This window comes from Candidatus Stoquefichus sp. SB1 (assembly GCF_001244545.1).
GTDB lineage: Bacteria > Bacillota_I > Bacilli_A > Erysipelotrichales > Coprobacillaceae > Stoquefichus.
Map to the genome: position 1 here is coordinate 346,028 of NZ_LN852695.1, position 57,671 is coordinate 403,698.

Genomic DNA, 57,671 nt, shown 5'->3' on the forward strand with positions numbered 1-57,671 from the left:
ATTGGCACATGAAAAAAATAAAATGGTGCTTATAGCTTCACACGATGAAGTACTTGTAAACATATCAGATCAGATATATGAATTTCAGAATCATCATATCATATGTACGAAAAGTTCAGATTATGAAGAAATCAAAACTGAATTCATACAAGAGCCAATGAATATAAAGTCACTTTATTCTTATGTCTATCATAAATATATAATCTCATCAGTATTTATAAGTATTATCTTAGGTATCGTGTTATCTGGCTTTACAATCTCTTTCATATATGGATATTTTTATGAAAATCATGATGAGAAAGTTCTATTGAATAATATTCATCATGAAGTATATATTGTAAAATCAGATGAAACAAAAATAAGTGCTATAGAACAAGTTAAACTACAGAATGTATTTGAAGAATACCAATTGTATTCATATATTGATTTTAATGGAAATGTTCAATTCAATAATAAGGTTTTAGAAAATATCCAGATACGACCATCTACTCCTCATTCCATTGATGATACACATATAATGAAATCCTACAGTGAAAAAAATTTTGAAAGTATTTATGCTTCATATGAAATCTATCATTATTTTAAAACAGATATTCAAAATCACATGAAACTCAATAATCAAGCAATAGAAATAAGTGGAATATTAAAACCAACTTATAATTCACAACCAATATTGTATTTATCATATGACAAATACAAACAATTATTAGAAGAAAGTCATATTGAGTTAGGGAATATTCCAGTTGATAAGTTAATAATAGAGGTTAATTCATTAAATGATTATTCCTTTATAAAACGAAATATACCAGATGATTATAGATTTGTGACAGATGTTGATATTGAACCTCAAGTTAATATGTTATCATTTTTTAATTCTCGATATCTGACAATTATTTGGATTGTAGCTATTATTATTTTCATTATCTATAAAACATATCGTGTTATTGATGATAAGAAGAATATTGCATTGTTAAAAACACTAGGAGTTAATTCAAAGCAACTTATGGAAATGAAAGTTATTGAAGAATTAATGACATTCATACCAATGGGAATAATTGCTTTCATCATTTCCAATGTGAGTATGTACATGTTGTTTATTGAAGCCTTGAATATGAAAATGATTGGAATTGTTATTTTGATTAATGTTTTTGGTATGGGAATAGTTAACATTATTATTTATTATATTATTATAAAAAAATATTCGGCTGCTAGTCTAATGAAAAGTTAATAATAAATATAGAGTTTTCTAAGAAAAGTGATATATGAATATATTGCTTTTTTTAGTAAATAAATTTTTTCCTGGATTAATATTAAGATATTTTATTTCAAAGAAACAAAATATGAATACAAATAATTTAATAAAAATGAGTATTATAATATGGATAACAACATTTCTAACTATGTATATTAATGGTATAGATGGTTTTATGGCATATGAGCTGTTTAATGCATATCATAATATATTTGATGAATCCTTTTATTTTCCTGCTTTTGTTTTAACTCTCTTATTTGAAATAACTTGTTTAATACAAATAAAGTGTCATAAGTGTAAGGTATTAAATGAAAATAAAAATATATGATATATTCTATGCGAATAAAATGTAATTTATGTTCAAAATATAGAAAAAGCAATGCTTCTTGTTATAATATAAATAGAAGATAAGTTAAATTTTTATCAAAAGATTAAGAATAAATTTATTATCTCAATTCAATGTTTTATCTGAGTTTTCTGTTTGTAAGCACTGTTTAATAATGACTATCAAAGAAAACTAAAAAATGACTTATATTTTTATTGCTAAAATAAGAAATTCTTTTTTTGTTGTGAGGGAGGAGCCAATTTATGATTGAAATTAATAAAATTACACTTGTTACAAGACATACAATATTAGATAACGTAAGCTATACTTTTCATGATAATAGTATATATGGTATTGTTGCTGAAAATGGATCTGGTAAGACAACACTATTTCGGGCAATGGTGAATTTAATTGGAATAGAAAATGGGAATATATCATTTGATCATCATTCTGTTGAGGATAATCTTCATCAAATATTTTATTTTGAAAACGAAGAATGGTTAGATAAAAATTTGAGTGGAATGGATTATTTAAAGTTTGTACAAAGAATGTGGAATTCAAAGATAGACATAGATGATATTATTCAAGTATGGAATATGAAGGAATATATTCATGTTTCTATAAAAAAGTATTCTCTAGGGATGAAACAACGATTAATTATTGCTATGTATATATTAAGTGATGCAAAGTATATGATTATGGATGAAATAACTAATGGTTTAGATGAAGAAAATAGAAAATTGTTTTTTGATATGATTATTGAGTTAAAAAACAAAGGTAAAACAATACTTATCTCTTCGCATTATAAAGATGAAATCATAGCATACTGTGATATTGTTTTACAAATTAAAGATCATAAACTGTGTGAGGTGATTTCATGAGTTATGCAAGTCTTTTGTTGAGCAAAATTTATAAAAATAAACTGAATATCATTCCTTTTGCTTTAATTGTTATATTCATAGTTGTTTTATATGTAGGTAATCATATGTCGGCTTATGCAGAGTTGAATGATCCTCTTTATTCTGGTGAACAAGAAATAAAAGAAATTGAAACAGACATTACAAAATTTCAAAAAGAAATAACTAATTATGAAACATCAACACAAGAATATCAAATAACAAATGATAACTTAATGATAGCTAAACAAAGAAAGAAATTACTTGAACAAAAGTTAGAAGCCGTCCATAAAAAAGATTGGAAAGAATATTATAAAAATGATATGGCATTAAATCAAATAGCATTAAAAGCAGTTGAATCAGATGCAGAAAGTTATGGTGAAGAAGTTATTAGTTCACTAAAACAAAAACAACTATTTAATCAACACATGTTGAATTATGGTTTAGGCTATGATGATCGTTTTGCATCAACTCAGGGTATTTCATATATGCTTCAAGTCACAAAAGATTTTATGCCTATATTAATGGAAATACTAATTATCTTTATAGTATCATCAATATACTGTTCTTGCTTTAAAAACAATCTAAATATACATCAATTGATTCCAAATTCATGTTTAAATAAGCAGACTGTAAGATTTATAACAGGGACTTTAATAGGAGTATTGATTGTTTTATTAATAGAATTGATTGCATATGTATGTGGTCTTATAGGAAATAGTTCAGGTAATTTGAATACGCCAGTATACATATACTCTTTAGAAGGTATTGGAACATATAAAGCACTTATAGGATTTATACCACAACTAGGCTTCCTTATTGTTTTATCAGTAGCATTTATTGTTAATGTTATTTCTATAATCTCTACATTTGTTAAAAGAAATATGACATGCTTAATTATATCATTTATTATAATTGTTGGAACAACATTGGCTATAACAGAAATTGTACCACTTCATTCATTTGCACATATTTTCCCAATGACATATTTAAATTTTTATAAAGTTATTACAGGTGAGCTTACTTCCATAACAAGCAACACAAACATTTCCTTTTTAACAGGAGTCATAGTTCTTATGATATCTAATATAGTTTTATTTGTATTGAGTTATACTCTTTCTCAATATCAGACTAAAAAAGGAGCGAAACTTGTATGAAAACATATGCATTGTTTTTGCTAAAAAGAATTGTACATCGAAAATCAAACTTATTTTTATTGCTTGGAATTGTCCTTTTCATATTTACTTATCTTATGATGAATATGAATTCACAGGATATTTTAAGAGATACATTAGTAGATCAAATTAAGACAGAAAATGAAACAATAGAAACAAGTCAAGAAAAAATGTCTCATCTAGAAGATAATCAAACAGAATATAAATCTTATAAAGAATCTATTCAAATAAGTAAGGCACATATTTTACAATATGAAGAATCGTTATCTTTTTATGATCAAAAAAATTGGTCTGAATTTTATTCATCATATATTCAAATATTAAACCAGCAAAAACAAATAAATGAAGATACATTAAAATTAAGTAATGAAAATGATTTAACCATGAAAGACATGTCATCATATATTGATAAACAATTAACGTATATACAATATTTAGAAGCAAATCAATTAGACTATGAAAATATAGACTATCCAGTTTTCGGATTAAGTTTTATGACATCAATTTCTCAAGTTATTTTACCATTGATAACTACAATTTGTTGTATCTATATTTTGACACAATGTTTTACAATGAACTATAGAACGAATATAAATATTGATCATATTATTCCAATGAGCAAAAGAAAAATATTAATAACAAAAAGTATAGTGGGTATAAGTATATCGTTATTTATTTATATGTTTTTCTTATTATCTGCATTTATACTTGCATCAGTATTTAATCAAAATATGGGTATTCATTATCCTATAATGATGCAAAATAGTACGAATTGCTGGGTGGCAAATAGTTTACTTTTTGTGCTTAAACAGTGGTCAATACTAGGAGTGCTTTTCTACATTGGGTTAAGTTTGTTAATATATATTTTTTCATTTTTTATAAAAGAAGAAAGCCCGCTTTTGATTACGGGGATATGTATTATTTTGGGTTTCGTCTATCTTCCTCATTTTGTGAGTTTCATTGGGCAAATAAGCCATTTATCTCCAATCACATATTTTAATTATGTAAATGTGGTCATAGGAAATCTTGCTGTGCAATTAAACAATTTAAATATAACATATGATATAGGTATGATTGTGTTATTCGTATTTATTGTTATTGAATGTATTTGTATTTACACAATGAATTTTATAAAAGAATATTAACATAAAACCACTTATCAGCTTAAGTAAGCTTTGATAAGTGGTTTTTTAAATAATATTTTTTAAAAAATTGATATAATTTTCTAATTGTGATTTACCATCTGAGCAGTTGCATAAATCTTTTAATGAAGAATATGCTAAATCTGATACATATAGCGATGATAATATTTGAATGCGTGTTTTTGACTCAAATACCTTAGGTATATCATTGAAATTTTTGAACATGTTTATAATCCAAATACATATTAGATTATGGAAAGATTTCCATAATCTAATATGTATTTGGATGCGTCAGGAAATATAGGATAGATAAAGAAAAAATCCAACTTCAATGTTGGATTTTATTCATAAGTAGCTGAAAAAGTGTAATGTTTATTTGAGTCTTCTCATTGCACCATTACATCGCGGACATTCTATTTCAACTTCTCCATCTTTTCCTAATGCTTTGTTTTCTCCGGCAAATTCTCCAAGTATCCAGTCTGGAACTTTGGCGATATGACCACATTTGATACATTTCATTTCTATAAGCACATCTTCGGCTATGAATGCATCAATTTCTTCGTCTGTCCAGCCACATTCTTCTGGATTCGTTAAGACACCTTTCTCGGTATTGTCTGTCATTAGGTGTACCTCCTTCAAAAGGATCATATGTATATTCATATTTCATGAATGCACCACAGGTGCATAGTAAAGGATCCCTTGCATATGATTCTATCATATGTGTACGAAATTTGAGATGATTAAGTTTTATTTTGAGTTCTTTTTTTCTTTCATTTATATTTCTGATGTGTTTTTTCTTTTTGATTCCATAAAGCTGATAAACCTTTTCTAGTAAATTCCTTATTTTTATTTGAATAAAAGCCATAATATCTCACCATTTTAAAATTTTCCTCAGGACAGTGGAGGATAAGGTCATTAAGAAAGTCTTCAACTTTCTGATAGACTTCTACATACTGATCGTCTTCATGACGATTATACCACCATCTTATCATTTTCTTATCATCTTCATATTTGATGATACGGCTCTCAGCCATGGCAGGTCTGGAAGTGTAGCGAGTGATATATTTGACACATTCTTCAATATTATCATCATCCTGATTTTCTCTTTTTTTGGCATAGACATAGAAGCCTTCATATAACTCCTTATAGCACTTTGTTTTGAGATAATGGAATCCCTTTAAGTTTTCTTTTGAGAGGAGATCAAGAAGCTGAAACATCCAAGTTTTTCTCAATTTTTCATAGGACATAAAGGAGAAGTTTTTCCATTTTATCCTTAAGAGTATCATAAGCTTCTTCACAGACAAGACAGTGAATATGAGGGTTCCATTTTAAATCTCTTCCAAAAGTGTGAAGAGTCATAACAGAACCAAAAATGATTTTGTCTCTATCATTCTTATAGGCATATTTATTCATAACATGTTTTTTGGAAAAATATTTCTTTTTTGTTTTCCTAAACTTAGCATCATTAAAAAGGCAGGCGAGAGTATTACGAGCGGCTATAAAAAGAAGATTAAGAAGATTTCTGTCAGCAATAAAGTATCTTCTCAGTTCTTTGGGTATGGTAAAGACAATATGACGATGGTGAGCATCAAGAGCCATAGAGGAAATACGAGCAGCACGCTGTTTGGTTTTTTTAGAACCGCAGGTAGTACAGAACTTAGAATGACATCTATGAGGAATGATTGATTCTTTACCACATACAGGGCATACATAGAGATCATAGCCTAAATAAACAGAGCCACAAAGAATTGTTTTTTGGATATTGTCATAAGTGACATTTCTGAGCTTACCAGAATTATATAGAGATCTTAAATAATTAAGGTTATCAAAAAAGATATAAGAAATGGATTCCTTGGTTCTGGGTTTTAAATTCTGAATAAAGTTATAGGAAGAGGAAGTGTTAGAATAATTATAAATATCTATCATAGAATCACCGATATATATTATATAACGAAAAAGGGTGATAATCACTTTATATGATTAATCACCCAGTGGACAAAATTTATTTTGTCCCTTTTTTACAAATAAAAAGTATATTCACATAATTGGTAAATTATTCTAGCGATGCTAATTATCTAAAATGACTATATACTAAATCTAATCTTTAGCTAAGGACGTATTAGAAATATCTAATATCTATTGTCAAAATATATTTTAACAGCTTCAGAACTAAAATATGATATCGCTCCTATTATTTTTGCGTTTCTTTTTTATTGTTCTACATCGTATTATTAGTACAAATCTATATTTTATTATATCTGCTTGCTATGCTAGTTGTATTAACAATAACAAACTAATTGAGTCTATAATGATACCATATAAATAAAACTGATATCATTGGACGTAATTAAAATGATTAATTTATGCATCATCACAATGTTGTGATGATGCCACCCGTCTATTAACACGGGGTGTTTATTAAACTGAAATATTCATATTGATTTAATAAAAAACAAAATAACGTATTCTATGCTTCAAAAATGTATTTTATGTATAAAATATGGAAAAAAAGATATTTCTTGTTATGTTATGAACATAAACATATGAAATTCATATAATTAATAATATAGGAATGGGTTTGTAATAATTTATGAAATGATCAATTATAATGAGAAAAGAGGTGTGTCTATTATTTAATTAAGATTGTTTTGAAATAAATAATCTCATATATATTGTGTAAACACATATATTATAACTGGTCACAAAATTTTATATAAGGGGAAAATTATTATGAAAAAATTATTTATATTTTTATTATCTATAATATTATGTATGCAATCACAAATAAGTTTGTCATATGCAACTGATACATGTCCTTATCACCAAATTTCATCAGAAATAAGTTTGGTTCCTGGACCTAAAGTTACTCTTAATGGTGAAATTAATGATACATATTGGGTTTTTGAAAGGAATTTAGATGCATTTAATAAAATAAATATAATTGAAAGTGAAATAATTAGTAATTTAGCTTTAATTTATGGGTTGTCCTCTCTTAGTATGGAAACATGGTATGATTATCAAACAGCACTTGATTCTTACTATCAAGATGACAACATAAGTTTCGATCAATATCAAGATTCAAAATTAAGAATTTTTTTAGAGGTTTGTGATAATATAGAGAGAAATAATAGAATTATTCAATTATATAATAAAGAAAATTTTGATGAAGAAGATAAAGAAGAAATGGCAATGTTATTACCTTATTTCTCTCCTTACTATAAAGATTATGCTGAGAAAAATGCAAATAACAAAAGTTCTAGAGCAAGTTTAAATTTAACAAATATGATTAATTATGCTGAAACATGGAGCATTAATTATAATCCAGGATTTAGAAAACAGTCTTCTGACTGTACAAATTATGTTTCGCAGATTGCTAGGGCAGGAAACGCAAAGGATACACCAACAACTTCTGATACTATTAATTCTTGGTGGTGGAAGAGTTATGATGAGTATTCAATATCTTGGGTTCGTGCGGATTGGTTTGTTAAGCATTTTGGTGTTGCATATTCGTATACAAGCTTTTATGATTTTAGTATGAAAGCTTATAAAGGTGCATTTATAGCACTAGATAGTGAATTAGATGGAAAATGGAATCATTGTGCTTTTGTTACTGCAGTAGGTACAGTAGCAAACTATGGTGGCAAGACATATAGAGATTTAAAAATTTCTCAGCATACAAAAAACTATCATGCATGGGTTAGTTCTGCTACTAATGATTGGGAAAATGCTGGAGGTATCAAAGCTGTTTTAAATGCACCAGCTGTTAAGTGATTGCTAGAAAGAGAGGATTATTTATGGTAAGTAAAAAAGTGAAAATCAAACGAACTATTATTGCAGTTGTTATAATTGCAAGTATCCTTTCTTTTCTTTGGGTTTATGATTATTATGATAATGTGACAGTTGAGCTTCCTAAGAATTTAGAAAATCTCATAAATGAAAAATTACAAGGATGGGAGTATTCTAATATGGTTATAGATGTTTCTGATAGAGTCTTTACTAGTGTATCACATAGAGTAATAAAGATTGATAAACAAAAAGATCAAACTATTGTTTATGGGCTTTTTGAGATAATGAGTTATACTCATAGCATCGTTGAAGAAATTAAAGAAACGAAAGAATATGGTATTTATGCAGATGGCAGTAGAGAATGGCTTAAGATATATATTAAGAATGATAAGCAGGATAAAGAATATATATCAGATATATGGTATTCAACAGGACCGGATTATGAGTTTAAACTTATGATGGAATTTCCAATAACGACATGGAGTCAATTATTTATCAGCAAAGATAAATATTATGAACAATTATACATTGAAAGTATTCAACAATTTAAAGATTATATTGGAAACAACTAAATTTATATAGGTTATTAGTACAAGATAAAAGAGAGGTGTCAGTATGAATAAAAAGAAAGGGTTAATTGTTATAATTATATTTTCATTTTTAATTGGTTTATTCATTTATTTTGATAATTCTCTTGTCAAAAGTACACAAGAATTTGAAAATGAATTGAGAGAGCTTATTGTAGAGTGGAATAGTAATCCAAATCATTATGCTGATTTCACATCTGAATCTCATCGTATCTTTAAAATAAAAGAAAATGAAAATGAAAAGATTATATATGGAAGATTTTGTATAATAGAATACACGTTCTTTGAAGATGATAAAACATTACATGAGAGCGGAAGTTATAATGATTTGTTAGTTGTATATTTAGATAAAAAGAATGGAAAAATTACAAATGTATGGACACCTCAAGATGGGGATAATTATGTAAGTTCAGTTTTATCTAAGTTTCCTTTTGTTACATGGAGTAGAGCATTAATAAGATCAGAGAGATATACAGAAGCTATGCTAGAGGAATGTAACAAACAAATACTTGAATATCAATCAAAAAATAAATAAAAGTGAGGTGGTTTCATGTTAATCATTGAGGATAAAGGAATAAAAGAATATTAACATCAAAACCACTTATCAGCTTAGATAAACTTTGATAAGAGGTTATTTTGATTAATATATTTTTGATAGTAAAAATGACTAATAACGATAGATATATAAATCAAATTATCTATTAGCAGTGATAATAAAAAAGTAATTGATAAAGAACTTTACAAAACAAAATAGAGTACATATACTAAAGATAGAGATAGGTTTGTAATTAAGATAATTTACAATAATAAATTTTATATGATCAGGAGGGGAACTATGAAAAAAATAATTATATTATTGTGTGTAATGTTTGTTTTAGTTGGATGTAATAAGGAAAAAGAAAAAGATAATGATGTGGTAGATACACAAACAAGTCCGACAGATGTTCAACCAAATCCAACAGATAAAGACTCTGACACAAATGAAGTTATTGAAATACCGAGTGTAGCATCTATAGCAAAGAAATTAAATATGTCTAAAAAAGATATGAATATTATTGAACAAAAGAAAAATCATTTGTTATTTTGTTTTTTTAGTGATGATTTTTCATCTTCATCTATTATTGATAATCATGCAAAAGAGTTAGAAAAAGATGGATATCAAATGACATTATATGATGGGACAATATCGTCTACTTTTGTTTTAAAAAAGGGAAATCAAACAATTTCAATCACATACATCAGTGCATTAGATGAATGGAAAGAAGTACATAAAGATGAAATGAATGTAAATGCAATTAAAGATAATGAAAATTGTGTTTATGAAATTGTCAATCAATAGAGATCTGATTAAAAAAATAAAGTCATAAATTGAATTTTATTTGAAATGGCAAATTGTCAAAAATGTTTGTAGTTTTTTTAATGGTTTGGCTTATACAGCAAGTTCCTCATATTCTTTTGTAATCCTATATGAGTTACATATACGAACATAACTTCAAGAAAAAGTTAATTCAAAAATAAATCTATGATATAATGAATGTGAAATGAAAATTTGATTCTGTTTTATGAATCAAAAAATCATTTCACATTTGTTATATAAAGATATATACAAAGATAAACTTTTGCACAATAATAACTGAAATAAATTCATACTCATAAATGGCAGGTGAAGAATTGTGAATATACTTATTATAGATGATGATTTGTGTTTTTCTAAGATAATAAAAAAAGATATTTTAAGCTTTTTTTCTGATTTTTATGATGATATTTCGATAGAAGTAATTAATACGGATTTTAAGAAAGTCGTTGAATATTCGACTATTGATTTGATATTTTTAGATATAGATTTAAAAACAAAATATAATGGTATCAATATTGGACAATATATTCAATCTAATTTTCCAAAAGCTATAATTGTTTTTGTTTCATCTCATGAAGAACTTGTTTTCTCTGCTCTTTCTGTTAGATTTTTTCAATTTGTTCGGAAATCTAAATATCAAACAGATATTATAAAAGTTTTAAAACAGATAAAAAAACATATAGATGAAAATATTAAAAAAACTGTAATAAGAGTTAATGGAAGAAGTCATGTTATAAAAATCAGTGAAATCATATATTTAATGTCTATAGGACACGATCTCATTATTAAAACTATAAATAATGAATTTACTATTTATAGTTCATTAGTCAAATTTATGAATGAAGTTGATTATAAAGAATTAGTTCAGATTCAAAGAAATATGGTAATAAATTTAAATTTTACGAAAGATGTTACAAGAATAAAAGTGATAATGTTTGATGATGTAGAGCATAATGTTGGTAGAAAATATCAGAATAATCTGATAGAAAAATATGAGGAGTATTTATTAAAATGATTTTATTTGATACTATAATGACAATAATAGAAAGTGTTATTTTATCTTATTTTAGTTTTAAAATTCTAGAAATTGAGAATAAAAAATTATTATTATTTTTTGATATCATTATTTGCTTTAGCGAAATAATGATATTTAATTACTTTACATTGAATAATTTTATTGTATTATTTTTATTAATTTCAACCAATTTTATAATTATTTATTTAATAACAAAAGAATTTAATTTATATTATTTTATCATTCCTTCAATATTAATAGCAATCCTGCTTCTATCTGATACTCTGTCATTAGTTTTTGTTTCTTATTTATTTCAAATAAATCCAAAAGATATAGGTCTAGAAAATAATGCCATAATAGCTGTGTCCTTGGTTTCACGAGTTATTTATCTATTATTAAGTTTACTTTTTTATTTTATAGAAGAGAAACTTAATAGAAGTAAAAAAGTCATTTTAAATAAAGGTTATTGGATTATCTTTTGTGTTTTTACATTTGTCTTTTTGGGTATCTATACGATCTTATATGAATCCATTTTTTATAATACAATTGACAATATGGTTATTTATAAAGTTTTATTTTTATTTATTATATTAATTATTTCATTTTTTATATTATATTTCCGTATACAAAAAGATTATTATGATCATATTTTGATTAACAATGAATTGATGAAAAGTCATTATACTGAAGAAATTTATAAGGAAACAAATAAGTTATCATATAAAATACATCAAGACAAGCATCAAATGTTTTATATATTAATTAAAATTAATAATCTTTTAAAAAATAATAATCTAGATGAAGCGAGTGTGTTTATTGAAGAAGTTATTCAAAATTATCAAACACATGAACTCTCGCAAACATTGAATAATCCAGTTTTTGATTATCATATACTCAATTATATGAATTTATTAAAGAAAAAAGGATATATTATAACTACAATAATAACTATAAGTAATAACGAGATTTTAGAAAATATGCAAATTATTGAAATTATAAAAGATTGTATTGAAGTCATTGCTCAATATTGCATTAATGATAAAGAATTTCATTTACAATTATATGATAACAATTCTTATTTAATTTTAAAGATGAGAACTCAAAAACAAAATCATCAAGTTCCATTATTGCAATTAAATAAGATAAATATTATAAGAAAAGCTGAAATTATAACCAATGGAGACAATGAAATTGAACTAAGAGTATTATTGTTTACTGAATAAAAGTTCTAAAGATATGAAAAACAGTCAAATAGTTATTGAGTATATAAAAGAAAATTCCCTTGCTAAATAAATCAGCGAGGGAATTTATGTTATAAAATATAAAAGTTTAACTACATATAAAATTATTAGTAATAAGATTAAAAGATATTTAAATGTTAGTCAACAATATACAATTTATCCGTATAAAGTAATTGATTTCCATTTTCATATTGACCAACAACAGCATGTTTTCCATTAACAAATTCACCAGTAAATGTAAAAGACATTTGCTGATCATTATCATAACCAACAACCTTAGCTGCAATCATTGTAAGTGGAGTCCCACCTTTAGGATTTGTGATTTTTTTAAGAGCATTTAAAACACTTAAAAAACTTATATTGCTTTCAAAATCAATCCATTTTGATAAATCTATTGGTAAACAAAGTTTATCATCAATGATTTGTAAATCTTCTTCTTTAATGATTTGTAATGATCTACAATTATATTGAAAGACATCCAATACTTTACGTTTAGATAGTGTTTCAAATTCGAAACGAGAATGACTTATATTTTGAATCATATGTTCTTTCATAGCTATCTCCTTTGTTATTATCTATGATAATTATATCATGAATAATAATGAAATGACTTAAAAATATTGGAAATATATATTTCTAAAGATAAGTCAAATGATTTCATTGTTGAGATTATATTTCTATGATAAAATTTATTGAGAAAGAAGGGCTAAAATGATCATTGATTATAAAAGAAATGAAGATTATTACAAAGATTATGTTCCTTGTGATTGTGAACTCTGTCAAAATTATTATCGTCATATTGTAAATTGTTATCCTAAAGTCGCAGAATATTTAGACTCAATGGGAGTAGATGTTTTGAAACCATTTGAATTAGTGCCTATTGAATATGAAGAAAAGAAAATGATAGAGTATATTGGTTGTCAATATGTTGTTTTTGGTGAATGTGATAATCATGTTAAAAAGAATATAGATAATATACGATTTTATTATAATATTGATACTCATCCTTCAGATGAACATATTAAAGATAAACATTTTATTATAGAGTTTGGTCCTATTGTATTAGAGTGGAGGTAGAAAAATGAAAGCATGGTGGAAAGAAAGTGTTATTTATCAGATTTATCCAAAGAGTTTTTGTGATAGTAATGGGGATGGAATAGGGGATATTCCAGGAATTATATCTAAGTTAGATTATTTAAAGGATTTAGGAATTGATATTATATGGTTATCACCTGTTTATCAGTCACCTCAAGTAGATAATGGATATGATATTAGTAATTATGAGGCTATTTCTAAAGATTTTGGAACAATGGAAGATTTTAAATGTTTACTTAAGGAAGCCCATGATCGTAAGATAAAAATAGTCATGGATTTGGTTGTTAATCATACATCTGATGAGCATCAATGGTTTATTGAAAGTCGAAAAAGCAAGAATAATCAATATCGAGATTATTATATTTGGAAAGAAGGCAAGAACCATCAAGAACCTAATAATTGGGCTTCTGTTTTTTCTGGTTCAGCATGGCAGTATGATAAGACAACAGATATGTACTACTTACATTTGTATTCATCTAAACAACCTGATTTGAATTGGGAAAACGAAACATTGCGTAAAGAGATATATCATATGATGCGATGGTGGTTAGATAAAGGAATTGATGGCTTTAGAATGGATGTCATTAATAAAATCAGTAAAGTGCAAACTTATGAAGATGTTTTACCACAAACACAACAATATATGAGACCATCAAAATATGTTAGTAATGGACCACGCATTCATGAATTCCTTAAAGAAATGAATAAAGAGGTTTTATCTTTATATGATGTTATGACTGTTGGTGAAATTACTGCTTGTTCAATTGAAGAAGCCAAACAATATACAGGTGATCAAGAACATGAACTAAGCATGTTGTTTCAATTTGAACATATGGATGTTGATTTAGGAGAGTATGGGAAATGGAGCCCTCTGCCATTAAATTTAGTTAAACTTAAACAAGTGCTTACAAAGTGGCAATGTGGATTAGCTGATTATGGATGGAATAGTTTATTTTGGGATAATCATGATCAGCCACGTGTTGTGTCAAGATTTGGTAATACTGAAAAATATTGGAAGCAATCTGCTAAAATGCTTGCGACTGCATTACATTTTCTCAAAGGAACACCTTATATTTATCAAGGTGAGGAATTAGGAATGACCAATTATCCATTTTGCTCTTTGGAAGAATGTCAAGATGTTGAAGTCTTCAATGCTTATCAAGAATTAGTTGTAGAAAAAAAGGTTTTAAGTCATGAGGAAATGATGCAAGGCATTTGTGCAAATAGCCGTGATAATGCCAGAACACCAATGCAATGGAATAATCAGGGAAATGCTGGATTTACAAGTGGTATACCATGGATGAAAGTTAATCCTAATTATCAAAAGATTAATGCTAAGGCACAGATAGATGATCCTGATTCCATCTATCACTATTATCAAAAACTTATCCAATTGCGCCATACTATGCCTATTATGGTTTATGGGAAATATACATTATTAGAAGAAAGTCATCCTGATCTCTATATTTATACACGTGAGTATGAAAATGAGAAAATCATAGTTATAACGAATTTCTCAGAAAATGAATATGAGTATGAATTAGGTGAATATTGTTTTGGAACATTATTAATTGCAAATGAAGATATTGAAGTTCAAGAAAAACTCCATATACATCCTTATGGTGCTTATGTCATTAAACGTCTATAAATGTTGATTGATAATAGGAATATTGGGCATGCTTCAAAGGAGTATGCCCAATATTTAAAAATCTTTGATATTGTTTGTCTTAAACTCTCTATTATATATAGGAAAAGAGAGGAAGAACTGAATGAATTATGATAGAGTATATAAAGGAGTTTGATAGAATGGATGATTTGAATCGGGCAATGGAATATATTGAAGAACATTTAACACAAACAATAGATTATCAGCAACTGGCAATAATTGCTAATTGCCCCATCTATTATTTTCAAAGAATATTCTTTTTTATGACTCAAATGACATTAAATGAATACATACGTAAACGTCGTATGTCACTTGCGATTGCTGACTTACAATACACTCATAACAAAATTATAGATATTGCTATGAAATATGGATATGAGTCACCAACAGCATTTAATCGTGCTTTTCAATCTGTACATGGTTGTGCACCTTCTTTGGTTAGAAAATGTGATGTAGCATTAAAATCATATCCTATGATAAAATTCAATCTTTCACTTCAAGGCGACAAACCATTAGAGTATAAGATAGTTCATAAAGAATGTTTTCATATTATTGGAAAAAGTTATCCATTAAGTCGAAATCTATTAGAGAACTTTAAGCATATCCCAACGAAATGGGATCGAGCTCAAGCATGTGGAATGTTAAATCAACTGAAAGTTCTTAACAATCAAGAACCTTATGCAATGTTAGGGATAAGCATTCATCATAATGACGATTGGCGTTATATGATTGGAACTTCATCAACACATAAACATTGTCAGTTTGAAAATTATCTCATTCCTCAGGCAACTTGGGCTGTGTTTTCAGGACATGGAACAAACAAGGATTTACAAGAACTTGAACGTCGTATTATTGTTGAATGGTTACCAACATCAGGTTATCAATATGCCCAGATTCCTGATATCGAAGTTTATATTCAAGCAGATCCTAATGATACTATTTATGAGTATTGGCTACCTATTATAAAAAAACAAGGAGAATCGTTATGACACAATCAAATATCAAAGCAACCTTTTCATGTGATATTAAAAAAATATGGGATATTGTAACGTCATTAGATCACTATCAATGGCGTACAGATATCAACAGAATTGAAATCATTGAACCTCATAAAGTATTTATAGAATATACCCATGATAACTTTCCAACACGTTTCACTATTACTGTTTTTGAACCCTATCAAAGATATGAATTTGATATAGAAAATGATAATATAAAAGGGCATTGGATAGGATTATTTAAAGAATCACAAGGGATTGTCACTATTGATTTTACTGAAATTATAACAAGTCAAAAAATATGGATGAAACCTTTTATAAAATCTTATTTAAAAAAACAACAAAACCAATATATCCATGATTTAAAGAAGATATTAGAAAATGAAAAGACTGTCTAAGTCTTTTTTTTGCTGGGAGTTTGTAGTATATTAGAAAGAAAGCAAGAAGAGGGGATTGGATGGATAGTTTAATATTTAGTTTGAATGCAACTGTTCCAGTATTTTTAATGATGATATTGGGCATTGTATTAAAGAAAATAGGGTGGATAGAAGAAACATTTGCTTCACAAATGAATAAGTTTGTTTTTTTAGTACCCTTACCGGTTTTACTATTTCAAGATCTTGCGACTGTCAATTTTTCAGAAGCCTGGAATTTTAAATTTGTCATGTTTTGTTTTATGGTGACAGTTGTAAGTATTTTGATTGTTATTATCATATCATCCTTTTTAAAGGAAAGAAGTTTAAGAGGAGAATTTATACAGGCATCTTATCGAAGTAGTGCTGCACTATTAGGCGTTGCCTTAATACAGAATATTTATGGGCATTCGGTTATGGGACCACTCATGATTATTGGGAGTGTACCGCTTTATAATGTGATTGCTGTGACAGTATTATCGTATTATCAGCCTCAAAGTGAAGGGGTACATAGAGCTATTTTAAAAAACACACTCAAAGGGATTTTAACAAATCCTATTATTATTGGGATTGTGACAGGATTACTATGGTCAATACTCAAATTACCAATGCCTGCGATTTTATCAAAAACAGTTTCACATGTAAGTGCAATGGCAACACCGATGGGATTGATTGCGATGGGAGCAAGCTTTGATATGAAAAAAGCACTGGGTAAAATGAAACCTGCTTTTGTAGCAACTTTCATTAAATTATTTGGTTTCTGTATTCTATTTTTACCAGTTGCTTTGATGTTAGGGTTTAGAAACGAAGAATTAGTTGCTATCCTCATTATGTTAGGCTCTGCAACAACAGTTACATGTTTTGTTATGGCAAAAAATATGGGGCATGCTGGTATTTTAAGTTCTAATGTTGTCATGCTAACAACATTGTTAAGTGGTTTTTCAATTACATTCTGGCTATATCTTTTAAAAATATTTGAATATATATAAAATAGGAGTTATCAATGAGAACAGAACAATATATAAAAGAAATTAAAATTGAAGATGTACCATGGCATAGATTAACAACTGTATATGGACGTGCCACGCTTATTCCTCAATATTTAAATGATTTATGGGAAATGCAGGATATGGAAAAAGTGAAGAGAGCTAACTATGAGATTCTGATGAATATTGAACATCAAAATACACTATGGCACGCAACACCTTTCACAATGATTTTTTTAGTACGTATCCTTGAAAAAGCAACTGAAAAATCGGCTAACAATATATGTGCAAAATTTATTGTTGGACAACTCGTGAATTTCTTTGATTATATTGAAGAATGTTATCAATATGCTAATAGTATGGAACATGCTGAAGCATTATTGGAATTTTCTGATTTGCTTCATGAGGACTATCTATGGTCAGAGGTTTATAATGAATTAGAAGATGAAATACGTTATGAAGATAATCCATTTCCTGATGATTTGTTCTATAGCTTTTATTATTATTCGCATATAGTTCTTTTGAGTGAAAAAGAAATGATTGCGCAAGCAAGAAAAATGTATCAATAAAAATAATAAAGTCTTCAAGATATATAAAAAGATTTATTATAAGTTATTTAAGGAATAGTGGTTTATATCACCTATTCCTTTTTATTTTTTACATGAAATTAATATTTCTTTTTATAATATGTATGATATAATAAACATATATATGAGCAAGCTTCTTTTTTTACATAGAATAATATCTCAATAAAAACAATATCTTTGATTGAATGATATAAAAAAATCTATCGTTTTATAATTATGATTTTATAGAAAATAAGGTGAACTTGATGGAAGAGATAATAGGCAATAATGATTATTTAATAGAAATAGAATGTGGTCATATACATCTTTTATTTCCACTAGATAATATAAAAACAATTATATCAGGAAAAGATGTCCAGAAATCTCAAATCAATGAAACAACAGCAATCTATCAAGGAAGAGAAGTTGTGGTTTATTCATTATCTATGTTATTAGAAAAGAATTCAACTGCTTATGAAAAATATGCTTTTGTTGTAGAAAATGAAGATATTGAAGCCATTGTCTATGTAGATGAAGTCAAAGGTATTCATCCATTGAAAAGTAAGCCTTATCCATTTCCAAATTGTTTAAAGCAATTAGGAGTAGATTACATTATCAATTGTTATATGCTTGAAGAAGGCTATCTCGCATTTGAAATTGACTTTATAAAGTTACTTACAAGATTTTATAAAAAAAATATAAGAAGGAAATAAATATGAAAGAGAATAAAATTCAAAAAATAGATAGTCTTACAAAATTATTTACATATGATGCTGCTCAAACTGAAATTAATCATTATATTCAAGATGGTAGCGGTCATGGAAAAGATACAGTTTTACTGATTCAATTGAATTGGTGGGAAGATGTCTGTCGGACAAAAGGAATATATGTAGGAAATCTTTTACTAGCTAAATTTTCATTTGTACTCACAAAAGTATTTCATAAAACAGATCTTTTTGTTCGGGTTGGTCCGGCGACTTTTTTTGTATACAGTTATGGACATATGAATCGGATAGATATTCAAAGAATTCTTTATCAGTTAAAAACATCATTAGAGAAAACCGATACATTCTTTAATGAAATAGATAATTATCAAATGAGTATAGGTGTTTGGCATGTCAAAAATGAAACATCATTTGATGAACTTTTATATCATGTTGAACAATCACTTATACATGCCAAAGAGACAAATCAACACGTTGTCTTTAATTATTTTAAAGAAAATAAAGATGATATAAGATCCTATCCAAAAGCTATTCCTGAATATAATATTGAATCACAAAATATAGATACACCTTATATTACAAGCATCATGAATTTCTTATTTGGATGTATGGATTTAAATTTGGGTATAGAGATGACATTATCACGCATTTGTGATTATTTTGATACACAGCAGATTTATATTATGGAAAAAAGTTATAGCCAGGATGGGTATATGATTACACATAACTGGACGAGTCATGATACTTTGGTAGAAAATGCAAACTTTAATCGTTTACCATTATTAGTTGGTAATCAACTTCAAACAATTTACAATGAAAACAATCTATTTGTCTGTAATCAAATATCTGATTTAACAAAGTATAATGTTTTTCTTGCTTTAAGGGCAGAAATTCAAGGAGCAAAGTCTTTAATGCAATGTGCCATTTTTGATGGAGGCAAATATATTGGTTATATCTGTATGACAGATTATCAAAAAGAACGCGTATGGACACTTCATGAAATGTCTATGTTTTCTATGTTGTGTCGGATTATTAATATGAGCATTTTACAGTTAAGAGTGACTTACATGAATCAGCATGTCATGAATTGTGATTCCCTAACACATGCATGGAATATGCATAAGTTTACTCAGGTTGCGACTGAAAAAATCATCAATAATCATAAAAATAAAGCATTGGTTACTTTTGATATTAAAAACTTTAAATTTATTAATTCTGAGTATGGATATCAAAGTGGAAATACAATTTTAATAGCAATTGCTCAGTTCTTGAATGGTTATATAGACCAAGATGAATGTTATGCGAGAGTTGATAATGATACATTTGTATTGTTGTTATATTATGATGATATTGATTTCTTGCAAATGAGATTATCATCTTTATTACAAAAAGTCGAACGAATACATGTAATGAGTGATAATGAAATACAGTTAATTACAATCATGGGTGTTTATCTGATTGAAAATATTCATGAAAGTTTTTCTGAAATGATGGATTATGCCAATATGGCGAGAAAGTCTATTAAAGATTCTCATCATAGCTGTTTAGCATTTTTTAATGATCAAATCAAATCGCAAAATATTAAAGAACATCATCTTGCACAAATTATGAAACAATCTTTAAAAGATGAAGAATTTATAATTTATTATCAGCCTAAGGTCAATATATACAATCATTGCTGTATTGGTTTAGAAGCCCTTGTTCGTTGGCAAAGACCAGATGGTGAATTGATTTTTCCAAATGACTTTATTCCATTATTTGGAAAAAATCACTTTATTTTACAATTAGATATTTATGTATTAGAAAAAGTCTGTGAACAAATAAGAGAATGGATAGACCATGATAAAAATCCAATACCTATATCAGTCAATATTTCCAGAGTTCATTTAGAATCACAGGATATTGTTTATCAATTAACCCATCTTTGTGATAAATATTGTGTTCCTCGTCACCTTATAGAACTTGAAATTACAGAAACAGCCTTTTTAGAAAATGAAAAAATTGCAGTACAACGAGCAATTGAACTGAAACAGGCAGGTTTTATGTTATCAATGGATGATTTTGGAACTGGTTTTTCATCATTAAGTCTATTAAAAGACTTATTTGTAGATACCTTAAAATTAGATCGAACTTTCTTTATTAAAGAATGTGGTGAAAGAGAAAAGATTATTTTAATGAATATTATTCAAATGGCTAAACAGCTTCATGTGAGTATTATTTCTGAAGGTATTGAAACAATGAGACAAGTTGATTTCTTAAAGGAAATAGATTGTGATATTGCACAAGGTTTCTATTATTCAAGACCTTATCCAATGGATATTTTAGAAGAAAAACTATGGGCTCCTTTTTTAGGAGGAGAGATTTAATGATGGATGAAACATATTTATATTTTCGCTGTGGACAGGTATATTATGCCGTTGATTATTATCGGGTTTTAAAAATTTTACCAGCGCAAGATCTTTATCAGTTACCAATTGCAGAACCATATATAAAAGGTGTATTAAAGATAGAAGAAAAAATACTTGCTGTATTTGATTTACAACAACAAGATCATGAAAACTATTATATGATTTTACAGTTTGATGATGAGTGTTTAGGAATCTGTGCAGATGAAATTATGGGTCGTAAAGTTATTAAAGATGATATCTGGATAGTTCAAGATCAGCAAGAGGAAATATATTCTTATCAGGAAGATAATCAAAATATTTATTTACTTAATCTTAATTTGATAAAGAGGAGACTTCAAAAATGATTAGATTAACAGATCAAGAGTTTCAACACATATGTCAATTTATGAGTAGTGAATATGGAATTAATCTTACAAAAAAAAGAGTTTTAATTGAGTATCGTTTAATGAATACATTGAATAAATATGGCGTTACAAATTTTAAAGATTATTTTCAAATTCTTTTTAAAGATAAAAGTGGGAAGATGATTGAAGAATTTGTGAATAAAATAACAACGAATTATACATATTTCATGCGAGAAGAGGCTCACTTTGAATTTATTGTCAAAAATATTTTACCACAGTTAGATCCTCAGCGAAGATTTCAAATATGGATTGCTGGGTGCTCAAGTGGACAGGAGTGTTATACATTAGCGATGTATTTAGAAGATTATCGCAGGAAAGGTTATCTTCTACCACCTATTGATATCATCGGAAGTGATATTAGTATGAAGGTATTAGAGATGGCGAAAAAAGCGGAATATCCGATTGAGGCAATAGAACGAATACCAGCCAAATGGCGATTACATTATTGTGTTATAGCACCTGATGGAAAAACTTTTCAAATAAGAAATATTATAAAAAATCAAATCAAGTTTAGAGCACATAACTTAATGGAACCTTTTGCAAAACGAACATTTGATTTGATTATGTGTCGTAACGTCCTTATTTATTTTGATGAACCATCACGTAAACAAATTTATCATCATTTTGCTCAAAGTTTAAAACCAAAGGGTTATCTCATTTTAGGACATGCAGAGATGGTAACACAAGGGAATGAAGATTTTGACTATTTAAGATCTTCAATATATCGTTTGAAAGGAACGTGATTTGATGAATAAACAACATATCATTCTCTATCAGAAGAATGTCATGCATCCCAAGTATATATCAACTATCCTTTTCAATGATCAGGACATTATTCTGTATATTGTCAAAAACAATGAAGCGTTGAAAGAACGCTTAAAACTTTATCAGATAGATTGTATTTTATATGAGTGTGATTTTCTAACAAAAGAAAATATGATTGATATAAATATGCTTGAAAAACTTTCTATTCCTTATTTATTGGTTGTTGAAAAAATTGCTGAAAATATAAACATTGATAAACAAAAAGTCATTTTTAAACCACAAGAATTTTCTGTACATAATGTTTATACAAATCAACTTATTGTCAGAATAAAATCACTCTATCCCCAAAAAAGAGTACAACCTAAACTAGTAGGAACAATAAGTCAAAATGTCATTGGAATTGGAGCATCAACCGGTGGACCACATGCTATTTTAGAAATACTCAAACAATTACCAAATACAATGCCTGGTATTGTGATTGTTCAGCACATGACTGATTCCAATACAATTTCCTTTGTTCAATATTTAGAAAGTCATTGTGATTTAAAAGTAAAAGTTGCAATAGAAGATGAAGTGATTAAAGATGGTGTTGTTTATGTAGCAAAACAAAAACAGCATCTTATTATTCAAAAAGAAATACAGGGATATTCTCTACATTATCAAAATGGTGAAAAAGTGAATTGTGTTTGTCCTTCTATTGATGTTTTCTTTGATTCTATGGCTCAACAGGTTGGTGAAAAGGCTATTGGAATTTTATTAACAGGGATGGGGAGTGATGGAGCAAGTGGTTTAAAGAAATTAAAAGAAAAAGGGGCTTTAACAATTATTCAAGATAAAGAAAGTAGTGAAATGGAGAGTATGCCTCAAGAAGCAAAACGATTAAAAGCACATTGTAGAGAACTTTCTTTATCTACAATAAGTGGTTATTTAATACAGTATTTTCATAAAGAGAGGAGCAGTGAAAATAATGGAAACAAATAAAAAGATAATGATTGTAGATGATGCTTTATTTATGCGACAACAAATCTTAAAAACTTTAAATAAGCATGGCTATACCAATGTTATACAGGCAAAAAATGGGACAGAGGGAATTGCCTTTTATACACAACATAAGCCTGATATGGTGTTATTGGATATTACAATGCCAGATAAATCAGGACTAGAAGTCTTAAAAGAAATACTTCATATCAATCAAGAAGCTATTGTTATTATGTGTTCAGCAGTTGGTCAAGAAAAAATCATAAGTGATGCATTACGATTAGGGGCAAAAGATTTTATTGTGAAACCTTATAATGAAAATATACTAATCTCAATGATTAGTTCCTTAGAATAATATGAAAAAGCTTGATTTAACACCACAAGTACAAGATATCATTCATGAACTTGGAAATATTGGAATAGGTGCTGCTGCCACATCTTTATTTTCACTTGTACACAAACCAGTTGAGACAACAACCTCTCAACTAGAACATATCAATAATCTTGATATGTTTAGTCATATTCAAATGCAAGAACAAGTTATTGGTATTCTCTTTCCTTTTGATAAAGAACTTTATGGTTTTGGATTGTTTATTTTAGAAGATGAATTTATTTTAGATGTATTTAAAAGTTTTTATCATGAAAATATTGATTTTAACCATATGAATCCAGAAAATGTTGCTATCTTAGAAGAAGTGTGTAGTCTTATGATTTCTGCTTATTTAGGTAGTTTAACAAAAACCACAAAACTTATGACGAGAATAAAATTACCAGCAGTATCAATGGATATGAAAGGATCAATTGTCAATAATGGTCTTTCATTTATTCTTCAGCAGGATGTGAATTCATATTGGTTAAAGCATGAATTTAAGTTAGAAAATTCGGCACGTACGAACCATCTGCTATTTATGTTATCAGATGATTGTATTAGACAGGTTATGAAAGCTTTGGGGGTGTCAATATGAACGAAGTTGTCGCACGGCCTGGAGAAATTGTGATTGAAAATGAAACGAATGTGATTATTTGTTATGCATTAGGTTCAAGTTTGGGGATATGTCTATATGATGCCCATAAACAAATTGGTGGTTTTGTCAATAGTCTTTTACCAGTAAATCCAAATCAAAAGCATGATTTAAAATATGTTGATAATGCGATTGAAGCATTATATAGACAAATGCAAGAACATGGCTGTGAGCATAAAGATATTTGTGCAAAAATTATAGGTGGAGCTCATTTGTTTATCCTTCAAGATCATGGTAAAGATCATGATATAGGAAAAGCCAATATTAAAGTGGCTTATAACACATTGATGGCATTGCATATTCCTATTGCAAGTGAGGATGTTGGAGATACATATGGAAGAACACTTTATTTTCATATGGAAGATGGTAGTGTTTATATTGAAACGAGTCAAAAGAAAGTTTATCCGATATAGGGATGAGGAGGAATAAAAAAATGATTAAAAAACTGAGGGATCTGAAAATATCCAAGAAATTGTTATTGAGTTTTATTGTTGTGGTTGTATTATATATTGCAACCGTAGCAACGGCTCTTATTGGAACATCGAATATTATGAATAGTTTTAATGAGTTTCATAATGTATCTTATAATATTGTAAAAGAATCTACAAACTTCCGTTTGAATCAATATGTTGTTGCACGCAATATGTATCAGATTGCATATGAAAGAAATGTAACAGAAGCCATTGCTGATATGGAAGAAACAAAACAATGTATCGAGATAGTTGATCAGTCTGCTAAGAATTTAGAAAGTCTCTATAAAGATAAAGAAATGGTTAGTAAAATGACTGAACTTCATGAAAAATTAATTATTCCAAGAGAAAAAGTCATGAATCTATTGGAAAATGAAAAATATGATGAAGCAATGAAGGTTTATCGAAGTGATTATGAACCAGTGGCTAAAGAAGCAAGAGCTTTTTTAAGAGATATGGAAGCCAAAACAAAAGAAGAAGCAGAAAATTATTATAATAGTAGTGAGAATAGTGGAAATTTGATGCAAACAATTTTTATTATTTTAGCAATTGTCACAATTGCTTTTGTGAGTGTTATCTGGTATTTGATTTCTATCAGCATAACAAAACCATTAAAGGAAATTGAAATTGCAGCAAAAGAAATTTCACAAGGAAATTTACATGTTGAATTAGATTATCATTCAGAAAATGAATTAGGAATGCTTGCAAATAGTATGAGAGAAACCATTCAAACATTAAACAAATATCTTAATGAAATTGGAAAGAGTTTAATTATGTTAGGAAATGGGAAACTGAATTATAAAACGGATATGAAGTTTAAAGGTGATTTTGTAGCCATTAAAGATTCTCTTGATTGTATATCACAAATGTTAAGTGAATCTATGTTAAAGATTAATAACAGTGCTGAACAAGTTTCAGGTGGAGCCCAACAGATTTCTAATGGTGCGCAAATGTTATCACAAGGGGCAAGTGAACAATCAGGCTCTATTGAAGAACTGGCAGCCAATATTAATGAAATATCAGATAATGTAAAAAATAATGCTGATGATGCTGTTGTTGCGAGTGACTTAGCTGATCGAGTAGAAAAGGAAATTCTTGATAATAGTCAACAGATGGATAATGTAACAAAGGCCATTGATGCGATTAAAGAGAACTCATTAAATATTACAGGTATTGTTAAAGAAATTGAAGATATTGCATTCCAAACCAATTTGTTATCTCTTAATGCAGCTGTTGAAGCAGCAAGAGCAGGTGATGCTGGACGTGGATTCTCAGTTGTTGCTGCAGAGATTAGAAAACTAGCAACCAAAGCAACAGAGGCCAGTAAGTTAACTGCTGAACTAATTCAAAAATCAACAAAATCAGTTGAAGAAGGAAGTGCTTTGATTGATATAACAGAAGAATCATTAAGACATATTGTTGATGGTGCAAGAGAAGTGGCCAATAAAATTGAAAGTATTTCACAAGCCAATATACAACAAGCTAACTTTATTATTCAAATTCGTCAAAGTATTGAGCAAATATCAGATATTGTTCAAGGAAATTCAGCAACGTCTGAGGAAAGTGCAGCAGCAAGTGAAGAATTGGCAGCTCAAGCTCAGATTTTAAAGGAACTGGTTAATAGTTTTGAAATTCAAGAAAAGGAAGAAATATAGAGATGAAATACAAAATTCTTGTTGTAGATGATGCCATATTTATGCGTGAAAGAATCAAGAAAATATTAAATGGAATAGATTGTGAAACAATTGAAGCAAAGAATGGAAAAGAAGGTTGTGAGCTTTTTCAAAGTACTGAACCTGATTTGGTTCTCCTGGATATATCTATGCCTGTTATGAATGGGATAGAAGCATTATCTCAAATGATTTGTATAAATCCAAATATTCCTATTGTCATGTGTTCAGCAATAGGACAGGAATCACAAATTATGAATGCTATTGATTTAGGGGCAAAGGATTTTATTGTCAAACCCTTTAGTGAAGATTATATTATCAGGACAATTCAGAAGTTTCTCGATAAATGAAAGGGAAAATAATATGTTAAATAAATATTCAGATTTAGATGATATTGCAAAAGATGCATTACGGGAAATAGGAAATATTGGAACTGGTCATGCTGTGACAGCATTGTCTCAAATGACGGGAAAGACGATTGATATGAATATCCCAGTGATTAAAATCGTTTCATATAAGGATGCTCCTACTTTACTAGGAGGTCCTGAAGATATTCAGGTAGGAATTTTATTAGAAGTCACACAAGGATTATCAGGGGTATTTATGTTTTTGTTAAATGAAGATTTTACAAAACTGATGCTTAAAGAATTACTTGGATGTCAGATTGAGTCTGTCAGAATACTAGATGAATTGTGTGAATCAGCTATTGCAGAAATGGGGAATATAATGTGTTGTTCATATATCAATGCATTAACCATGATATTAAAAGAAGATATTCATGTTTCTGTTCCGGCAGTATGTTGTGATATGGTAGGAGCACTTTTGAGTGTGCCAATGATTGAATATGGATGTCAATGTGATGAATTGATGTTTATTGAAAATCAATTTGAATTTAATCAAACAAGTTTCATTAGTCATATTCTTTTTCTCCCAGAATTGGGCTCTTTAAAAAATATGTTAAATACCTTGGAAATTTCTTATGAATAAGCTTGTAACAGTAGGCATTGCTGAAGGAAAAATTGCTTTTTCAGATAGTGCGCTAGTCACCTATGCTTTGGGTTCATGTGTTGGTGTTTGCTTATATGAGAGAGAAAGAAAAATAGCTGGTATGGTGCATATTTTGTTGCCGAGTCACTATGGGGTTCAACAACCAGAAAACAAATACAAGTTTGCAGATAGTGGGATTGATTTATTAATGAAAAGAATGGAAAATTATGGTGCCAAAAGGAACCGTATGGTGGCGAAAATTGCTGGTGGAGCAGAAATGTTTCAAGTTGAAGCATGTAAAACAGGAATTGGGGAACGCAATGTGATGGCTGTTAAAAAAAGACTCCAGCAACTTGATATACCTATTATTGCTGAGGATACGGGAAAAAATTTTGGACGAACAATATGGTTTTTTAGTAGGGATGGAAGTTTGAAAGTGAAGAGTATTAATAATGGTATAGAGATTATTTGATTTTTTGAGAGGATGATAAAAGATGGATAGGATACCAAAGTTATTAATTGTAGATGATAGTGATTATATTTGTACGCAAATAGAAAAGATATTTATAAATGAGAATATTGAAATCAAAAAGGCTCATGATGGAAAGAATGCATTAATAGCAGTGGAAGAGTTTGCTCCTGATTTAATTCTATTAGATGTGATTTTACCAGATACTGAAGGATATGAACTTTATCATAAGGTAAAAGCAATTGATAGAAATAATGCTTTGATTATTTTTCTGACTTCAAAAGATCAAGATAATGATGTTGTCAAAGGACTTTCTCTAGGTGCATGTGATTATATTAAAAAGCCTTTTCATAATGAAATTCTAAAATCTAGAATTCTTATTCATTTAGAAGAGAAGAAATCTAAGGATGAATTAAAGAAAAAGAATTATGAAATGGAAGCCAATATGAAAAGACTGAATAATTATGCTTTTAAAGATCCTTTAACTGGGCTTTATAATCGAAGATATGTAGAGGAACAAATTAAGGAAAGAATTATTTATGGTTTAGAACAAACTGTATTGGCATTATGTGATATTGATAATTTTAAACATATTAATGATGATTATAGTCATGAAACAGGGGATATTGTTTTAATTGGGATTGCTAATATTATGGAAAGTGTTTCATCTAAAGTGACAGCTGTACGTTGGGGTGGAGAAGAATTCTTGATTATTTTATTTAATGTTAATCATGATGAGGCTTTTCATATTATTGAAAGAATTCGTAATGATATATTTAATTTTCCATTTTATTCTAAACAAGAACGTTTTCACTGTAGTGTTTCAATAGGATTAAATGAATATAATCGAAGCCTTAGTTTTATTCAAAATCTCGAACAGGTTGATGAAGCTTTATATGCTGGGAAAAGAAACGGGAAAAATTGTACAATATGGTATGATGATATGATAGGTAAACAATTATGAGTTTATTTGATGATGATCAAAAATCAATGTTAGATGTCTATTTGTATGAAACAAATAGTTTATTTGAACAATTAGATAAGATTCTTATTCGGACTGAAAAAAGCAATACTTTTACAGATGAAGATATCCGTTCTATTTTTCGTATCATGCATACGACAAAAAGTTCATCTTCTATGATGAACTTACAAAGTATATCTGTTTTAATGCATACAGCAGAAGATTTGTTTTCATTCTTTAGAGATGACCCTCAAAAAATAATCAATCATGAAAAACAAACATTTGATCTTTTATTTGATATATCAGATTATATGCATTCACAATTAGATCAAATGAAAGATGAAGATTATACTCCAGAAGATGCTCAACAATATATTTTAAGAATTCAGGCATTAATGAATAAAATGAATGATGTGAAAGTCATATCAGATCAAGAAGAAATAATTGAAGAACCAGCCGATATTGATAATAGTGTCTATATTCGCATTTCTTTTGAAGAAGAAGCACGAATGGAAAATGTAAGAGCATATATGCTTGTGATGCAGATTAAGAATCTATGCCAAATGCTGACTTATTATCCTAAGGAGCTGGAAAACAATCCAGAAGCAGCTGAATATATTAAAGAGAATGGATTTTATATCACATTCAAGGCAACAGACTCTCAAAAAGTATTAGAAACATTATATCGTTCATTATTTTTAAAAAAATGTGAAATTATTGATAAAGATGAATACTTCATCAAAACGCAACCTCAAATAAGGACAATGCCACAAAAAGAAACTTTAGAAAATATTTCATTGGAACCTAGTTCATTGATACCCGTCCATGTCTCAAAATTGGATGCACTTCAAAATCTGATTGGGGAATTAATCATTGCAGAATCAAACATTCTAACACGAATGGAACAGTTAAATCAAAAAGAATTAATGGAGTTATTTGATCGTCATTTTCATAAATCACTTCTAGATATTGAAGAAATTGTTATGTCTTCTCGATTAGTACCAATTGCTCAAATTGTTCCTAAATTACATCGTGTTGTCAGAGATATCTCACGTAAAGAAAATAAAGATATTCATTTTGTTGTTAAAGGTGAAGAAATAGAAATTGATAAGGAAATTGTTGATAGTCTATTTGATCCGTTAATGCATTTATTAAGAAATGCAGTTGATCATGGAATTGAATCTCAAGCAGAAAGACAATCTTTACATAAGCCAGAAACTGGTGAAATTGTTTTTAATATTGAAAATAAGAATAGTGAAATTGTGATTCATATTAGTGATGATGGAAGAGGGTTGAATCTGGATAAAATTAAAGAAAAGGCTGCTTCAAAAGGTTTAATCAAAAAAGATCATCAGTATACTGATGAAGAAATATATGCTTTTATTATGTTACCAGGTTTTTCAACAAATCAAAAAGCCAATGAATTCTCTGGACGAGGGGTTGGAATGGATGTTGTTAAGAATATGGTAGATCATTTTAAGGGGCATATTACGATTGAAAGCCAGTATCAGGTAGGAACACATATTACCCTGCATTTACCTTTAACATTAATGATTATTGAAAGTTTATTATTTTGTGTAGGTGAAACAGTTTTCTCAATATCATCACATTATGCTATGCAGTTTTTTGCATATGATCAACAACATATACAACATGAAAATGGTCATTATGTTTATGTATATAAAGATAAAGTCTTACCAATTATTCAATTGAATACATTATTCAATCTACAATCTCAAAAAAGTACATCTTCTCAAATTCTGATATATGTTCAATCTGCCACTGCCAAAGCCTGTTTACTTGTTGATGATATCATTGGTTATCAGCATATTGTTGATAAACCATTGCCTTTATTGCTTAATAATACATTTAAGAAGGCAACATGTATATCAGGATGTAGTTTGTTAGGTGATGGAAGAGTATGTATGACATTGAATTTAGAATCTTTATTAAATATGAGAGGTGAAAAGCATGGATGATTTGTTATGTTTTCATACACAAGAGACTATTTATGGCATTCCATTAAAATATGTAGAGGAAACATTGGCCAAACAAAAAATAACAAAAGTCCCACGTCTTAACGATAAGTTAAGTGGTCTTTGTAATTATAAAGGAATTATTTATCCAGTGCTTTCTTTTGATCGTTTATTAGGTGTGAATGAGACTCATCAGGAGATATGCATGTTATTGCTTCGTGTTCATAAATATCAAGTTATTTTAGAAATTCATGATATACCTTATATGACTTATGGCTCAAGTATAGTCAATCAAGTTCCCTATGAAGGTGGAAGTGAAGATATAAAGATTGATCAGTTGTGTCAAGAAGATAATCATTATATTTATGTCTTAAATATGCCTCTCATTTTAGACAATATTGCTGAGCATATATTAGTCAATGAATAGACTTTCATTATTTAATAACCCCAAAAGTTAGATCATAACTAGAGGGGTTTTCTTTTCTAGAAAATTCGTTGTTTCTTTAAAGAGTCTTGTTATAATAAATAACAATGGAGGAATAAAATAATGATTAAATGTATTGTATGTGACTTAGATGGAACACTTATCAAAAGAGATGATACAATTGAAGAAAAAACCTTATTAGCTTTAAAACAATATATGAATCAAGGAATTGAATTTATGATAGCAACAGGAAGAGATTATAATATGGTTGTTGATCTATTAAATGATTATCAATTAGATTGTGATTTAATATTAAATAATGGAACACAATACTGTAATTATAATCAGTCTATTAATCAAATATATCCAATGGATAATCAATCATTTCAAAAAATAACAAAGATTTTAAATGATTATGGATATTTATTAGCTATTCATACAGATCATGGAAAATATTCATTAAGAGATGCTGATGAATTTTGGAATTATCATATGACATTATTATTAAATTCAAAACAATTTCCAGATCAAGAATTACCTAAAAAAACATTTACAACAAGAGAAGGCTATCTTAGAGACTTTCATTATGTAAAGACTCCTCAGGAAATCATTGAACAAGGAATAAAAGTTTTAAAAATTGATGCCCGTCATCATGATGCAAGTTTAGTTCAAGGAATTAAAAATCAATTAAATATAGATTATTTAGATATCTCTTCTTCATTTGAAGAAAATATGGAAATTACAACCAATCAAATGAATAAAGGAAAAATGCTTAAAAAAGTCATTGAACAAAAAGGTTATCATATAGATGAAGTGGCAGTATTTGGAGATGGTGAGAATGATCATGATATGTTAAAACATTTTCAATATTCTTTTGCACCTATGAATGCTTGTGCTCTTGCAAAGCAGGCAGCTCATTATTGTCTTGAAAAGACTGTTGATGAGGGAGCAGTTTATGAAGGTTTTGAAATATTAAGACAATTTCATTTAATGTAGTGAAAGTGAGTGATTAAAATTCACTTTCTTTTATTATAGAAGATAAGTCAAAAAAAAGATTTTCTGATATAATAAAGATAATATCAAGATTTTATTTGGAGGCAAGAATATGGCTATTAATATTAAAGAGATTTTGGCAGAAGGATTACTAAAACTCTGTGAGACAACACCACTCAATACAATTACAATTCAACAGCTTCTCAATCAAACAGGAGTCAGTCGGCAAACATTCTATAATCATTTTGCTGATAAAAATGATTTAATTCAATATATTTATTTGAGTAAAATTATTCCTGAATATAATTATGCAGATAATATTGAAATGGATTTTTATGAATCATTACGAGATAGTTTTTATAGAATGAAAAAGTATCATTATTTTATGAAACAGGCATGTTTAATGGAAGATCAAAATTGTTTGAAAGATTATATGTTAGAACATTGTAAACAATTTGATTTACAATGGCATCAAAAATTATATGGTGATACACCTATGCCAGATACATTACGTTTTGCAACTGAGTATCATGCAAGTGCATCAAATAGTATGACGCTTTCATGGATATTATCAGATATGCCATCAAGTTGTGAAGAAATGGCACAATTAATTACACAGTTAAGAGGAATAGGCATGGATAAACTTTTTGAAGGTTCACAAATCAAAAAGAATCCTTATCAAAAGAGCAATTCATAAAAATAAGTGTTATAATAAAATGTATAAGAGGAGGTTTTAAAATGAAGAACCTATTATCAAAAATAAGAGTTATAGGGGTACCAATCATTTTATGCCTGGCTCTTATTTTTACCAGTATAGAATCCATTCTTTCTAATAGCAATCTTCAGGGAAATGCACGTGTTATCAATTATACTGGAATTGTTCGTGGTGCGACTCAAAGACTGGTTAAGATGGAGCTTAATCATCATCCTAATGATGAACTGATTACAAAGTTAGATAAGATTTTATTAGGTTTATCAAAAGGAAGTGATGAATTGAATTTAATTAAGTTAAATGATAATCATTTTCAAACATTATTAGGAGAAATGGAAGAAGATTGGGCAGATATCAAAAATGAAATCTATCGCTTTCGTGAAGATGATGCTTATAAAGAAGAACTCTTTACAATGAGTGAAGATTATTTTGAACTTGCTGATCAGACAGTTTTAGCAGCCGAAGTCTATAGTGAAAATGTTGTACAAGATACCAGAGATTTTCTTTTTTATATGAATGCTTTCTTTATTGGAATGGCTATTATTTTTGCAATCCTAGCCTTTTATCAGGAAAAAAGACGTCAAAAACTGATTGAAGCAGAAAAAAAGAATAGAGAAAAAAGCGAACAATTATCTAAGCGTTTTGAAGATATGCTTGTCCCAATGAATGAAATATCAGAACTGATGTATGTTTCAGATATCGAAACATATGATTTATTATTTGCTAATGAAGCAGGAAAGAAAACATTCCATATTGATAATACAAAAAAGAATAAATGTTATAGAGTAATTCAAGGTTTTGATGCTCCATGCCCATTTTGTACAAATCATCTTTTATCAATGGATGAAACTTATTCATGGGAATATACCAATCCTTTAACCAAACGTCATTATTTACTTAAAGATCGTTTGATGGAGTGGGAAGGACGTTTAGCAAGAATGGAAATTGCTTTTGATATTACAGAAACAGCAAATGAAAAGATTGAATTAAAGAAGCGTTTAGAAAGAGATAATATTCTTGTCGATTGTATTCGTGAACTTTATCGGAATCATGATTTGTTAGCAGCAATGAACTATATGTTAGAACATATTGGTCAAATGTTTGGAGCCCAACGTGCCTATGTATTCTTAATGGAAGGTGATTATGCAAGTAATGTAGCAGAGTGGTGCCAAGAAGGAATTGTTCCACAAATAGATAACTTACAGAATGTTTCTTTATCTGAATTTGCATTATGGATAGAAATGTTTAAACAACAAAAGGATATTGTTATTGAAAATATTGAAAGTTTAAAAGAAAAACAAAGAGCAGAGTATGAATTCTTAAAGAAACAGGATATTCAAAGTGTTATTATGGTTTCGATTGAAAAAGGTGGCTTATTAGCTGGTAGTATTGGTTTAGATAATCCAGATCCAAGCCTAATGAGTAATGCAGTGACTTTTTTAGAAACTCTACGTTATTTTGTAATGTTAGCTATTCGTAGATATGAAGATGAAAAAATGTTACAGCGTTTAAGTTATGTTGATACATTAACATCATTCTATAATAGAAATCGATTTATAGAAGATATTGAAAAGATTGAAAAAGAAACAAATTCTATTGGTGTTATCTATTTGGATATTAATGGACTTAAAGAAGTTAATGATCATTTTGGACATCTTTCAGGTGATAACTTATTAAAAAGATGTGCAGATATTATCCAAAAAAGCATTGAAAAAGGATCTTTCTATCGAATTGGTGGAGATGAATTTGTTGTGATATGTCAAACAATAGATGAAGAAGAGTTCTTATCATATGTTAATCATTTAAAAGAACATTTTGCTCAGATTAATGACTGTAAAGCAGCGATAGGATATAAATGGAGTGATTCTTCACAAAATATTAAAAAATTAATTAATATTGCTGATGAACTGATGTATCAGGATAAACAGTCATTTTATGAACAGCATGATATGACGAGACGCTATCGATATAATCAGAAAATGTTAAAGAATCCAAAAAATAATATTGACAAATAAATAGAATTGTCAATTTATAGACAAGAATGAATAAATGTAAGTTGAACCTTCTTTGATATGTAGTAAAATAATATATAGAAAAGGAGGTTTTTATAATGAAAGTTTATAAAAACAAAAATGGTCAGGCAATGCCTGATAAAAGTCAATTTTTTGGTCCTGAAGCATTTCAAAAGATAAATCAAACAGAAATAAGATGGCTCGGGAATGCAAGTATGATGATTAATAGTCGAGGAACTAATATTATGATTGATCCATTATTAGAAGGTTTTGATATGCCTTTATTAATTGAAATGCCTATCTTACCAAAAGATATTCCATCCCTTGATGGCTTATTAATAACGCATATTGATAATGATCATTTTAGTCGTGCAACGTGCATTGATCTCCTATCTGTTTGTCAGTCTTATCATGCACCTAAGTATGTTGCGCAAGTTATGCAAGAGGAAGGGATTCCTGGAGTAGGACATAATATCCATGAAAGTTTTATGATTGATGATGTCAAGATTACACTTACACCAACATGTCATAATTGGCAAAAAGATTCAGCAAAATATAATTATCGTGAATGGAAGGAAGAAGATTATTGTGGCTATTGGTTAGAAACAGCTGATGGAACAATTTGGTTACCAGGTGATTCTAAGCTTTTAGATGCACATTTAAAAATGCCACAGCCAGATGTGATTTTCTTTGATTTTTGTGATAATGAATGGCATATCACATTAGAAGGAGCAATAACATTAGCGAACACATATCCACAAGCAGACTTGGTTTGTATTCATTGGGGATGTGTAGATGCACCTGATTTTTCACCATTCAATGGCAATCCTGAAAATTTATTAGATAAAGTTATCAATCCAGAAAGAATAAAAGTGTTAGCACCTGGTGAACCGATTGTTTTAACACGCAAAGAAAAACAATGAAAACATTATATTTAATGCGTCATGGACAAACGTTATTCAATGTTCAGCAGCGAATCCAAGGATGGTGTGATTCACCATTAACAGAGTTAGGAATTCAACAGGCAAAAAAAGCAGGACAATATTTTAAAGAACATCAAATTCATTTTGATCATGCTTATTCCTCTACATCTGAAAGATGTTGTGATACATTAGAACTTGTGACGGATATGCCTTATACAAGACTAAAAGGATTAAAAGAAAATTTTTATGGTGAACTAGAAGCTGAAAGTGAAAGATTAAATGCTCATTTAACACCACAGGATTGTGAAACGTTTTATTTACAATTTGGTGGTGAATCTTCTGAAACTGTAAAAGAGAGAATGATAAAAACTTTAACAGAAATTATGCAACAAGATGATCATCAGAGTGTATTAGCAGTGAGTCATAGCGGAGCCTGTTTTAATTTTTTAAGAGCTTTTCAAGATCCAATGGAAGAATTAAAAAAAGGTTTTGGAAATTGTTGTATTTTTGTATATAAATTTGATAATAATAAATTTTATTTAGAGAAAGTCATTAGACAAAAGGAGGATTAAAATGGAGTATGTGAAACTAGGGCGTTCAGATTTAATGGTATCAAGAATCTGTTTAGGATGTATGGGATTTGGGGATGCTCAAAAAGGGATGCATTCATGGACATTATCTTATGAGGAATCAAAAAAGATAATTAAATATGCATTAGATAAAGGAATTAATTTCTTTGATACAGCAATGGCTTATCAGGGAGGAACCAGTGAAGAGTTTTTGGGACGTGCAATTCAAGAATATGCTCATCGAGAAGATGTCATCATTGCGACTAAATTCTCTAATCGTACAGCAGATGATTTAGCACGTGGTGTAACTGTTATTGAACATATTGAAAATTGCTTAAATGCAAGTTTAGCACGTTTAAAAATGGATTATGTGGATTTATATATTTATCATAGCTGGGATAACAATGCCCCTATTGAAGAAGTGATGGAAGGGTTACATCGTGTTATTAAGCAAGGAAAAGTAAGATATATTGGTATTTCTAATTGTTATGCTTATCAACTAGCAAAAGCCAATGCATATGCGAGATCTCAAGGCTGGGAAGAATTTGTTTCTGTACAGGGACACTATAATCTGATTTTTAGAGAAGAAGAAAGAGAAATGGCTCGTTTATGTCGAGAAGAAAACATTGCTATGACGCCTTATAGTGCTTTAGCTAGTGGTCGTCTTGCGAAAAAGCCAGGAGAACAATCTAAACGTATGGTAGAAGATCAATATGCAAAAGGGAAATATGATGCATCCGTTGATGATGATTTCAAGATTATTCAAAGAGTAGAAGAACTTGCCAAAAAGAAAGAAGTTTCAATGACAGAAATCTCTCTTGCCTGGCTTTTAACTAAGGTGACTTCGCCTGTTGTTGGTGCAACTAAGCCCCATCACATTGATGGAGCAGTTGATGCAGTTTATATACAATTAACTGACTTAGAACAACAATATTTAGAAGAACTTTATAAACCTCATGCCTTAGTCGGTGTTATGGCAGAAAAGAAATAATCACATGTATAGGATTAATGCTTAGATATAAAATCTAAGCATTATTTTTTAAATTAGCAATTATAATATTTGATGTAAAGATTTATAAGTTATGTAGAAAAAATATAAAAAATCTATAAAATATATAAAAATAATGTTTATATATTTATATAATGTGGTTGTCGATAAAAAAGAAATACGTATTTCAATAACAATATGAGGAGGATATATGGAAAAGTTAGAAAAGTTTTTACAAAGATTTATTGGACCTATCGCTGAAAAAATGAGTAATAATGATGTTATTCAATCAGTCGCTGAAGGTTTCATGAGAACCGGACCAGTAACATTTGGGGTTTGTATATTTGTTATTTTAGGGAATTTACCAATAACAGGATATTCTGAATGGTTGACAAGTGTTGGTTTGAAAACTCATTTTGATGCAATTTCAAATGCGAGTTTAAATGTTTTAGCTTTATATATTTCATTTACAGTTGCTTATGCTTTTGCAAAAAGAAAAGGAGATAATCCTTTATCTTGTGGTGTTTTATCATTACTGAGTTTCTTATTGATTATTCCTCAAACAGTTGAAGGAAAAGATGGTGTTATCAATGCATTTAGTGTTGATTATTTAAGTGGTACAGGGATTTTAGTTGCATTAATCTTTGCGATTATTGTTGGGGAAATGTTCCATTTCTTATCTGGTAAAGGTTTAAAGTTTAAAATGCCTGAAGGTGTTCCACCAATGGTTAGTGAATCATTTGAACCAATCTTTGTTTCCATGATTATTGTTGCATTTGCATTTTTAGTAAGAGTTGGTTTTGGTTATACATCATTTGGAAGTTTTGTTAATTTCTTTGATCAAACAATTGGTGCATTTATTATTAAAATTGGTTTATCATTGCCAACAATCTTCTTATTATATTTTGCTGCTAATTTATTATGGTTCTTTGGTATTCATCCAAATACAGTTTATAGTGCATTTGTACCATTACAAATGACTCTTGTTTTAACAAATATTGCTGATGCACAAGCAGGTAGACCATTAACTTATTTAACAATTACGCTTGTTTCCTTATTTGCTTCATTTGGAGGAAATGGAAATACAATTGGTTTATGTTTATCAATGTTTACAGCTAAGAGTGAAAGATATAAAAAGATGTTAAAGTTAGCATTTATTCCAAACTTATTTAATATTAATGAACCACTTATTTTTGGTATGCCAGTTATGTTAAATCCTATCTTCTTTATTCCAATGGTTTTCTGTAATGTTGTGATGGGATTAATTGGATTGGCTGCTACACAGATCTTTACATTTACTTTTAATCCAGCTATGTCATTGTTGCCTTGGACAACACCATTCTTTGTAAAAGCATTTATGGCAGGTGGGGTTTCATTGTTAATTATGGTATTGATATTATTAGCGGTGAATACTTTGATGTATTATCCATTCTTTAGAATTGCTGATAAAAAAGCATATGAAGAGGAACAATTAGCAAAGGCTGGTGAGCAACTTGAGTCAGTTGAGTAAAGATTTCTTATGGGGTGGTGCGATTGCTGCCAATCAGGCTGAAGGAGCTTACCAAGAAGGTGGTAAAGGATTATCACTTATGGATATTGCGACAGCAGGGAAAAAGGGTGTATCACGTCAGTTTACAAAAGGTGTAGAAAAAGATGTTTATTATCCTAATCATGAAGGAATTGACTTCTATCATCGTTATCAAGAAGATTTAGCATTATGTGAAGAAATGGGTTTTAAATGTTTTAGAACTTCTATAGCGTGGACAAGAATATTTCCTCATGGTGATGAAAGTGAACCTAATGAAGAAGGGTTAAAATTCTATGATCATTTATTTGATGAAATGATAAAAAGAGGAATGCAACCCGTTGTTACAATTTCTCATTATGAAATGCCTCTTTATTTAGCACAGAATTATGGTGGTTGGGCAAATAGAAAACTTATTGATTTTTATCTCAACTTTTGCAAAATTATATTTGAAAGATATAAAGGAAAAGTCAAATATTGGATGACATTTAATGAAATTAATTCAGTGATCTTTATGCCTGAAGTTGCAGGCGTAGTAGATCGCAGTCAAGCTGATTTTAAACAACGTAGTTATCAGGCTGCTCACCATCAGTTTGTTGCAAGTGCCAAAGCTGTTCAATTAGGACATCAAATTGATCCAGAGAATAAAATTGGTTGTATGGTTTTAACATTGGTAAAATATCCTTTAGTTGCAAAACCAGAAGATGTTTTATTAGCAGAAGAAAAGATGCGTTATGGAACATTTGCTTTTACAGATATTCAGGTGCGAGGACATTATCCTCATTATGTGAAAAAACTAGTTGAACGTCAAGGAATTCATGTTCAAATTGAACCAGAAGATTATGAAACAATGAAAAATGGTTGTGTAGATTATATTGGATTTTCTTATTATTCTTCATCAGCTGCTACAACAGATGAAACGGTTGAAAAAACAGGTGGTAATATTGTTTCAGGTGTTAAAAATCCATATCTTCCAACAAGTGAATGGGGATGGCAAATAGATGCCAAAGGATTACGTTACATTCTTAATCGTTTTTATGAACGTTATGAAATTCCACTCTTTATTGTTGAAAATGGATTAGGTGCTTATGATCAAGTTGATGAAAATGATTATGTTGAAGATGATTATCGTATTGCTTATTTAAAAGCTCATATTGAGGAAATGAAAAATGCGATTATTGAAGATGGTGTTGATATCATTGGTTATACACCATGGGGATGTATTGATTTGGTTTCAGCAGGAACTGGTGAAATGAGTAAACGTTATGGTTTTATTTATGTTGATCGTGATGATTTAGGAAATGGTACATTGAAACGTAGCCGTAAAAAATCATTTGATTGGTATAAGCAAGTCATTGCATCTCATGGAGAGAATTTATGAGAATTGCAGTTTTTGATGTCGGTGGAACCTTTATTAAACATTCATTGATGATAGATGATGTGATGACCTCCCAAGGAAAGGTTCCAACGCCACGTGATTCTCAAGAAGATTTTCTTTCTACAATTGAAACATTGCTAGAAGATATGCAAGATGTAGAAGGGATAGCTTTTTCAATGCCAGGTGTCATTGATGTTAAACGTAAGTATATTCATGCAGGTGGAAGTTTAACTTATAATAATCATACTGATGTCACATTATGGGAAAAACGATTTCAATTACCTATTGAAATTGAAAATGATGCCAGATGTGCCGCTATTGCTGAATTAGAAACTGGGAATATGCAAGGTATATCTCAAGGTGTTGTCTTGACATTTGGAACAGGTGTTGGGGGTGGATTGATTATCAATGGAGATATCTACAAAGGTTCTCATTTCATTGCTGGAGAAGTGAGCGTGATTTTTTCCAAAGATCCTCAAATCCATCATTCACAAGGTTTATTTGGTGCTATTGGCAGTGTATACAATCTTGTTGAAAAAATTGCAAAAGCAAAAAATAGTGATACCCGTGATGGGAAAGAGGTTTTTGATTGGATTGCTATGGGGGATTCTATAAGTGTTAATATTTTTGAAGAATATTGTCGAGAAGTTACATTAGAATTTCACAATATTCAATGCTTATTAGATCCACAAAGAATCTGTATTGGTGGAGGTGTTAGTGAAAATCCTATATTTATAGCTGGCTTACAAAAAGCAATAGATGATTTTTATGCAACCTTACCAATTCAATTCCCACATGCTGAAATCATGAAATGTCGTTATTGTAATGATGCGAATATGTTAGGGGCTTATTACCATTATAAAAAACAACGATGAAAGATTCATTCTTTCATCGTTTATGTATTCTTATATTGGAGAGGACTTTTACCAGTTTGTTCTTTAAAAACTTTATGAAAATGACTTTGACTAGAAAATTGTAAAATATCAGCAATTTCAGCTAAAGTATAAGAAGAATTTTTAATTAAAAACTGAGCTTCCTGAACTTTCTTTTGATTCATATACTGTTTAATAGATTGACCAGTTATTTTCTTAAATTGAGTTGAGAGATAACTGGCATTCATACCAGTAAGTTCGCTTAAATCATTTAAGGTTATTGTTTCATGGAGATGATGAGAAATATAATTCTTACAAGATTTTATCCAATAAGGATTTTGAATATGCTTATATCTTTTCACTAAATTGGTAAAATCTACAATTGCATCAGCAATCAAATCATGCAGTTCTCGAGCATTTTGACAATGATCAATTTTACTAATATAAACATCACTAAGACTATAAGCCTTAGCAATTGGAACACCAACATCAATAACACCTCTTGTAAAGAGTGTGATTGCAGCCACCAATTTATATTTTATAGAAGTCATATGATTTTGAGATAATTCACGACCATCTTTAATTTGCATGAGTTCATTCATGAGAATGCGGGCCTGTGTGCTATTTTCTTCTTGAATAGAATTGATAATTTTCTTTTCATAAGAATAACTAAAATCATGCATTGGATTTTCTCTGATTGTAAAGATTTCATGATGCATAGAGTCCTCTTGTTTTAAAGGCTGTGAGGAAGGTTGTTTATAATTTTTCTTAAGAATATTAGGATCTAAGACTTCTCCTGTAATGATTTGATAAATAAATAAAATAGAATCACCGGTTGTATGATTGACATAAGGTAAATGAAAGAAGTCTTGAATTGTATATTTTGAAATAACATGAGTTAAAAAGGCATAATCAGATGGTTTATCCTGTGAAGATATCTTTTTATTAAAGATGGGTCCTATACATATATAAGCAATATCATTTAATGAATACGGAAAGAAAAGAAATGATGCTTGATGATAAAAATGCATGAATGTTTTATAGTCATTAATATGATTTTCTTTGATCATTTTTTGATAATAATCATCTTCTAACTTTAAAAAAGATTGTGATGAATCAATAATCATTAAATCTTGAGAAAGTAAAAAAAGAGGAAGATCAAAATGATGATAAAGAGGATCTAATAATTGAATCAATTCTTGTTTACTTTGTATCATAAATATCATCCTTTCTTTATTATTTTACAATTAATAAACATAAAAAGAAATCATTTTATAGAAAAGAGGGAAAAGTATGTTAAAAGAAAATTTTTTATGGGGTGGAGCAATCGCTGCCAATCAGTTTGAAGGTGGGTATAATGAAGGTGGAAGAGGTTTAGCAACTTCTGATACAAAAACGAATGGTTCCCTAACACGTAAACGAAAACATAGTTTTTTAGATGAACATAATCAAATTATTTATTTACATGAAAGTGAATGGATTTCTCATCAATATCAGGCAGTGATTGATCAAGATATATATTATCCTAGCCATAAAGCTGTTGATTTTTATCATTGTTATAAAGAGGATATTGCTTTAATGGCTGAAATGGGATTTAAGTGTTTTAGAATGTCAATCTCATGGACACGTATCTTTCCACAAGGCAATGAAGAGAAACCTAATGAAGAAGGATTAAAATTTTATGATCAAGTATTTGATGAATGTTTAAAATATGGAATTGAACCTGTTGTCACAATCAATCATTTTGATATGCCTATTTATTTAGCACAACATCAAGATGGTTGGTTATCACGTCAAACAATAGATTGTCATTTGAGATATTGTCAAACTTTATTTGAACGTTATAAAGGAAAAGTCAAATATTGGATGACATTTAATGAAATCAATCTCTTACGTGGTTATGCAACATTAGGTATTCATGAAATGACACCACAAAAATATTATCAGGCTCTTCACCATATATTTATAGCAAGTGCTTTAACTGTTCAACTTGGACATCAAATAGATAAAAATAATCAAATAGGGATGATGTTAGCCAATATTCTCACATATCCAGAAAGCTGTAATCCTCAAGATGTGGCATTAGAATTAAATGTTTCAAGACGTTTAAAATATCTCTTTGCAGATGTTCAATGTCGAGGATATTATCCATCATATGCCTTAAAACTAATGGAAAAAGAAAATATTCAATTAGTCAAAGAAGAAAGTGATGATCAAATTCTTAAAAACGGCTGTGTCGATTATATTGGATTTAGCTATTATAATTCTGGTGTTGTTACAACGCGTGAAGATGCAGGTATGGCATTAGGAAATGGTGTCCAAATGGCACATAATCCTTATTTAAAAGAAAGTGCATGGAAATGGCCAATTGATCCAATCGGATTGCGTATCTCACTTAATTTATTATGGGATAGATATCAAAAACCATTGTTTATTGTAGAAAATGGTTTAGGGGCTGAAGATCATGTTGAAGAAGATGGTTCTATTCATGATGATTATCGTATTGACTATATGCGTGATCATATTATAGAAATGAAAAAGGCTGTTGAAGAAGATGGTGTTGATCTGATTGGTTATACACCATGGGGATGTATTGATTTGGTTTCTGCGGGAACAGGTGAAATGAAGAAAAGATATGGAATGATCTATGTTGACATGGATGATGAAGGTAAAGGAACTTTAAAGAGAATGAAGAAAGATTCTTTTTATTGGTACCAAAAAGTTATTCAATCTCATGGAGAAGAATTATAAGTATAGAAAAAGTGATATCAAATGGTATCACTTTTCATTATCTTAATGTTTTATACTCTAGAAATTACTCATTATAAAGTTGTTATGGATTAAATATATTTTCAATGATTAGATATGTTATTATGACAAAAAATAATCATTATTCATTATATAATGAATAATGAGGAGGAAAATGAATGTTTAAATTACAAAAATTATCTATACTTATCATTTCTTTTCTTGTCTTAACAGGTTGCGATGTTTTATATACATCAAATAAGCAGTTAAAGACTTATACTCATAAGTCAGAAAAAGTTCTTTTGATTTGCGATGATTTATATGGAGAATTAGAAGTCATCACAAATATTATCCAATCAAAAGTATCATGTACTCTCTATTCTATTGGTGATTATCAAAAACCAGACATGAATCAATATGATATTATTCTTATTGGAACAACACCAATAGAAGATGAACCAAGTGTTGAAATGATAGATTTTTTAAATCAAATGAGTTTAAAAAATCAGAAAGTCTCTACATATTGGATTGGTGCAATGAACAATCAAATTTATGAATCACATATAAAACAATATATAAAAAGCAATAACATACTCCCTGGACTTGGTTTTAATAATGATGAAATATCAGAAAAAGAATTAATAACTTATTTTATATACGAATGGTTATTGATGATTTATTGATGTAAGAAATATAAATCCTGGCTAAGCTGTTGTAATGATGATACATCTAATATCTGATAACAGCTTCTTTTTCTTTTACTAATATACTGTTTTTGACAAAAATTATTAAGCACACGTTGTAATTGGCGATAACTACAGCCAATCATTTCAGCTACCAATACAAAATTATCTTCAATCATCATATCATCTTGACAGGCAATTAAATAAGATGCCAATCTATTTTTAACAGGATAATTCATAGAAATAGAAGAATTATGATTAGTATTATATAACTTACAAGAGATTGTTTGAGCAAGATAACGCATAAAAATGGGGTCATTAAAAAGCTCATTTTTGTAAAGTTCAATCGATATACTTAAACAATATATATCATCTATTGCATAGATATCATTAATAACATCACGATTATTTAAGAACTCGACTTCTCCTAGAATATAAATAGGATAAGCAAAACAATTTAAAACCGTAGAACCATTAGCAGTTGTATGACTTACTTTTAATTTTCCTTTCACTAAAATATATAAGTAATCTAATCTTTGACCTTGTCTTAAAAGATATTGTCCTTTAGAAAATGAAACAAATTCAAAATATTGATAATTCATTTCACTCATCACATGATTATCTTTAAGCATTTTTATGTAATTATCTTTTAGATTCATAATATCACCGCCTATAATATGACATATGTCCTATTATAAAGCAAGACTTATTGTTTATAATGCCATAGGAGGTTGATATAATGATAATTTTACTAGCGATATTAAGTGGAATGATTATTACAATAATGAATGTTTTTAATGGACAGTTATCTTTTTATTATGGTGAATATTTAGCGATAGTTATTATTCATTTGATTGGTTTGATAACATTGATATTGATTTTAATCATTAAAAAAGAAAAAATAACATTTCAAAATAGGATTCCTTTGATCTTATATAGTGGAGGAATGATTGGTGTTTTTACAGTACTTTTTAATGTTATGACAGTTCAATCATTAGGAGCATCTTTATTAACTGTTCTTGGATTATTAGGACAAATGATAACTTCTATTATCTTAGAATATAATGGCTGGTTAGGAATTGCTCAATCAAAACTTAACAGCAAACAGTTGATGAGTTTAATGATTATCATCATTGGAATTGGAGTGATGATGTTATGATCGCGATTATATGTGCTATAATGGCAGGCGTAACAATTGTTCTGAGTCGAACAGTGAATGGCTATTTAGGACAAAGAATAGGTGTTTATCAGAGTACGTTCTTTAATTATTTTACGGGACTGTTATTGAGTATCGTTGTTTTATTATGGATGGGAATATCTACAGTAGGATATGATTTTACATTATTTTATAAGCAACCCACTATCATGATTGGTGGAATCATAGGGGTTTTTAATATCCTTATTCTTAATCTGATTGTGTCTAAAATTTCTCCAGTTCAACTTACATTAGTCTGTTTTATTGCTCAATTAACAACAGGAATTATCTTAGATTATTATATTTATGATATCTTTTCAATCAATAAATTAATCGGCTGTTTCATTGTGATTATGGGATTGTTTATGTATCAGCGAGCAGATAAAAATAGTCATTTCTAAGATAATAATTATCAGAAGATATGTTATAATAATAAAAACTGACTATTATTGTTCGTGTTGTCAAAAATGAAAAGGAGAAAATAATGATTAGAGAAATTATTAAGGATCAATTTTTATTATGTCGAAAGTCAAGTGATGCGACAGTTGATGATTTATATATTATTGATGATTTAAAGGATACAATGAATGCATATCAGGAAAGTTGTGTTGGCATGGCTGCTAATATGATTAATGAATTAAAGAGAATTATTGCAGTTAAAGAAAATGATGATATTCTTGTTTTGATTAATCCAGTTATTATTAAAACAGCTGGACATTATTATGAAACTGAAGAAGGTTGTTTGTGCCATGAGGGAACTCAAAAGACAAAAAGATATGAAAAGATTAAAGTACAGTACCATGATGATAAATTTAAAATGAAGATAAAAACATTTAGTGGTTTGACTGCTCAAATTATTCAACATGAGATTGATCATTGTAATGGTATTTTGATTTAATAAAGGAATGATAAATCATGAAATTGATGAATAGATTAAAGAATATTGGTCCTGGTGCACTTGTTGCTGCAGCATTTATTGGCCCTGGAACAATCACAGTTTGTTCAAGCTCAGGAGCAAGTTATGGGTATACATTATTGTGGGTTCTACTATTTTCCACTATAGCAACCATTATGTTTCAGGAAATGGCAGCAAGACTAGGAATTGTTACAGGACAAGGTCTAGGTGAGAATATCAGAGAGCGAATGACTCAAAAAGTCATAAAGATCCTGATGATAAGCATTGTTGTGCTTGCTATTTTTGTAGGAAATATTGCTTATGAAACAGGGAATTTAACAGGTGGAGCAATGGGATTAACAAGTTTGCTGCCATCAGTTTCTTTGCAGACAATAGCGCTTGTTATGGGAATGGGAGCGATTGTGTTATTATATTCAGGGAGTTACCGATATATAGAGAAGTTTTTAACAGGTTTGGTTTTGGTGATGGCATTTGCTTTCATTTTAACAACTATCTTATCCCGACCTAATCTTTATGAGATATTTCAAGGCTTTATTCCAAGTTTTCATAATGTGGACTGGTTAAGTGTTGTTGGATTAATTGGAACAACGGTTGTTCCCTATAATCTATTTTTACATTCTTCTAGTGCTGCCCAGCGATGGCAAAATAAAGAAGATATACATAATGCTAGAATAGATACAATTTTATCTATTGGACTTGGTGGGATTGTTTCTATGTGTATTGTAACTGTTGCAGCTACAAACTGTGCTGGTTTAGACATTCAAAGTGGTGGTGATTTAGCCCAGGCTTTACAACCTGTACTAGGTGATTTTGCAACTGTTTTAGTAAGTATTGGATTATTTGCTGCTGGGTTAACTTCAACTATTACAGCACCTTTAGCAGCAGCTTATGCAATCAGTGGCATTCTAGGCTGGAAATTGGATATGAAATCTCATAAATTTCGTTTGGTCTGGTTTATTGTTATTGTATTTGGAATGTTTTTAACGGCTATCAATCAGTCTACACCAACGCAGTTGATATTGATTGCCCAGGGGGCGAATGCTATTATCTTACCAATTATGGCAATCTTTTTAATGATTTGTATGAATGATCAGAAGTTGGGGCAATATCGTAATGGAAAGTTCAGTAATGCAATGGGAGTGATTGTGCTGTTTGTCACAATCTTGATATGTATTAAAAATATATTAGGTATTTTGGGATAAGAAAACATGTTATAAATTTCATAACATGTTTTTTTGTTGATAAAATCAATATAAATTATTTGTCGTTATTTGTATAATGAAGTTGGCTTAAGGGAATAGTAAAGTTTCAAAAGCAATAATCGTTTCACCAAAGAAAGTATTACTACGATTTAAATCATGTGAAAAAGAATCATATTGACCAATTAATATGGGAAGTGTGGAATACTTAAAAATAGGGGAATCTTGATTACCAATGAAACTAATAATTGAAACATGATTCTGATGAGCAGTTTCAACTATCTCATTTAAGCGTGGTGTTTTTCCAGAATATGAGATAACAATTAAGATAGTGTCCTGGTTAAAGATTTGACTAAACATTTCCATATGGACAACACACATTGACTGATAATTAAGTAATGTTAAACGTTGTTGCATATATTCTGCAATGGGTGCAGAAAAACCAAGACCAAAAACAACAATTCTTTTTTGTTTATCTTCAAGCAAATGAGAAAACTGAGCTTGATACTCATGATAGCGATGCTTAAAATCGTTAGATGTATCCTTGGTAGATGTCAGGTGATAAATCATATCACTATATCCTTCAAAACCAAACTTATTACAAAGTTTATAAATGGTTGAAGTACTTGTATAGTTATCTTTTGCCATTTGACGTATACCAATTGACTTTAATTCCTCAATATGTTCTTTCATATAGGCAACTATTTGTAATTCTAAGTCATTAAGTTCATATTTCTCTGATAAATGCACAATATTCATGAGAATTCACCTCCTAGCACAATTATGTCATAGAAAAAAGAAAGGGGCAAGAAATTATGGCAAAAACAATGTATGATCCATGGTCAAAAATTACAACAAGAAATGGTTATGCTGGTGATGAAGTGATTTCAGCATTACAAAAATCAATCCGTCGAGGATTAGAAGAACAGGCATGTATGTTTGCTTATGAACTTTATGTTTCCTCTCCACAATTAGAAGAAAAATTATGGCGCAGATTATTAACAATTTCAGTTGAAGATATCGGTATGGGAAATCCTATGGCAGCTATCATGGTGAATAATTTATATCGAATGAGTAGAGAATTTGATTATTCTGATGGTGATAGATCTATCTATTTTATTCATGCAATTCGTTATATGTGTCAATCTGAAAAAGATCGTTCAAGTGATTTATTAAAGAATATCTGTATTAAATCTTTTGCGATGGGAAAATTTCCAGAAGTTCCTGATTACGCATTAGATAAACATACACAACGTGGGCAGGCAATGGGGAGAGATTCTTTTCATTTCTTAAATGAAGCCAGTCAAGTGATTCCACAAAAAGAAGTAGATAATGATTATAAAGAAAGATATGCAAAGATCTTAGAAGAATATGATCCAGAAAATGTTGTTGATTCAGCATTTCAATTTAATGGATGGCAATTTTAATATAAGGGAGAAAGAGAATGATTAGTGGTTTAGAGAGATTATTAGCACCATTTGCTAATAAATTAGGGAATCAAAGACATCTACAAGCTATTTCTAATGGAATGATGATGTCATTAGCTTTAATTGTGGTGGGTTCTATTTTCTTAATTGTAGCCAATCCCCCAATTAATTTAGATCTTGTTGATTTAAATACAGGTAATATATTTTTAAAAGCGTTAATTGGATGGAAGCAATGGGCAGTTGCTAATTATAATACAATTACAATTCCGTATACAATGACAATGGGACTCATTGGTTTAGTGACATCATTTGGAGTGAGTTATTGTTTAGCTGAAAGTTATAAAATGAAAGCAGCTATTAATGGAATTATTTCAATGTGTGTCTTTTTAATGATTGCAGCACCTGTTAATGATGGACAATTATCAATGGCTTTCTTAGGTGCTGATGGTTTATTTGTTGCTTTAATTATTGGATTATTATCAGTTGAAATTTGTCGTGTTGTTGGAAATAAAGTTGTCTTTACATTTCCTGAGAGTGTGCCTACAGCAGTTACAAACTTCGTGAATTCATTATTGCCATTAGCTGCTAATATTATCATTATTTATGGATTAAATTTAATAGTTATCGCTTTTTCTCATCAAGCTTTACCTGAGTTAATTATGAGTATTTTAACACCAGCAATTTCTGGAGTAGATAATGTCTGGGCATTTATGGGTATTTTTGCTTTTTCAAATATTTTATGGTTATTTGGAATTAATGGTTCTTCAATTATTTTCCCTATTGTTTTTACTTTAGGATTAACAAATTCAGGATTGAATGCTGATTTAGTTAATAGTGGAAATGCAGCAGAACATGTCATGAATTTACAGATGTATCGTTATGCCGTATTGGGCGGTGGAGGAAATACATTAGGATTAGTTTTATTAATGTGTTTTTCACATGTTAAACATTTAAGATCTATTGGTCGATTAAGTGTTATTCCAGGAATTTGTGGAATTAATGAACCTGTTATTTTTGGTGGACCTATTGTCTTAAATCCTATTTTAGCTATTCCATTTGTATTAATGCCATGTATTTCAATAGGTTTAGGAGCATTAGTTCAAAATAGTGGACTTGTCAGTATGGGATATATTATAGATCCATCATTTACACCGTTTTTCGCTCAAGGATTTTTATCAGCATTAGATTTTAGAAATGTGATTTTTATGTGTGTATTGGTTGCTATAAGTGTAGCTGTTTATTATCCTTTCTTTAAAGTTTATGAAAAATCAATAGATGAAAAAGAAGATCAAGAATAAGTTATTATAGAAGATTTCATATGATGATATGAAATCTTTTTCGTTACAGTTGTTCAGAATTTCTATTTTGGGTTATAATTATAAAAAGGTGATGAACATGAATGAATTTGAAAAATTAAAACGAGATATATTAACATGTCAGGCTTGTCAGGATATTATCCCTTATGCACCACGACCTATCTTTCAAGGACAACAAGATTCCTTCATTATGCAAATTAGCCAGGCCCCATCAAGAAAAGTAATGGAAACTGGATTACCTTTCAATGATGTGAGTGGGGAAAAGCTAAGAAATGAATGGTATCAGATAACATCAGAACAATTCTATAACCCGCAATATTTCTACATCACTTCGATTGGTAGATGTTTTCCTGGCAAAGCCAAAACAGGTGATAATCCACCATCATTTCAATGTGCACAACGCTTTTTAAAGAAAGAATTAGAAGTTGTTCAACCACAAATTTATATTTTAATTGGAAGTTATGCAGCAAAATTCTTCTATCCTGATTTAACATTAGAAGAATTAATTTTTAATGATCATAATTATTTAGGAAAACCATTATTTGTCTTACCACATCCTTCACCACTTAATCGAAAGTGGTTAAAAGACCATCCTGATTTTGAAAACAAAAGAATTATTGAGATTCGCAAACAGATTCATCATATCTTGCAGCAATCACAAACATTTCCTATAGATTCTGATTGAAAGCAAGCATAAAACTTGTAAAAAATCATAAAATATTGTTATAGTGGAGCTAGGTGAAAAGTGATGGTGATAGATGAATGATTAAAAATGATCTTGAAAAATATCAAGTGAAATATCAAGAGAATGCTGTTTTAAAAGAATATACGACTTTACATATTGGTGGAGAGGCTGATTATATTGTTTTTCCTAATTCTATATCACAAATCCAAATATGTGTAACTTTGTTTAAAAAATATCAGATTCCTTATACTGTCTTAGGAAAAGGAAGTAATGTTTTAGTATTAGATGAGGGATATCGAGGAGGTATTATTCTTTTGGATGATAACTTTTCAGATATTGAAATGATGGATAAAACACATGTTAAGGTCCAAGCAGGAATGACGTTAAAAGGATTATGTCAGTTTTGTTTAACTCAGCAGCTTACAGGATTAGAGTTTGCCTGTGGAATTCCTGGGAGTGTAGGTGGCGCTGTCTATATGAATGCAGGGGCATATGGCGGTGAAATGAAAGATGTTGTTGAAAGTGTCATTTTTTTAGATGAACATAATACAATCAAATGTTTAAGTGGGGAGCAACTTTGTTTTCATTATCGACAAAGTTATTTTTCACAAAATCAAAGTATTATTCTAGAAGTGATTTATCGTTTAGAAATAGGTAATTTTCAACATATAGAAAAGAAAATGACTGAATTAATGAATCTCAGATATCAAAAACAGCCAATGGAAAATTATAGTGCAGGAAGTACTTTTAAACGTCCTAAAGGACATTATGCTTCAGCATTAATTAAATATTGTCAACTTCAGGGATTCAGTATTGGAGATGCTGAAGTTTCTAAAAAACATGCTGGTTTTTTAATTAATAAAGCAAATGCAACAAGTAAAGATTTTCTAACTCTTATGCATTATGTTCAAAAAGAAGTTTATGAGCAGACAGGTTATTTATTAGAAAGTGAAGTACAGATTTTAAATCATCAAGAAAAGACCTTATGAGGTCTTAGGTAAAATAATCTTTCTTCTTTTTTTAGCACATGTCTGATCATAGATGAGAGATTCAATATTCATAGCAATTAATTCACTTTTATGAAAAGAAGTAGAAGTGAGTTTTTTTGTTATATAATCAAAACAATAAATATTTGTAATACAATTAATAAAAATGTATCTATAGAAAAAAGATGAAAAATCTAAAGATTGTAAATATATATAAAGTTCACTTTGTTGAATATTATGACAATGAGAAAAGATATAAAGACCATTAGAATGATATTGTTCATAATTTTTACTTTTGTCTATTTTACGAAGAATCGCATTATTGATTTTCTCAATAACATGAGGGATATTATCATTTTGATGATCAAAAGGATTCATATCCAAAAGAGCATATAATGGTTTTTTCATATCAGCGACAGCTTCTTCAGGAGTAATTGCCTGAGTCACTTCAATACCAAAATCCAAAATAGGAATCCGTAAATCAGGTTTATCTGATTGAATAATTTCATGTTCATTGACATGAAGAATCTTTGTTAATGTTAAAGCAGCATATTTTTCAAAATAGTTTTTACTATACGTTTCACTCATATTCAACACATCCTTATATCTATTATACAAGGAAATCATCAAAATGTTGACAATAAAAAGATATCTTTTAAAATTGTATGAATAGAGAAGAAATGTTTCATATATGATATGATTAAGAAAAGAAGAGGTTGTTTATAATAAATATAGGAGGTTATATATATGTGTGGAAGATATTACTTTGATGGTGAAACCTATCAATTGGTTGGAAATATTGTTCAAGATAATCAGGTTGAATATGATGATATCAAGTGTGATTTTAATCCAGGTGAAAATATTCCTGTTATTTTATTTGAAGATGAAAAATTTGTTTTAAAACCTATGAAATGGGGATATTCAATCAATACAAGTTCTCAAAGAGTGATTAATGCACGTTGTGAAACATTGCTAGAAAAACCAATGTTTTCACATGATGCAAGAGAGCATCGCTGTCTTATCCCAGCAAAAGGGTTCTATGAATGGGATACTCATAAACATAAGTTTGCAGTTGAATCACCAAATAATCAATATCTACTGATGGCTGGAATTTATCGTGTCAAAGAAAATGAAGTGACGATTATTACAACAGCTGCTAATGATGCCATTAAACCTATTCACTCTCGTATGCCCTTAATCATTTTAGAAGAAGATATCCAAAGATGGTTATTAGATGAACATTATTTAGAAATGTTTTTAGCTTCATCAGGAGAAGACTTAAATATTGTTTCAGGACAAATGCAGCAATCATTATTTGAATAAAAGATAGGCATTATATTTGCATTTTGATTTTTAAAACAGTATGATACTTACAAAGGAGCGTGATTGTATGTTAGAAGTAGGCACAAAGGCACCTGATTTTACATTATTAAATCAAAATGGTGAAAGTGTTTCTTTAAGTGATTATCAAGGGAAAAAGGTGATTTTGTATTTCTATCCTAAAGATAATACACCAGGATGTACAAAACAAGCATGTGGATTTGCTGAAAATTACCCACAATTTCAAGAAAAAGATGCAGTCATCTTAGGTGTTAGTAAAGATTCAGTGAAATCACATAAGAAGTTTGAAGAAAAATATCAATTACCATTTCAATTATTATCTGATCCTGAAAAATCAGTCATTGAAACTTATGATGTTTTCAAAGAAAAAAACATGTATGGTAAAAAGGTTATGGGTGTTGTAAGAACAACTTATCTTATTAATGAAGAAGGAATTATTGAAAAAGCTTTTGATAAGGTCAAAGCAGCTGAAAATCCTAACCAGATGTTAAATGAATTATAGACCAAATAGGTCTTTTTCTTTTGGTGTGTTTGGGGTATACTAAGAAAAAATGAGGTGGGAATGTCGTGATTAAATTAATAGCAACTGATATGGATGGAACATTTTTAGATTCACAAAAAAACTTTGATAAAGAGTTTATTGATTTATTTTATAAGATGAAAGAAAAAAAGATAAAATTTGTAATAGCAAGTGGAAATCAATATTATCGTTTATATCAAAAGTTTCTTCCATTAAGTGAACAAATGTATTTTATAGCTGAAAATGGAAGTTATATAGCACAAGGAGCAACAGAACTTTGTTGTGATATTATCCAACCAAAAACTGTTGAAAAGTTAAAATATATTTTATCTAAAGAATCTAGAATTTTTGTTGTATTGTGTGGTAAAAAAGGAGCTTATATTCTTAAAGATTATTTTGCCTATCGTCAGGAAATAAAAAAATATTATTGTGCTTATGCTTTTATTAATTCTTTTGATGAAATTGATGATGATATTATGAAGATTGCTATTTATGATATGGAACATCATATTGAACAAATTATTGAACCTATTCAAAAACAATTACCAGACGATGTTAAAGTTGTAACTTCTGGTAATGAATGGATGGATATTCAAAATAAGAATATAAACAAAGGGGTAGCAATTAAATACTTACAACTGCTTTATAAAATAACATCTCAAGAATGTGCGGCTTTTGGAGATCAGATGAATGACTACGAAATGCTACAAGAGGTTAAATATGCTTTTGCAATGAGTAATGCAGTGAAACCAATTCAAGATATTGCTTATGAAGTTATTGGTTCACATGATGAACAAAGTGTTATTGCAAAAATAAAAGAATTGCTAAATGAGGAGTTATAGAATGAAGAATTTAAAAGTGATAGCAATGGATATGGATGGGACATTACTCACAGCTAATCAGGAAATCTTACCTTATACAAAAGAAGTTCTCATGAAGTTACAAAAAAGAGGTATTTCATTAGTGCTTGCTAGTGGGAGAGATATTGATAGTTTAAAGAAAATTGGTCAGAAATTAAATTTGTCTGATTATTCTCAAAATGGTTATATTTGTTTAAATGGTTTGGAAATATATGATGCAAAAGGGAATCAATTGCATCAAGAGAAAAAACTTCAATTTGAAGATGCAAGTGTTTTAGCAAACCTTGCGAAAACACATCATATAGATATGATTCTTTTCTTTGAAGAATGTCTTTATATTATGGATTTTGGTGAAACTGGTATAACAGAACATCATTTCATGAGTTCAAAAAAATATAAAACTAGAGATATTTCACAAATTCCCTCATCACTATTTAAAGATTTAAGAAAAGTTGCTTTTATTCAAAAAGAAACACTTATTAATGAAGTTATACCAATTTTACAGAAAGACTACAATCATCAATTTGATATTTGTAAAGTAGAACCTGATTGGGTAGAAATCAATCCTTATGGCATGAATAAAGGAACTGCATTAATGAAATATGCTAAAATCAAAAATATTTCAACTCAACATGTATTAGCTTTTGGTAATGGAGAAAATGATATTTCTATGTTAAAATTAGCAGGAAAAGGTATAGCAATGGCTAATTCTTTTGAAAATGTAAAAGCTATTGCTGATGATATTTGTGGAGATAATGAACATGATGGAATTGGGATATATCTTCAAGCGTTATTATAATGAGAGATAAAGGCTTGTATGCATTCTTAATAGGAATTGCAGCAAGTCTTTTTTTGTTCAATAGAATGTATATGAGTGAGTACATTTTCAAAAATGATTAACTTTTTTTGAATAAAAAAAGAAAAATGAACTTTTTTTGTGTATATATAAGTATAGGGATCTTTTGAATGGATATTTACTTTAAGCAATTATTATGGTATATTGTTATTAGATTCCTTATATCAATATAAGGAGGTTATGTAATGAGTTTTTTGATTTGTGAAAACAGTACTGATTATCTTGATTCCATTGCTAGACTGAGGTTGATGGATGATGACTTCATGAGGATTGTCTTTAAGGATGAGGATGTTGTCAGACAGTTTCTTGAAATTATCCTTGAAAGGAAAGTTGATATTATTGAATGTCATGCTCAGTATGATATCAATAATATTCTGGGTAGATCTATCAGTATTGATGTACTTGTCAGAGATGGTGATGACTATATCAACATTGAAGTACAGAGAGATACCAAAGGAGCGCATCCTAAAAGAGCGAGGTTTCATGGAAGCCTAATAGATGCGAATACATCGTTTCCCAATGAACAATGGGATGAGTTACCTAATGTCATTATTATCTTTATAACAGAGACAGATGTATTGGGATATGGATTACCAATCTATCACAGTCGTTATAGAATTGATGAGAATAACGAGAGACTTGATGAAGGAACTGAGATTATCTATGTGAATGCAAGCATTCAGGAGGATACAGCACTAGGGAGATTAATGCATGATATGTTCTGTACTGATCCAAAAGATATTCATTATGAGTTTCTAAGAAAGAGAGTAAGATATTACAAAGAAAATGAAGGAGGGAAAAGAAAGATGTGTGAGATATGGGAAGAAATCAGAAGAAAAGGAATCATTGAGGGAGAAGCAAGAGGAAAAGCTATTGGAGAAGCGAACGGAGAGATCAAAGGAATCCTGAAATCAATTCACAAACTTATAGCTAAAAATGGGTATACATTAAAAGAAGCATTAGATTTCTTAGATATTCCTGAAGATGAACAATCTAAGTACATAGAAAAATTCATTTCATAATAAAATTGGACAAATTAATTTTGTCCAATTTTATGTTATGGATAATAAGTTATAATTTTAAAAGTTATGAAATAATTCCAAATAGAAAAATCAATTGTGAACGTGTGAGGAATATAGTACTATAGATGTAAGGAAAGGAAGGAATAAGAAATATGCATATAAAAGAGAGCGTTCAAAAACTAAAAG

64 protein-coding genes (2 of these 64 running past the window's edge) are annotated in these 57,671 nt (G+C 29.1%); 56 read left to right on the forward strand and 8 right to left on the reverse strand.

Annotated elements, in window-relative coordinates:
- The 4 genes from BN1865_RS09740 to BN1865_RS09760 all read left to right on the forward strand — a co-directional run.
- Window positions 1–1,228, forward strand: partial view of an ATP-binding cassette domain-containing protein gene (locus tag BN1865_RS09740; protein ID WP_050637065.1) — the 3' portion only. It extends 539 nt beyond the left edge of the window; the window shows 1,228 of its 1,767 coding nt (coding positions 540–1,767); its start codon lies off the left edge, out of view; the stop codon is at window positions 1,226–1,228.
- Window positions 1,229–1,840: 612 nt separating this feature from the next.
- Window positions 1,841–2,458: an ATP-binding cassette domain-containing protein gene (locus tag BN1865_RS09750; RefSeq protein WP_050637067.1), complete on the forward strand. Its 618-nt coding sequence runs from the start codon at window positions 1,841–1,843 to the stop codon at window positions 2,456–2,458.
- The gene (locus BN1865_RS09755; protein WP_050637068.1) at window positions 2,455–3,630 is read left to right on the forward strand and encodes a hypothetical protein; all 1,176 of its coding nucleotides are present in this window, start codon (window positions 2,455–2,457) and stop codon (window positions 3,628–3,630) included. Before BN1865_RS09750 ends, BN1865_RS09755 begins: the two co-directional genes overlap by 4 nt.
- On the forward strand, window positions 3,627–4,793 hold the full coding sequence (locus BN1865_RS09760; RefSeq protein WP_050637069.1) for a hypothetical protein: 1,167 nt from the start codon (window positions 3,627–3,629) through the stop codon (window positions 4,791–4,793). The genes BN1865_RS09755 and BN1865_RS09760 overlap by 4 nt, the downstream gene beginning before the upstream one ends.
- A gap of 369 nt (window positions 4,794–5,162) precedes the next feature.
- Here the strand turns inward: BN1865_RS09760 and BN1865_RS09765 are convergent, their stop codons facing one another.
- The 3 genes from BN1865_RS09765 to BN1865_RS18955 form a co-directional block, all read right to left on the reverse strand.
- Complete coding sequence (locus tag BN1865_RS09765) at window positions 5,163–5,411, reverse strand: hypothetical protein (RefSeq protein WP_050637070.1); 249 nt, start codon at window positions 5,409–5,411, stop codon at window positions 5,163–5,165.
- Between the two features lie 149 nt (window positions 5,412–5,560).
- Window positions 5,561–6,037: a transposase gene (locus BN1865_RS18950; protein WP_050637071.1), complete on the reverse strand. Its 477-nt coding sequence runs from the start codon at window positions 6,035–6,037 to the stop codon at window positions 5,561–5,563.
- The gene (locus tag BN1865_RS18955) at window positions 6,027–6,716 is read right to left on the reverse strand and encodes a transposase zinc-binding domain-containing protein (protein ID WP_050637072.1); all 690 of its coding nucleotides are present in this window, start codon (window positions 6,714–6,716) and stop codon (window positions 6,027–6,029) included. Before BN1865_RS18955 ends, BN1865_RS18950 begins: the two co-directional genes overlap by 11 nt.
- Window positions 6,717–7,520: 804 nt before the next feature.
- Here BN1865_RS18955 and BN1865_RS18205 point away from each other — a divergent pair.
- The 6 genes from BN1865_RS18205 (at window position 7,521) to BN1865_RS09805 (ending at window position 12,758) form a co-directional block, all read left to right on the forward strand.
- Entirely contained in the window at window positions 7,521–8,561 is a 1,041-nt protein-coding gene (locus BN1865_RS18205; RefSeq protein WP_050637073.1) for an amidase domain-containing protein, read from the forward strand.
- A 23-nt stretch (window positions 8,562–8,584) separates the two neighbouring features.
- Window positions 8,585–9,148 (forward strand): hypothetical protein, encoded by a 564-nt coding sequence (locus BN1865_RS09785; protein WP_050637074.1) that lies wholly within the window; start codon window positions 8,585–8,587, stop codon window positions 9,146–9,148.
- A gap of 43 nt (window positions 9,149–9,191) precedes the next feature.
- Entirely contained in the window at window positions 9,192–9,698 is a 507-nt protein-coding gene (locus tag BN1865_RS09790; protein WP_050637075.1) for a hypothetical protein, read from the forward strand.
- A gap of 300 nt (window positions 9,699–9,998) precedes the next feature.
- Window positions 9,999–10,502, forward strand: a complete 504-nt coding sequence (locus BN1865_RS09795; protein WP_050637076.1) for a hypothetical protein — start codon at window positions 9,999–10,001, stop codon at window positions 10,500–10,502.
- Between the two features lie 334 nt (window positions 10,503–10,836).
- The gene (locus tag BN1865_RS09800) at window positions 10,837–11,535 is read left to right on the forward strand and encodes a LytR/AlgR family response regulator transcription factor (RefSeq protein ID WP_050637077.1); all 699 of its coding nucleotides are present in this window, start codon (window positions 10,837–10,839) and stop codon (window positions 11,533–11,535) included.
- Window positions 11,532–12,758: a hypothetical protein gene (locus tag BN1865_RS09805; protein ID WP_050637078.1), complete on the forward strand. Its 1,227-nt coding sequence runs from the start codon at window positions 11,532–11,534 to the stop codon at window positions 12,756–12,758. Before BN1865_RS09800 ends, BN1865_RS09805 begins: the two co-directional genes overlap by 4 nt.
- 155 nt (window positions 12,759–12,913) lie before the next feature.
- On the opposite strand, the gene BN1865_RS09810 is transcribed toward BN1865_RS09805, so the two are convergent.
- Window positions 12,914–13,330: a hypothetical protein gene (locus BN1865_RS09810; RefSeq protein ID WP_050637079.1), complete on the reverse strand. Its 417-nt coding sequence runs from the start codon at window positions 13,328–13,330 to the stop codon at window positions 12,914–12,916.
- A 157-nt stretch (window positions 13,331–13,487) separates the two neighbouring features.
- On the opposite strand from BN1865_RS09810, the gene BN1865_RS09815 reads away from it, so the two are divergent.
- The 30 genes from BN1865_RS09815 to BN1865_RS09960 all read left to right on the forward strand — a co-directional run bounded on the left by BN1865_RS09815 (window position 13,488) and on the right by BN1865_RS09960 (window position 41,734).
- Window positions 13,488–13,853 carry a hypothetical protein gene (locus BN1865_RS09815; protein WP_050637080.1) on the forward strand — a complete coding sequence of 122 codons (366 nt, stop codon included), beginning with the start codon at window positions 13,488–13,490 and terminating at the stop codon, window positions 13,851–13,853.
- A gap of 4 nt (window positions 13,854–13,857) precedes the next feature.
- The gene (locus BN1865_RS09820) at window positions 13,858–15,519 is read left to right on the forward strand and encodes a glycoside hydrolase family 13 protein (RefSeq protein ID WP_050637081.1); all 1,662 of its coding nucleotides are present in this window, start codon (window positions 13,858–13,860) and stop codon (window positions 15,517–15,519) included.
- A 128-nt stretch (window positions 15,520–15,647) separates the two neighbouring features.
- Window positions 15,648–16,526: an AraC family transcriptional regulator gene (locus BN1865_RS09825; RefSeq protein ID WP_050637082.1), complete on the forward strand. Its 879-nt coding sequence runs from the start codon at window positions 15,648–15,650 to the stop codon at window positions 16,524–16,526.
- Window positions 16,523–16,933, forward strand: a complete 411-nt coding sequence (locus BN1865_RS09830) for an SRPBCC family protein (RefSeq protein WP_050637083.1) — start codon at window positions 16,523–16,525, stop codon at window positions 16,931–16,933. Before BN1865_RS09825 ends, BN1865_RS09830 begins: the two co-directional genes overlap by 4 nt.
- A gap of 59 nt (window positions 16,934–16,992) precedes the next feature.
- Window positions 16,993–17,937: an AEC family transporter gene (locus BN1865_RS09835; RefSeq protein ID WP_050637084.1), complete on the forward strand. Its 945-nt coding sequence runs from the start codon at window positions 16,993–16,995 to the stop codon at window positions 17,935–17,937.
- A gap of 14 nt (window positions 17,938–17,951) precedes the next feature.
- Window positions 17,952–18,503, forward strand: a complete 552-nt coding sequence (locus BN1865_RS09840) for a hypothetical protein (RefSeq protein ID WP_050637085.1) — start codon at window positions 17,952–17,954, stop codon at window positions 18,501–18,503.
- A 263-nt stretch (window positions 18,504–18,766) separates the two neighbouring features.
- Complete coding sequence (locus tag BN1865_RS09845; RefSeq protein ID WP_050637086.1) at window positions 18,767–19,213, forward strand: chemotaxis protein CheW; 447 nt, start codon at window positions 18,767–18,769, stop codon at window positions 19,211–19,213.
- A gap of 2 nt (window positions 19,214–19,215) precedes the next feature.
- Window positions 19,216–21,591, forward strand: coding sequence for an EAL domain-containing protein (locus BN1865_RS09850; RefSeq protein WP_050637087.1), 2,376 nt, complete (start codon window positions 19,216–19,218; stop codon window positions 21,589–21,591).
- Window positions 21,591–21,977, forward strand: coding sequence for a chemotaxis protein CheW (locus BN1865_RS09855; protein ID WP_050637088.1), 387 nt, complete (start codon window positions 21,591–21,593; stop codon window positions 21,975–21,977). The genes BN1865_RS09850 and BN1865_RS09855 overlap by 1 nt, the downstream gene beginning before the upstream one ends.
- Entirely contained in the window at window positions 21,974–22,780 is an 807-nt protein-coding gene (locus BN1865_RS09860) for a CheR family methyltransferase (RefSeq protein ID WP_050637089.1), read from the forward strand. The genes BN1865_RS09855 and BN1865_RS09860 overlap by 4 nt, the downstream gene beginning before the upstream one ends.
- Window positions 22,781–22,784: 4 nt before the next feature.
- On the forward strand, window positions 22,785–23,783 hold the full coding sequence (locus tag BN1865_RS09865) for a CheB methylesterase domain-containing protein (RefSeq protein WP_050637090.1): 999 nt from the start codon (window positions 22,785–22,787) through the stop codon (window positions 23,781–23,783).
- Entirely contained in the window at window positions 23,770–24,135 is a 366-nt protein-coding gene (locus BN1865_RS09870) for a response regulator (RefSeq protein WP_050637091.1), read from the forward strand. The genes BN1865_RS09865 and BN1865_RS09870 overlap by 14 nt, the downstream gene beginning before the upstream one ends.
- Window position 24,136: 1 nt before the next feature.
- Entirely contained in the window at window positions 24,137–24,745 is a 609-nt protein-coding gene (locus tag BN1865_RS09875; protein ID WP_050637092.1) for a chemotaxis protein CheC, read from the forward strand.
- The gene (locus tag BN1865_RS09880) at window positions 24,742–25,215 is read left to right on the forward strand and encodes a chemotaxis protein CheD (protein WP_050637093.1); all 474 of its coding nucleotides are present in this window, start codon (window positions 24,742–24,744) and stop codon (window positions 25,213–25,215) included. Before BN1865_RS09875 ends, BN1865_RS09880 begins: the two co-directional genes overlap by 4 nt.
- 20 nt (window positions 25,216–25,235) lie before the next feature.
- Window positions 25,236–26,927 (forward strand): methyl-accepting chemotaxis protein, encoded by a 1,692-nt coding sequence (locus BN1865_RS09885; protein WP_198527270.1) that lies wholly within the window; start codon window positions 25,236–25,238, stop codon window positions 26,925–26,927.
- 2 nt (window positions 26,928–26,929) lie between these two features.
- Window positions 26,930–27,292, forward strand: coding sequence for a response regulator (locus tag BN1865_RS09890; protein ID WP_050637094.1), 363 nt, complete (start codon window positions 26,930–26,932; stop codon window positions 27,290–27,292).
- A 13-nt stretch (window positions 27,293–27,305) separates the two neighbouring features.
- Window positions 27,306–27,929: a chemotaxis protein CheC gene (locus BN1865_RS09895; RefSeq protein ID WP_050637095.1), complete on the forward strand. Its 624-nt coding sequence runs from the start codon at window positions 27,306–27,308 to the stop codon at window positions 27,927–27,929.
- Window positions 27,922–28,401: a chemotaxis protein CheD gene (locus BN1865_RS09900; protein WP_050637096.1), complete on the forward strand. Its 480-nt coding sequence runs from the start codon at window positions 27,922–27,924 to the stop codon at window positions 28,399–28,401. Before BN1865_RS09895 ends, BN1865_RS09900 begins: the two co-directional genes overlap by 8 nt.
- A gap of 22 nt (window positions 28,402–28,423) precedes the next feature.
- Window positions 28,424–29,362: a GGDEF domain-containing response regulator gene (locus BN1865_RS09905; protein ID WP_050637097.1), complete on the forward strand. Its 939-nt coding sequence runs from the start codon at window positions 28,424–28,426 to the stop codon at window positions 29,360–29,362.
- The gene (locus BN1865_RS09910; protein WP_050637098.1) at window positions 29,359–31,338 is read left to right on the forward strand and encodes a chemotaxis protein CheA; all 1,980 of its coding nucleotides are present in this window, start codon (window positions 29,359–29,361) and stop codon (window positions 31,336–31,338) included. The genes BN1865_RS09905 and BN1865_RS09910 overlap by 4 nt, the downstream gene beginning before the upstream one ends.
- Window positions 31,331–31,762, forward strand: a complete 432-nt coding sequence (locus BN1865_RS09915; RefSeq protein ID WP_050637099.1) for a chemotaxis protein CheW — start codon at window positions 31,331–31,333, stop codon at window positions 31,760–31,762. Before BN1865_RS09910 ends, BN1865_RS09915 begins: the two co-directional genes overlap by 8 nt.
- A gap of 120 nt (window positions 31,763–31,882) precedes the next feature.
- Entirely contained in the window at window positions 31,883–32,755 is an 873-nt protein-coding gene (locus BN1865_RS09920) for a Cof-type HAD-IIB family hydrolase (RefSeq protein WP_050637100.1), read from the forward strand.
- A 109-nt stretch (window positions 32,756–32,864) separates the two neighbouring features.
- Window positions 32,865–33,449: a TetR/AcrR family transcriptional regulator C-terminal domain-containing protein gene (locus tag BN1865_RS09925; RefSeq protein WP_050637101.1), complete on the forward strand. Its 585-nt coding sequence runs from the start codon at window positions 32,865–32,867 to the stop codon at window positions 33,447–33,449.
- A gap of 41 nt (window positions 33,450–33,490) precedes the next feature.
- A complete protein-coding gene (locus BN1865_RS09930) occupies window positions 33,491–35,479 on the forward strand; it encodes a sensor domain-containing diguanylate cyclase (protein ID WP_082189963.1) in 1,989 nt (662 codons plus the stop codon).
- A 95-nt stretch (window positions 35,480–35,574) separates the two neighbouring features.
- Window positions 35,575–36,399: an MBL fold metallo-hydrolase gene (locus BN1865_RS09935; protein ID WP_050637102.1), complete on the forward strand. Its 825-nt coding sequence runs from the start codon at window positions 35,575–35,577 to the stop codon at window positions 36,397–36,399.
- Window positions 36,396–36,971 (forward strand): histidine phosphatase family protein, encoded by a 576-nt coding sequence (locus tag BN1865_RS09940; protein ID WP_050637103.1) that lies wholly within the window; start codon window positions 36,396–36,398, stop codon window positions 36,969–36,971. The genes BN1865_RS09935 and BN1865_RS09940 overlap by 4 nt, the downstream gene beginning before the upstream one ends.
- 1 nt (window position 36,972) lies before the next feature.
- Window positions 36,973–37,959, forward strand: coding sequence for an aldo/keto reductase (locus BN1865_RS09945; protein ID WP_050637104.1), 987 nt, complete (start codon window positions 36,973–36,975; stop codon window positions 37,957–37,959).
- 208 nt (window positions 37,960–38,167) lie between these two features.
- The gene (locus BN1865_RS09950; RefSeq protein WP_050637105.1) at window positions 38,168–39,466 is read left to right on the forward strand and encodes a PTS sugar transporter subunit IIC; all 1,299 of its coding nucleotides are present in this window, start codon (window positions 38,168–38,170) and stop codon (window positions 39,464–39,466) included.
- Window positions 39,450–40,862, forward strand: a complete 1,413-nt coding sequence (locus BN1865_RS09955; RefSeq protein WP_050637106.1) for a 6-phospho-beta-glucosidase — start codon at window positions 39,450–39,452, stop codon at window positions 40,860–40,862. Before BN1865_RS09950 ends, BN1865_RS09955 begins: the two co-directional genes overlap by 17 nt.
- Window positions 40,859–41,734 (forward strand): ROK family protein, encoded by an 876-nt coding sequence (locus BN1865_RS09960; RefSeq protein WP_050637107.1) that lies wholly within the window; start codon window positions 40,859–40,861, stop codon window positions 41,732–41,734. Before BN1865_RS09955 ends, BN1865_RS09960 begins: the two co-directional genes overlap by 4 nt.
- Window positions 41,735–41,754: 20 nt before the next feature.
- Here BN1865_RS09960 and BN1865_RS09965 read toward each other — a convergent pair whose 3' ends face one another.
- Window positions 41,755–42,948, reverse strand: a complete 1,194-nt coding sequence (locus BN1865_RS09965; protein WP_050637108.1) for a helix-turn-helix transcriptional regulator — start codon at window positions 42,946–42,948, stop codon at window positions 41,755–41,757.
- Window positions 42,949–43,024: 76 nt separating this feature from the next.
- Between BN1865_RS09965 and BN1865_RS09970 the strand changes: the two genes are divergently transcribed.
- Entirely contained in the window at window positions 43,025–44,482 is a 1,458-nt protein-coding gene (locus BN1865_RS09970; RefSeq protein ID WP_050637109.1) for a glycoside hydrolase family 1 protein, read from the forward strand.
- Between the two features lie 176 nt (window positions 44,483–44,658).
- On the forward strand, window positions 44,659–45,162 hold the full coding sequence (locus BN1865_RS09975) for a hypothetical protein (RefSeq protein ID WP_050637110.1): 504 nt from the start codon (window positions 44,659–44,661) through the stop codon (window positions 45,160–45,162).
- Here BN1865_RS09975 and BN1865_RS18060 read toward each other — a convergent pair.
- A complete protein-coding gene (locus BN1865_RS18060; RefSeq protein ID WP_082189964.1) occupies window positions 45,156–45,821 on the reverse strand; it encodes a cyclic nucleotide-binding domain-containing protein in 666 nt (221 codons plus the stop codon). The genes BN1865_RS09975 and BN1865_RS18060 overlap by 7 nt on opposite strands.
- A gap of 80 nt (window positions 45,822–45,901) precedes the next feature.
- Between BN1865_RS18060 and BN1865_RS09985 the strand changes: the two genes are divergently transcribed.
- From BN1865_RS09985 to BN1865_RS10000, 4 genes are all read left to right on the forward strand, one after another.
- Window positions 45,902–46,321: a DMT family transporter gene (locus BN1865_RS09985; RefSeq protein ID WP_050637111.1), complete on the forward strand. Its 420-nt coding sequence runs from the start codon at window positions 45,902–45,904 to the stop codon at window positions 46,319–46,321.
- A complete protein-coding gene (locus tag BN1865_RS09990; protein ID WP_050637112.1) occupies window positions 46,318–46,758 on the forward strand; it encodes a DMT family transporter in 441 nt (146 codons plus the stop codon). Before BN1865_RS09985 ends, BN1865_RS09990 begins: the two co-directional genes overlap by 4 nt.
- 83 nt (window positions 46,759–46,841) lie before the next feature.
- Complete coding sequence (locus BN1865_RS09995; RefSeq protein WP_050637113.1) at window positions 46,842–47,255, forward strand: peptide deformylase; 414 nt, start codon at window positions 46,842–46,844, stop codon at window positions 47,253–47,255.
- A gap of 17 nt (window positions 47,256–47,272) precedes the next feature.
- Window positions 47,273–48,475 (forward strand): Nramp family divalent metal transporter, encoded by a 1,203-nt coding sequence (locus BN1865_RS10000; RefSeq protein WP_050637114.1) that lies wholly within the window; start codon window positions 47,273–47,275, stop codon window positions 48,473–48,475.
- A gap of 87 nt (window positions 48,476–48,562) precedes the next feature.
- Here the strand turns inward: BN1865_RS10000 and BN1865_RS10005 are convergent, their stop codons facing one another.
- The gene (locus tag BN1865_RS10005; RefSeq protein WP_050637115.1) at window positions 48,563–49,231 is read right to left on the reverse strand and encodes a MurR/RpiR family transcriptional regulator; all 669 of its coding nucleotides are present in this window, start codon (window positions 49,229–49,231) and stop codon (window positions 48,563–48,565) included.
- A gap of 56 nt (window positions 49,232–49,287) precedes the next feature.
- Here BN1865_RS10005 and BN1865_RS10010 point away from each other — a divergent pair, with 56 nt between their 5' ends.
- The 4 genes from BN1865_RS10010 (at window position 49,288) to murB (ending at window position 52,889) form a co-directional block, all read left to right on the forward strand.
- Complete coding sequence (locus BN1865_RS10010) at window positions 49,288–49,899, forward strand: AAA family ATPase (protein ID WP_050637116.1); 612 nt, start codon at window positions 49,288–49,290, stop codon at window positions 49,897–49,899.
- A gap of 17 nt (window positions 49,900–49,916) precedes the next feature.
- Entirely contained in the window at window positions 49,917–51,197 is a 1,281-nt protein-coding gene (locus BN1865_RS10015; RefSeq protein WP_050637117.1) for a PTS sugar transporter subunit IIC, read from the forward strand.
- 97 nt (window positions 51,198–51,294) lie between these two features.
- Entirely contained in the window at window positions 51,295–51,900 is a 606-nt protein-coding gene (locus tag BN1865_RS10020; RefSeq protein WP_232780368.1) for a uracil-DNA glycosylase family protein, read from the forward strand.
- A 77-nt stretch (window positions 51,901–51,977) separates the two neighbouring features.
- Window positions 51,978–52,889 (forward strand): UDP-N-acetylmuramate dehydrogenase, encoded by a 912-nt coding sequence (murB, locus tag BN1865_RS10025; RefSeq protein WP_050637118.1) that lies wholly within the window; start codon window positions 51,978–51,980, stop codon window positions 52,887–52,889.
- Here the strand turns inward: murB and BN1865_RS10030 are convergent.
- Window positions 52,884–53,474 (reverse strand): hypothetical protein, encoded by a 591-nt coding sequence (locus tag BN1865_RS10030; protein ID WP_050637119.1) that lies wholly within the window; start codon window positions 53,472–53,474, stop codon window positions 52,884–52,886. The genes murB and BN1865_RS10030 overlap by 6 nt on opposite strands.
- A gap of 159 nt (window positions 53,475–53,633) precedes the next feature.
- On the opposite strand from BN1865_RS10030, the gene BN1865_RS10035 reads away from it, so the two are divergent.
- The 6 genes from BN1865_RS10035 to BN1865_RS10060 all read left to right on the forward strand — a co-directional run.
- Window positions 53,634–54,209 carry an SOS response-associated peptidase gene (locus BN1865_RS10035; RefSeq protein ID WP_050637120.1) on the forward strand — a complete coding sequence of 192 codons (576 nt, stop codon included), beginning with the start codon at window positions 53,634–53,636 and terminating at the stop codon, window positions 54,207–54,209.
- A gap of 67 nt (window positions 54,210–54,276) precedes the next feature.
- Window positions 54,277–54,729 (forward strand): thioredoxin-dependent thiol peroxidase, encoded by a 453-nt coding sequence (gene bcp / locus BN1865_RS10040; protein WP_050637121.1) that lies wholly within the window; start codon window positions 54,277–54,279, stop codon window positions 54,727–54,729.
- Window positions 54,730–54,794: 65 nt separating this feature from the next.
- On the forward strand, window positions 54,795–55,589 hold the full coding sequence (locus BN1865_RS10045) for a Cof-type HAD-IIB family hydrolase (RefSeq protein ID WP_050637122.1): 795 nt from the start codon (window positions 54,795–54,797) through the stop codon (window positions 55,587–55,589).
- Window position 55,590: 1 nt separating this feature from the next.
- Window positions 55,591–56,406 (forward strand): HAD family hydrolase, encoded by an 816-nt coding sequence (locus BN1865_RS10050; protein WP_050637123.1) that lies wholly within the window; start codon window positions 55,591–55,593, stop codon window positions 56,404–56,406.
- 242 nt (window positions 56,407–56,648) lie between these two features.
- Window positions 56,649–57,485, forward strand: a complete 837-nt coding sequence (locus BN1865_RS10055) for a PD-(D/E)XK nuclease family transposase (RefSeq protein ID WP_050637124.1) — start codon at window positions 56,649–56,651, stop codon at window positions 57,483–57,485.
- 152 nt (window positions 57,486–57,637) lie between these two features.
- Window positions 57,638–57,671, forward strand: partial view of a YkvA family protein gene (locus BN1865_RS10060; protein WP_050637125.1) — the 5' end (the start) only. The gene runs 335 nt beyond the window's last position; 34 of the gene's 369 nt are visible here — the first part of the coding sequence; the start codon lies at window positions 57,638–57,640; its stop codon lies beyond the right edge, outside the window.

Excerpts from the sequence above, each read along its gene's own strand:
- BN1865_RS09825 (WP_050637082.1), top strand. The coding sequence starts at position 15,648 with ATGATAGAGTATATAAAGGAGTTTGATAGAATGGATGATTTGAATCGG.
- BN1865_RS10020 (WP_232780368.1), top strand. The coding sequence starts at position 51,295 with ATGAATGAATTTGAAAAATTAAAACGAGATATATTAACATGTCAGGCT.
- BN1865_RS09985 (WP_050637111.1), top strand. The coding sequence starts at position 45,902 with ATGATAATTTTACTAGCGATATTAAGTGGAATGATTATTACAATAATG.
- BN1865_RS09920 (WP_050637100.1), top strand. The coding sequence starts at position 31,883 with ATGATTAAATGTATTGTATGTGACTTAGATGGAACACTTATCAAAAGA.
- BN1865_RS09975 (WP_050637110.1), top strand. The coding sequence starts at position 44,659 with ATGTTTAAATTACAAAAATTATCTATACTTATCATTTCTTTTCTTGTC.
- BN1865_RS09790 (WP_050637075.1), top strand. The coding sequence starts at position 9,192 with ATGAATAAAAAGAAAGGGTTAATTGTTATAATTATATTTTCATTTTTA.
- BN1865_RS09925 (WP_050637101.1), top strand. The coding sequence starts at position 32,865 with ATGGCTATTAATATTAAAGAGATTTTGGCAGAAGGATTACTAAAACTC.
- BN1865_RS18950 (WP_050637071.1), bottom strand. The coding sequence starts at position 6,037 with ATGTCCTATGAAAAATTGAGAAAAACTTGGATGTTTCAGCTTCTTGAT.
- BN1865_RS09880 (WP_050637093.1), top strand. The coding sequence starts at position 24,742 with ATGAACGAAGTTGTCGCACGGCCTGGAGAAATTGTGATTGAAAATGAA.
- BN1865_RS09995 (WP_050637113.1), top strand. The coding sequence starts at position 46,842 with ATGATTAGAGAAATTATTAAGGATCAATTTTTATTATGTCGAAAGTCA.
- BN1865_RS09755 (WP_050637068.1), top strand. The coding sequence starts at position 2,455 with ATGAGTTATGCAAGTCTTTTGTTGAGCAAAATTTATAAAAATAAACTG.
- BN1865_RS09960 (WP_050637107.1), top strand. The coding sequence starts at position 40,859 with ATGAGAATTGCAGTTTTTGATGTCGGTGGAACCTTTATTAAACATTCA.
- BN1865_RS09935 (WP_050637102.1), top strand. The coding sequence starts at position 35,575 with ATGAAAGTTTATAAAAACAAAAATGGTCAGGCAATGCCTGATAAAAGT.
- BN1865_RS09860 (WP_050637089.1), top strand. The coding sequence starts at position 21,974 with ATGATTAGATTAACAGATCAAGAGTTTCAACACATATGTCAATTTATG.
- BN1865_RS09915 (WP_050637099.1), top strand. The coding sequence starts at position 31,331 with ATGGATGATTTGTTATGTTTTCATACACAAGAGACTATTTATGGCATT.
- BN1865_RS09830 (WP_050637083.1), top strand. The coding sequence starts at position 16,523 with ATGACACAATCAAATATCAAAGCAACCTTTTCATGTGATATTAAAAAA.
- BN1865_RS09850 (WP_050637087.1), top strand. The coding sequence starts at position 19,216 with ATGAAAGAGAATAAAATTCAAAAAATAGATAGTCTTACAAAATTATTT.
- BN1865_RS09765 (WP_050637070.1), bottom strand. The coding sequence starts at position 5,411 with ATGACAGACAATACCGAGAAAGGTGTCTTAACGAATCCAGAAGAATGT.
- BN1865_RS09905 (WP_050637097.1), top strand. The coding sequence starts at position 28,424 with ATGGATAGGATACCAAAGTTATTAATTGTAGATGATAGTGATTATATT.
- BN1865_RS09970 (WP_050637109.1), top strand. The coding sequence starts at position 43,025 with ATGTTAAAAGAAAATTTTTTATGGGGTGGAGCAATCGCTGCCAATCAG.
- BN1865_RS09805 (WP_050637078.1), top strand. The coding sequence starts at position 11,532 with ATGATTTTATTTGATACTATAATGACAATAATAGAAAGTGTTATTTTA.
- BN1865_RS09750 (WP_050637067.1), top strand. The coding sequence starts at position 1,841 with ATGATTGAAATTAATAAAATTACACTTGTTACAAGACATACAATATTA.
- murB (WP_050637118.1), top strand. The coding sequence starts at position 51,978 with ATGATTAAAAATGATCTTGAAAAATATCAAGTGAAATATCAAGAGAAT.
- BN1865_RS10030 (WP_050637119.1), bottom strand. The coding sequence starts at position 53,474 with ATGAGTGAAACGTATAGTAAAAACTATTTTGAAAAATATGCTGCTTTA.
- BN1865_RS09835 (WP_050637084.1), top strand. The coding sequence starts at position 16,993 with ATGGATAGTTTAATATTTAGTTTGAATGCAACTGTTCCAGTATTTTTA.
- BN1865_RS10005 (WP_050637115.1), bottom strand. The coding sequence starts at position 49,231 with ATGAATATTGTGCATTTATCAGAGAAATATGAACTTAATGACTTAGAA.
- BN1865_RS10055 (WP_050637124.1), top strand. The coding sequence starts at position 56,649 with ATGAGTTTTTTGATTTGTGAAAACAGTACTGATTATCTTGATTCCATT.
- BN1865_RS18205 (WP_050637073.1), top strand. The coding sequence starts at position 7,521 with ATGAAAAAATTATTTATATTTTTATTATCTATAATATTATGTATGCAA.
- BN1865_RS09945 (WP_050637104.1), top strand. The coding sequence starts at position 36,973 with ATGGAGTATGTGAAACTAGGGCGTTCAGATTTAATGGTATCAAGAATC.
- BN1865_RS09855 (WP_050637088.1), top strand. The coding sequence starts at position 21,591 with ATGATGGATGAAACATATTTATATTTTCGCTGTGGACAGGTATATTAT.
- bcp (WP_050637121.1), top strand. The coding sequence starts at position 54,277 with ATGTTAGAAGTAGGCACAAAGGCACCTGATTTTACATTATTAAATCAA.
- BN1865_RS09885 (WP_198527270.1), top strand. The coding sequence starts at position 25,236 with ATGATTAAAAAACTGAGGGATCTGAAAATATCCAAGAAATTGTTATTG.
- BN1865_RS09965 (WP_050637108.1), bottom strand. The coding sequence starts at position 42,948 with ATGATACAAAGTAAACAAGAATTGATTCAATTATTAGATCCTCTTTAT.
- BN1865_RS09940 (WP_050637103.1), top strand. The coding sequence starts at position 36,396 with ATGAAAACATTATATTTAATGCGTCATGGACAAACGTTATTCAATGTT.
- BN1865_RS09895 (WP_050637095.1), top strand. The coding sequence starts at position 27,306 with ATGTTAAATAAATATTCAGATTTAGATGATATTGCAAAAGATGCATTA.
- BN1865_RS09845 (WP_050637086.1), top strand. The coding sequence starts at position 18,767 with ATGGAAGAGATAATAGGCAATAATGATTATTTAATAGAAATAGAATGT.
- BN1865_RS09930 (WP_082189963.1), top strand. The coding sequence starts at position 33,491 with ATGAAGAACCTATTATCAAAAATAAGAGTTATAGGGGTACCAATCATT.
- BN1865_RS09890 (WP_050637094.1), top strand. The coding sequence starts at position 26,930 with ATGAAATACAAAATTCTTGTTGTAGATGATGCCATATTTATGCGTGAA.
- BN1865_RS09875 (WP_050637092.1), top strand. The coding sequence starts at position 24,137 with ATGAAAAAGCTTGATTTAACACCACAAGTACAAGATATCATTCATGAA.
- BN1865_RS09910 (WP_050637098.1), top strand. The coding sequence starts at position 29,359 with ATGAGTTTATTTGATGATGATCAAAAATCAATGTTAGATGTCTATTTG.
- BN1865_RS09990 (WP_050637112.1), top strand. The coding sequence starts at position 46,318 with ATGATCGCGATTATATGTGCTATAATGGCAGGCGTAACAATTGTTCTG.
- BN1865_RS09785 (WP_050637074.1), top strand. The coding sequence starts at position 8,585 with ATGGTAAGTAAAAAAGTGAAAATCAAACGAACTATTATTGCAGTTGTT.
- BN1865_RS09815 (WP_050637080.1), top strand. The coding sequence starts at position 13,488 with ATGATCATTGATTATAAAAGAAATGAAGATTATTACAAAGATTATGTT.
- BN1865_RS18060 (WP_082189964.1), bottom strand. The coding sequence starts at position 45,821 with ATGAATCTAAAAGATAATTACATAAAAATGCTTAAAGATAATCATGTG.
- BN1865_RS10000 (WP_050637114.1), top strand. The coding sequence starts at position 47,273 with ATGAAATTGATGAATAGATTAAAGAATATTGGTCCTGGTGCACTTGTT.
- BN1865_RS18955 (WP_050637072.1), bottom strand. The coding sequence starts at position 6,716 with ATGATAGATATTTATAATTATTCTAACACTTCCTCTTCCTATAACTTT.
- BN1865_RS09840 (WP_050637085.1), top strand. The coding sequence starts at position 17,952 with ATGAGAACAGAACAATATATAAAAGAAATTAAAATTGAAGATGTACCA.
- BN1865_RS09865 (WP_050637090.1), top strand. The coding sequence starts at position 22,785 with ATGAATAAACAACATATCATTCTCTATCAGAAGAATGTCATGCATCCC.
- BN1865_RS09810 (WP_050637079.1), bottom strand. The coding sequence starts at position 13,330 with ATGAAAGAACATATGATTCAAAATATAAGTCATTCTCGTTTCGAATTT.
- BN1865_RS09900 (WP_050637096.1), top strand. The coding sequence starts at position 27,922 with ATGAATAAGCTTGTAACAGTAGGCATTGCTGAAGGAAAAATTGCTTTT.
- BN1865_RS09950 (WP_050637105.1), top strand. The coding sequence starts at position 38,168 with ATGGAAAAGTTAGAAAAGTTTTTACAAAGATTTATTGGACCTATCGCT.
- BN1865_RS10015 (WP_050637117.1), top strand. The coding sequence starts at position 49,917 with ATGATTAGTGGTTTAGAGAGATTATTAGCACCATTTGCTAATAAATTA.
- BN1865_RS10035 (WP_050637120.1), top strand. The coding sequence starts at position 53,634 with ATGTGTGGAAGATATTACTTTGATGGTGAAACCTATCAATTGGTTGGA.
- BN1865_RS09795 (WP_050637076.1), top strand. The coding sequence starts at position 9,999 with ATGAAAAAAATAATTATATTATTGTGTGTAATGTTTGTTTTAGTTGGA.
- BN1865_RS09760 (WP_050637069.1), top strand. The coding sequence starts at position 3,627 with ATGAAAACATATGCATTGTTTTTGCTAAAAAGAATTGTACATCGAAAA.
- BN1865_RS09820 (WP_050637081.1), top strand. The coding sequence starts at position 13,858 with ATGAAAGCATGGTGGAAAGAAAGTGTTATTTATCAGATTTATCCAAAG.
- BN1865_RS10010 (WP_050637116.1), top strand. The coding sequence starts at position 49,288 with ATGGCAAAAACAATGTATGATCCATGGTCAAAAATTACAACAAGAAAT.
- BN1865_RS09870 (WP_050637091.1), top strand. The coding sequence starts at position 23,770 with ATGGAAACAAATAAAAAGATAATGATTGTAGATGATGCTTTATTTATG.
- BN1865_RS10050 (WP_050637123.1), top strand. The coding sequence starts at position 55,591 with ATGAAGAATTTAAAAGTGATAGCAATGGATATGGATGGGACATTACTC.